Here is a 55,859-nt window from a genome sequence, read left to right as displayed (position 1 = left end):
ATGGCCGAGGGCGAGGAGGTGCTCGGCGAGGCGAAAGGCTCCTCCCCGGTCGTCGAAGACGACGGTGGCCAGGGGCAGCCCCGCGTCAACGGGCAGCGGTGGCCGGCCGCAGAGGACCACGGGCGTTCCCGCGACCGCTATCCGCGAGACCCGCGCGGCGAGGGCAGCGGTGTGGTCCGGATGCTCGACGGCCCCGCCGGTGAGGACGACGCCGCCGGCCCGCTGCCCTTCCAACAGGGTGAGGTAGGCGATTTCAGCGGCGGGGGCGCCCTCGGTGTTGCAGACCACGGCCAGTCGGCGTGGCTCCGCACGGCCGGCCGGGTCCAGGGCGCGTTGGAGGGAGCCGGCAAGGATCCCGAAGAAGGTGTCGGCGACATCGTGCACAAGGACGCCGATCAGGTCCGAGGTGGCCGCGGCCAGCGCCCGGGCGGGGCCGTTGGCGATGTAGCCCAGCTCCTCGACGGCCTGCTCCACCCTGGTTCGGGTGCCGCCCGCCACCGGGTAGCCGCCGTTCAGTACCCGCGAGACCGTGGCCGGCGATACACCTGCGTGCGCCGCGACCTCGGCAAGGGTGATCGCCATGCCGCACCTCTCCTTCTGCCCTCACGGGCTGCCCTCGGTCATCGTCTCATTCGGTGTGGATCTCCATATTGGCGGATTCAGCAAGCGCTTTCTATCACTCGAACGAGTGTTGTCAGGCATTGCACGGGCGTCCTAGCCTGATGCGAGAGAAAGCGCTTTCTACACTGGCGCCGATGTTGATGTGAACTCGGCCGAACAAATGGAGGGACCGTGAACCGCAGGACGATCAAGATCGCGATGAACGGCGTGACCGGGCGGATGGGATACCGCCAGCATCTGGTCCGGTCCCTGCTCGCACTGCGCGAGCAGGGTGGGCTCGATCTCGGTGACGGGTCGGTGATCTGGCCGGAGCCCGTCCTGGTCGGTCGCCGGGAGTCGGCACTGCGGGCCATTGCCGAGCGGCACGGCCTGGAGGACATCAGCACCGACCTGGATTCCGTACTCGCGGATCCGACGGTGGAGATCTACTTCGACGCCCAGGTGACCGGCGCCCGCGAGCCGGCGGTCCGCCGGGCCATCGCCGCCGGGAAGCACGTCTACTGCGAGAAGCCGACGGCGCTCACCTTCGAGTCGGCGCTGGAGCTGGCCCGGCTCGCCGAGGCAGCCGGGGTCAAGCACGGCGTGGTCCAGGACAAGCTCTTCCTGCCGGGCCTGCTGAAGCTGAAGCGCCTGATCGAGGGCGGCTTCTTCGGTGAGATCCTGTCCGTGCGGGGTGAGTTCGGCTACTGGGTGTTCGAGGGGGACTGGCAGTCCGCGCAGCGCCCGTCGTGGAACTACCGGGCGCAGGACGGTGGGGGGATCGTGGCCGACATGTTCCCCCATTGGGACTACCTGCTGCACGAGCTCTTCGGCCCGGTGCGAACCGTGCAAGCCCTCGCCCGGACCCACATCGCGCGCCGTTGGGACGAAGAGGGCAAACCGTACGAGGCCACTGCGGAGGACGCCGCCTACGGCATCTTCGAGTTGGAGGGTGGCGCCGTCGCCCAGATCAACTCTTCCTGGGCGGTACGGGTGCACCGTGACGAACTGGTGGAGTTCCAAGTCGACGGAACGCACGGATCGGCTGTCGCGGGCCTGCGCGGCTGCCGGATCCAGCACCGCGTCGCGACGCCCAAGCCGGTGTGGAATCCGGACCTGCCCCAGGCCGAGGCCTTCCGCGCCCAGTGGCAGGAGGTGCCGGACAACAGCCCACCGGACAACGGCTTCAAGGCCCAGTGGGAGCTCTTCCTCCGTCACGTCGTACGGGACGAACCCTGGCGGTGGGATCTGCTCGCGGGGGCCCGCGGAGTGCAACTGGCCCAGTTGGGGTTGCGGTCCTCGGCCGAAGGTCGCCGGCTCACGGTGCCGACGGTGACGCTGTGAACGGCATCCGGCTCCCTTCCGCCGACGGTCGGTTCCGGCTGCATCTGCCCAGCACCGTTCCGCTACCACCCCTGGTCGCCGGACCCACCCGTTCCCGTGTGTTCCACGCCGCGGCCCACGTGGTGGCGGACCCGCTCGCCGCGTCGGCCGACAGCCGAGCGGTGGTCGACTGGGACAGCACGCTGGCGTTCCGACGTCGGCTGTGGGAGCAGGGACTCGGAGTCGCGGAGGCCATGGACACCGCCCAGCGCGGAATGGGACTCGACTGGCCGGTGGCGGCGGAACTGATCCGCCGCTCGGCGGCCGAGGCCCGCGCCGTGGGAGGGCGGATCGTCTGCGGGACGGGAACAGACCAGCTCCCGCCGGGGAAACCGCACTCCCTGGCCGCGATCACCAGTGCTTACGAGGAACAGCTCGCCCACACCGAGGCCTGCGGCGCCCGGGCCGTCCTCATGGCGTCGCGGGCCCTGGCCGAGACGGCCCGCGGCCCCGAGGACTACCTCCAGGTGTACGGCGAACTGGTCCGCCAGAGCGCCCAACCCGTCGTGCTGCACTGGCTGGGGCCGATGTTCGACCCCGAGCTGGCCGGCTACTGGGGCCACGAGGACATGGACGCGGCCGTGGAGGTCTTCCTGAAGGTCGTCTCCGCGTGCCCGGAGAAGGTCGACGGCATCAAGGTCTCCCTGCTGGACGCGGAACGGGAGGTGGAGATCCGACGGCGGCTGCCGGCCGGGGTCCGCTGCTACACCGGGGACGACCACCACTATCCCGAACTCATCGCCGGTGACGGGCGGCTGGCCAGCGACGCCCTGCTGGGGGTCTTCGATCCCCTCGCCCCGATCGCCGCCAGGGCCGCGATCGCCCTCGACGAAGGGGATTCGGCGCGCTTCCGCGAACTGCTGGACCCGACGGTCGCCCTGGCCCGGCACCTGTTCGCACCGCCCACCCGCTACTACAAAACGGGGGTGGTCCTCCTGGCCTGGCTGGCCGGACACCAGGAACACTTCACGATGGTGGCCGGGTTGCACGCGGCCCGCTCCCTCCCCCACCTGGCGACCGCTTACGAACTGGCCGACCGACTCGGCCTGTTCCCCGATCCAGAACTCGCCGAGGACCGGATGCGCCGGCTTCTCCGCCTGCACGGGGTGTCCTCGTGAAGGGCGCGACGGCTCCGGCGCGGCTCAGCCTCAACCAGGAGACGATCCGCCAGTGGTCGCTGCCCGATCTGGTCGCCGGGTGCACCGCGGCGGGGGTGGCCGCGGTGGGGCTGTGGCGGGAGCCGGTGCGCGAGTTCGGCGTGCGGGAGACGGCGAAGCTCGTTTCGGGGGCGGGGTTGCGCGTCAGTTCGCTGTGCCGGGGCGGCTTCTTCACCGCCGCCGATCCTGCGGGCCGGGCGGCGGCGCTCCAGGACAACCGGCGAGCGGTGGAGGAAGCGGCCGAGGTGGGGGCCGATGTCCTGGTCCTGGTCGCGGGTGGTCTGCCCCCGGGTGAGCGGGACCTGGTGGGGGCGCGGCAACGCATCGTGGACGTGCTCGGCGATCTGGTCCCCTGGGCCGCCGGGTTCGGCGTGCGACTCGGGATCGAGCCGCTGCACCCGATGTTCGCGGCGGACCGCTGCGTGGTCTCCACCCTGGGCCAGGCCCTCGACATCGCCGAGCAGTTTCCCGCCGAACGGGTCGGGGTCGTCGCCGACTCCTACCACCTGTGGTGGGACGAGAGGCTGCCGGGCGAGCTGCGGCGGGCCGGTGCCGGCGGCCGGATCGTGTCGGTGCAGGTGGCCGACTGGGTGACCCCGCTCCCCGAGGGGGTGTTGCTCGGTCGGGGGCAGTTGGGCGACGGCTGCGTCGACCTGCGGGGATTCCGGGAGCTTGCCGACGCGGCGGGATACCGGGGTCCGGTGGAGGTGGAGATCTTCCATCCGGGTCTGTGGGCGCGGGAGGGTTCCGAGGTGCTTGAGGAGGTGGTCGACCGCTACCGGCGACACGTCGAGTAGGGCGGGCAGCGGCATGCGCGGTGACATCGGAGAACGGTAGGGACGGGATGAGGAGGTTGCGGTGAAAAGGGTGTGGAGCAGGCGTTCCTTCCTTGCTGCGGCGGGCGGGGGTGCGCTGGTGTTCGGCGGAGCCGCCGAACGAGCGGGTGCCGATCCCGCGGCCGATGTTCACGAGGCGATGCGTGCGGTCTGGCGCGACCTGGTCCTGGGCGGCGGGTTCCCGGTCACGGAGGAGCCGTTCCGTTCAAGGCTCGCCGAGCTCGGCGAACAGGTCGGCGGATGGGCCGCCGCCATGGCCCCGTCGCCCGGGTCGCTCTGGCCGGATCTCGCGTTCGCCACGGATCCCGAGCGGATGATGCAGAGCTACTACCGGCTCCGGACGATGGCGGAGGGCTTTCTGCGTCCCGGAACGGGTCTCACCGGAGACGCCGGGGTGCTCGCCTCCCTGCTGGCGGGATTGGACCATCTGCACGCGGAGGTCTACCACGCGGGCCAGGTGCGGTACGGCAACTGGTACTGCTGGCAGATCGGCGCTCCCCAGGCCCTCCTCGACCTGTGCGTCCTGCTGTACGAGCAGCTGGGTTCGGACCGGCTGGGCCGCTTCTGCGCGGCCGTCGATCATTTCGTACCGGACTCCGCCGTCGCCTCGTACAGCGGTACGAGTACGGGCGCGAACCGGGTGGACCTGTGCCGGGTGCTGGCCGTGCGCGGGGTGGTCGGGCAGGAGGACGCGAAGACGGCCCTTGCCCGCGACGCGCTCTCCCCCGTGTTCCCGTACGTGACCACGGGGGACGGGCTGTACCGGGACGGCTCGTTCGTGCAGCACACGTGGGTGCCCTATACGGGGACGTACGGTGCGGTGTTCCTCGGCGGATTGGGCATGCTGTTCGCGCTCCTGAAGAACACCCCGTGGCAGATCACGGATCCCCGGGCGCAGACCGTTCTGGATGCCGTGGAGCGGGCCTGGGCTCCCTTCCTCTTCAACGGATTGGTCATGGACGCCGTGTCGGGGCGGGCCGTCAGTCGGGGGCTGCTCGTCTCGGACGCCCGCCAGGTCCAGCAGGACGACCACACCCGGGGGCACGCGGTGCTGGCCGGCATCCTGCTGCTCGCCGAGGGGGCGAGCGCCGCCGAGCGCATCCGGTGGCGCGGGCTGGTGAAGGGGTGGGCGGCTCGCTCCTACTACAGCCCCCCGCTGGCGGACCGGACGCTCGGGCTGTCCGCCCTCGCCCGGCTCGCCGACCTCCGGGCCGACCCCGCGGTGGCTCCGGCGCCCGAGCCGGTCGGGCACCGGCTCTTCGCCTCCATGGACCGGGCCACCCACCGGCGGCCGGGCTGGGCCGCTTCCCTGTCCATGGCGTCCCGGCGGATCACCCACTACGAGACGGGCAACGGCGAGCACCTGCGCGGCTGGCACACCGGAAGCGGGATGCTCTCCTGGTGGGGCTCCACGTACGGCAACGGCCAGTATTCCGACGCGTTCTGGCCCACGGTGGACCCGCGCCGGCTGCCGGGCACGACGGTGGCCCGCACCGTCCTGGCCGACGGGGCGGGAGGCGACTGGGGCGCGTCCCGGCCGGACGCCGCCTGGGTGGGCGGGAGCACCGACGGGGAGTTCGCGGCGGTGGGTCAGCACCTGCGGGGCCTGGGAAGCACGCTCGAAGCCCGCAAGTCCTGGTTCTTCCTCGCGGACACGGTCGTCTGTCTGGGGGCGGGCATCCGCGCCTCGGACGGGGTCCCCGTGGAGTCGGTGGTCGACAACCGCAACCTGGGAGTGAAGGGCACCCACGCCCTGACCATCGGTGGCAGCGTCCAGCCGGCCCGGTCCGGCTGGTCGGCCACCTTCACCGCCCCGGGCTGGGCCCATCTGGCGGGCTTCGGCGGGTACGTCCTGCAGGGCCCCGGCCCGTTCAAGGCCCTGCGGGAAGAACGCACCGGGCGGTGGAACGACATCAACCGCGGCGGAGCGACCACTGCCCTCACCCGGCGTTACGCCACCCTCTGGTACGACCACGGCAGGGACCCGGTCGACGCCGGGTACCTCTACCAGGTGCTCCCCGGAGCGAGCACGACGCAGACGGCCGCACGGGCCGCCGCGTCGTCATGGTTGACCCTGCTCGCCAACTCCGCGACGGGCCAGGGGGTGTCCGTTGCTTCGCTCGGCTTCACCGGCGTCAACTTCTGGCAGGCCGGCGCCGTCGGGCCGCTGGAAGCGAGCGGCCCCTGTTCGGTCATGGTGCGGTTGAGGAGTGACGGCACCGCCTCCCTGTCCGTCGCGGACCCGGCCCGGACCCTGGGGGCGCTGACCCTGGTCTGGCGCCGGGCTGTAGCGACGGTGTTGTCCCGGCCGGAGAGCGTGGTCTCGGCGGTCGGGGGAACTCAGCTGCGGATCGAGTTCGGGAGCCTCGTCGGGACGGCGGGGTCATCCCAGGAGGTGGTGGTCCGGCTGGGGTGACGAGGTCCGCGGACACGGGCCGGGAAGGGCGCGGGCGAGCCGTACGGGGAGGGGGAGGGGGCAATTCGCGTAGCATTTGGCAGTCATCGGTACGGGGGCAGCTTGGCCTTCGCCCCACCCTCGGAGCCTTCCCTTCGCGGTGTCGGCCCCGGTTGCGCGGGGTGGGAGCCCGTCCGGGAGCGAGGGGCCGACGGACCGATACCCCTGGACTTCCCGCGCAGGTGCTGCTTAGGGTCGTGTCCGACGGCATCGCGTGTCGGTCACCGACCGGGTGAGGCATGGAGGTGTCCGTGACATGCCTTCCGGAGGCATTCACCCATGTCGGTTCAGCTCAATCACACGATCATCCACTCCCGTGACAACCGGGAGTCCGCCACGTTCCTGGCACACGTCCTCGGTCTCGAAGTCGGCGCCGAATGGGGCCCGTTCATCGTCGTGGCCACCGGGAACGGGGTCAGCCTGGACTTCGCGACCATCCCCGCCGAATCCATCGTGCCGCAGCACTACGCGTTCCTGATCTCGGAAGAGGAGTTCGACGCCGCCTTCGAGAAGATCCGAGCTGCGGGCATTCCGTACTTCGCCGATCCGCAGGGCAAACAGTCGGGCGAGATCAACCACAACGACGGGGGCCGCGGGGTCTACTTCCCGGACCCCTCCGGGCACGGGATGGAAATCATCACCCGTCCGTACGGCGGCTGAGCAGTCGAGGGACTGAGCGCCGCCCCCCCCTGCCGGGCTCGGCCCCCGGCGCGGACCGGTCCGGCCCCGCCCGGGAAGGGGGACGGGGTGCCGACGCTCGGCGTGCACGATCGAGCCGCAGCCGGTGCCCGGGCGTCCCAGCAGCGATGATGGGTGCATGAGCAAGCCCCCTGCCTCCCGTCATCGTCTCCGCCTCGAAAACCACCAGGGCGACACTTACCCGGAAAGCCTCGGCCGGGCACACCAGCCCCTGTCCGGACTCACCACCGTGACCTGCGCCTGCGGCCTGCGGAGCGATCCGCTCCCCAGCGACGACGCCCGTCTCGTCTACGAGCAGCACCGCTACCTCATCCGTGACGAGGTGACGCAGCAGACCCCGTCCCCTCGGTAACCCGGCGGGCCGCCGCATGCCGTGCGGCGGCCCGCCGGTGCCCGTCACCGCATCCTGCGGCGGCGGGCCCCACCGCTCTACCGGCCCGTCACGGAAAGGGCCGGCATGTCGGGAATCATCCCGGCCAGCCACCCCGTGGGCTCGACCGTGAACCGCGGCGCTCCGGACACCTCCCACCACGAGCGGACCGCTGTGGTCCGCATGGTCTCCCGGGTGCGCTTGTCGACGTACTCGACCATCCGCTCACCGGTGAGCCTGGTCGCGACCTGGCCGCGTTTGCAGGCGTCGGGGTATTCGTTCCAGTGCACTCCCTTCTCCGACCGCAGGAGTCCCTTCATCTCGCCGGTGGACACCCGGTGGAGACGCTCGTGCGGGAAGTGGGCCTGCGCCGCCATGGCGATGCTGTTGCGGACGGCGTCCCGCTGGCGCCACAAGAAGTAGTGCGCCACCTCCACCGGGTCCGCCATGGTGAACACGCGCGCGTCGAAGAGCGCCCGACGGCCCGGGCGTCGCTCGTTGAGGACGGCCGTGGCCAGGGACGCCGCGACGGACAGCTGCTTGGCCACCACCCCGCCGAACCACGGTTCGGTGGCGGGCGTGGCGAAGTCGGTGAGGAGCAGGCTGATCTCGTCGGACTGCGTGTAGGCGATGGCGGCGCCCGCCGCCTCCGCGCAGAGCGCTTCGGTCACGGCGGCCATGTCCTCCACGAACGCCATGTCGAACGGTTTGACGGCATCCCGCAGGTAGTTGTGGAAGGCGCGGCCGTCGAGGCGCAGGATCGTGTAGGTGGAGCGCGGCAGGACCGTCCTGTGTGCGGCTTCGTACCGCTTCATGCGGTCGCCCAGCGTGGTGGTGTCGCTCATCGTGATCCCCCGGGTCGGTGAGCGGCCAGGCTATCGGCGCCCGCCGCCCGAAGCCCGCGCACTCACCGCCCGCCGAGGCCCCGGAAAGCACGAGGGGCGCGGACCGGGCGGAACGGCGAACGACGAACGCCCGGACGGGGAGGTTTTCCCCGTGCGGGCGCTCGTCCGTGCTGCTTGCTACGACATCGTTCACGTGTGGCAGGGGCGGCAGGAGTCGAACCTGCGACCTACGGTTTTGGAGACCGTTGCTCTGGCCGGCTGAGCTACACCCCTTCGGCGAGACCAACCATGACACGGCGTCGCTCGAAGATCCACATGTTTTAGGGGCTCAACTGGATGAAATCTCGGCCCGGGTGACAGCGCCCCGCGTACGGAGCCAGTCGCCCAAGGAGGTGTCCGCACTGGTCAGAGCCACGTCGAGGGGAGTCAGGTCGTCGTGGCCGATCCAGTTGATGTCCGCGCCTTGGGACAGCAGGTACCGCGCCGTGGACAGGTGGCCACCGTGGCAGGCCCCCCAGAAGGCGCTCGTGATCTCTTCCGGGGGCGTGGGTGAGGCCGCGAGCAGGGCGGTGACGCGGTCGAGCAGCCCCAGGGTCGCCGCGTCGTGGAGGTCGGGGCGGGCGCCGAGCGCCAGGAGCCGGTCGGCTGCCCGCCACTGTCCGAACGCCCGGGCGTCGGCGAGCGGGGTGCCGCCGCCGATGACGCCGCCCCGGGCCTCGATGTCGGCGCCGGCTTCGACGAGGGCGTCGAGGGCGGGAACGTCGTCGTTGCTCGCGGCCCAGTGCAGCGGGGTCTCCTCGTGGGCGCCCACGAACCGCGCCGCCGGGTCCGTGCCGGCCGCCACGAGGGTACGGATGACCTCGGCGGTGCGCGGGTGATGGCCGGGCCAGTCGGTCGCGATGTGCAGCAGGCCGCGCTCCCCCGCGGCCTCGCCGCGCCGGACGATCCGGGCGGTCGCGAGCCCGGGGTGCGACTCCAACAGCCGTCGCAGTGCCGGGAGGTCTCCGCTGCGGATGGCGGCCGTGACGGCGATCGCCTGCGGATCGTCCGCGTCCAATACCTGCATCCGCCCAGCTTACGGACTCCCGCGCGGCCGGGCCGGTGGCAGGAGGCACGGACGCGGAGGATGGCGGGACGGAAGGGGTGAGGGGGGAGGGAGTGAGGTCCCACCCTCACCCGGGTCCTCGACCCGGCGGCGCCCGCGGCGGACGGCGCCACCATCGAGGGCGGGGCCGGGAAGCTGGTGGTGGTCGCGCTGCGGCTGGGGAACACCGGCACGGTCGCCTACGAGGACTCCCCCGCGCCCGCCACCCACTTGCTGGACGCCGGCGGCCACCGGTTCACCGGTACGGACGAGCCGACCACGGTCGGCAGGCCGTTCCCCGCCGCGCTGCGGCTCGCCCCGGGCGACTTGGCCGGTGGCTTCGTCACCTTCCGCCTGCCCGCGGACGCCCACCCGGCCGCGGTGCGGTTCGCACTCGACGCCGGACTCGCCGACGACGTCGGCCACTGGAGCCTTACCTGACTCCCGGCCCTGCCCCCCACCCCCGGCTCCCCGGGCCGCCGGCAACCGGAATCAGGCACAAGTTACCTCGCCGTATGTAGTGACTTACCAGCCACCCGACAGTAGAACTTGTTCTCACTCCGTCGAGAGTGAGGAACGTCACATGAGTGACAAAGGCCTGAACAGCAAGGTTTCCAGCGGTGTTTCCCGACGCGGATTTATCGCTGGAACTGGTTCTATTCTGGGAGCCATGGCCCTGACGGTCAACGCGACCCCGGCCCACGCCAGGGCCGCCGCGGGAGCCGCCGTCGCGAACGCTCCCATCGAGTCCGGGGCCCGCGTCCCCGCCTTGGTGATCGGCACCGGGTACGGCGGCTCCGTCGCCGCGCTGCGCCTCGCCCAGGCGGGTGTCGACGTACACATGATCGAGATGGGCATGGCGTGGGACACCCCGGGCACCGACGGGAAGATCTTCGCCAACACCACCAAGCCGGACTACCGTTCCTACTGGCTGCGCACCCGGACGAAGGCCCCGCTCAGCAACTTCCTCGGCTTCCCGATCGACAAGGACGTCCCGAAGTACACGGGCATCCTGGACGCCGAGGAGATGGGCGGGATCATCGTCTACCAGGGTCGCGGAGTCGGCGGCGGCTCGCTCGTCAACGGTGGCATGGCGGTGACCCCCAAGCGGCAGAACTTCGCCTCGATCCTGCCGTCCGTGAACGCCGACGAGATGTACAACACCTACTACCCGCGGGCCAATGCCGGCCTCGGGGTGGGTCTCGTCGACCCCAACTGGTTCGAGACGGTGGACTGTTACCAGTTCTCCCGCGTCGGCCGCAAGCACGCCCAGCGCTCCGGATTCCCCTTCGTGTTCGTACCGGACGTCTACGACTGGGACTACATGAAGAAGGAGGTGGCCGGCACCGTCCCCAAGTCCGCGGTGGCCGGTGAGATCCTCTACGGCAACAACGCCGGCAAGAAGTCCCTCCAGCAGACGTACATCGCCGCTGCCCGCGCCACCGGCAAGGTCAGCATCTCGCCCCTGCACCGGGTCACCACCGTCTCCCCCTCGGCCGGTGGCGGCTACACGGTCGTCATCGAGCAACTGGACACCACCGGGGCCACGATCGCCACCAAGACCGTCGTCGCCGACAAGGTGTTCTTCGCGGCCGGCAGCGTCGGTACGAGCAAGCTGCTCGTGAAGCTCAAGGCCACCGGGGCGCTGCCGAACCTCAACAACGAGATCGGCAAGGGCTGGGGCGACAACGGCAACGTCATGTGCGGCCGCGCCAACCACATGTGGGACGCGACGGGGAAGGTCCAGTCCTCCATCCCCTGCGGGGGCATCGACAACTGGGACGCCGGCGGCGCCTTCGCCGAAGTGGCACCGCTGCCGACCGGGATCGAGACGTACGCCTCGTTCTACCTGTCGATCACGAAGAACCCGCACCGCGCCGAGTTCACCTGGGACGCCGCCGCCCAGAAGGTCGGCCTGAACTGGCAGACCGCCTGGAAGCAGCCGTCCATCGACATGGCGAAGAGCATCTTCGACAAGATCAACTCGAAGGAGGGCACGATCTATCGGACCGACCTCTTCGGCCTGAACAAGATCTGGGGCGACCACCTCACCTACCACCCGCTCGGCGGTGCGGTGTTGAACAGGGCGACCGACAACTACGGTCGCCTGCACGGACACCCCGGCCTGTACGTGATCGACGGAGCGCTGATCCCCGGCAACACCAGCGTCAACCCGTTCGTGACGATCACGGCGCTCGCCGAGCGCAACATCGAGAAGATCATCGCCACGGACCTCTAGCGGGGGCCCGACGACGACGGGGCCGGCCGGACTCTCCGGCCGGCCCCGCACCGTGTCCCCAGCCCCGTCCCGGCTCAGCTGCCCGGCAGCATGCAGACGCTGTCGAGCCCGAGCACGTGGTTCAGACGCCCGAAGGCGAGCCAGGAGCCGATGCTCATGCTCAACTCGACGATCTCCAACTGGCTGTAGTGCGCGGTCATCCGCTCCCAGAAGTCCTCGTCCAGGCCGTGGTGGTCCAGGGCGTAGCGTTCCGCGTACTCGGCGGCCAGCCGGGTGCGGTCGTCGAAGGCCTTGGTGGTGCGCCAGTCGGTGACGGCGTCGGCGAACTCCTCCTCGACCTTCTCGCCGTCCCGGTCGGTGCGCCAGTCGAGGCAGAAGACGCACCCGTTGATCTGCGCGATGCGCAGCCGGGCCGCCTCGAACTCCCTTAGGCCCAGGGTGGTGTGGGCGTAGACGGAGAGGGAGAAGTTGGCGGCGGCCATGCCGATGCCGGGCACCATGTCCCCCCATACGTACTCGATGGGGTGCTGCCCCTCGGGGATGTCGATGTTCACGGCTGCTTCCTTCCGAGTTTGCCGACTGCGGGACGCAGCGGGATGTCGAGCGCGTCGTAGAGTCCGGGTTCGGCGGCCACGAGCCAGTCGATGGCTCCGACCAGCCGGCCGACGGCGGTGGCGTTGCCGCCCGCGGAGCGGTTCTCGCCCTCGTCGGTCGCCTCGATGGTGACCTCGATGCGGGGGCGTCCTTCGATGATCACGCGGTGGGCTCCGGCGCCGTCGGGCGGCGTGGGCCAGTCGGGGGCGCACGAGGCGTGGATGCGGGTGACGTGTTCGATGACGATGCGGGGTTCGCCCTCGACGATGCCCTGGACCTCGAAGCGGATGGCGCCCTGGGTGCCGGCTTCGAAGTCACCCATGGTGCGGGTGGTGACGGTGGTGTCGAGTGCGCGGCGGTCGGAGGTCTCGCGGATCTCGTCGAGTTCGACCCCGAGGGCGCGGGCCATCATGCGGACCTGCCCTCCCCAGACCATGGTGGGGACCGAGGGCATGAGCATCATGGGCTCGAAGTCCATCGGTTGGCCCATGCCGACGAGGTAGCGGACCGAGTCCGGTTGGTCGTACGTGGAGTAGTCGAAGATCTCCTGGCAGCGGATCACGTCGATGGTGGTGCCGAGGCCGCTCAGGAGCAGCGGCAGGACGTCGTTGCCCCAGCCGGGGTCGACTCCGGAGGCGAAGAGGGATCCGCCGCCCTCCGCGACGGCGGCGAGCACCGGGTCGCGGAACTCCGGTGGGGCGTTGCGGTGGTCGTAGAGCGGGTAGAGGGCGGGGCTGACGACGGCCGCGCCGGCGGATATGGCGCGCACCAGGTCGGCGAGCGCGTCGTCGGGGCGGACGTCGCCGGACGCCGCGTACACGACGGCGGCGGGTCGGGCGGCAAGGACCGCGTCGACGTCGTCGGTCGCGGCCACCCCCAACGGGTGGTCGAGTCCGGCGAGTTCGCCCGCGTCGCGGCCGACCTTGTCGGGGTTGTGGACGAGCACTGCCGTGAGTTCGAGCGCCGGGTGGGCTTCGACGGCGCGGATCGCCGCGCGGCCTACGTTGCCCGTGCCCCAGACCACCGTGGAAATCATGCGCGGAGGGTAGCGAGGAGCTCATGAGGTGCCCAGGGCCGTGAACGATGAATTTGGGACGGACCCCCCGGCGGGCGCAATCCGAGGTGGACAGCCCCTTGACCCAGATGGTCCAGACCAATAGTTTCCGGATTGCACAGCGCACGCGTTACGCACGGCTCAGGACCACCACTCCCCGGATCCGCAAAGGAAGCCCATGCGCCGCAGCACGATCGGCAGGCTCGCCGTCGCCGCCTGCTCCCTCTCCCTGCTGACCGCTTTCGCACCCGCCGCCACCGGCGCGCAGGACGACAGCGCCGGTCACGGCCGCACGTACAAGAAGGTCGGGTACTTCACCCAATGGGGCGTCTACGGACGCGACTTCCAGGTCCAGGACCTCGACGCGAACGGGACCGCGAGCAAGCTCACGCACATCAACTACGCCTTCGGCAACGTCAGTGCCGAGGGGAAGTGCTTCACCGGCAACGTGGCCGGTCAGGCGGATGCCTGGGCGGACTACGCGCGACCGCTGGACGCCGCGAACTCCGTCGACGGGGTGGCCGACACCTCCGAGCAGCCCCTCGCGGGCAACTTCAACCAGCTCAAGGAGCTGAAGGCCAAGCACCCGAACCTCAAGGTGCTGATCTCGCTGGGCGGTTGGAGCTGGTCCACCCACTTCTCGGACGCCTCCCTCACCCCGGCCTCCCGCAAGGCCTTCGTGGAGTCCTGCATCGACCTGTACGTGAAGGGGAACCTGCCGCAGGACGGCGCGCGGGGTGGGGCCGGAGCCGCCGCGGGGGTCTTCGACGGAATCGACCTGGACTGGGAGTGGCCCGGGTCCGAGGCGAACACCGGCACCGTGTTCCGACCCGAGGACAAGCGCAACTTCACCGAGCTGGTCAAGGAGTTCCGTACGCAGCTCGACGCCTACGGTCGCGCCCAGAAGCGGAAGTACGAGCTGACGGCCTTCGTCCCGACCGCCCCCGCGAAGATCGACGCCGGCTTCGACGTCCGCCGGATCATGCGCGACCTGGACTTCGTCAACCTCCAGGGCTACGACTTCCACGTGTCGGGCGAGAAGAACACCGCCCAGCAGTCGGCGCTGTACGCCCGCAAGGACTTCAGCGTGGACGGCACGGTGCGGGCCTGGAAGGACCGGGGTGCGCCCGCGCACAAGCTGGTGGTCGGCATGCCGTTCTACGGGCAGGGCTGGACCGGCGTCCGCGGCGGCGGGGACGGCATCGCACAGCCCGCGACCGGACCGGCTCCGGCGACCTGGGCGGCCGGCTACGAGGACTACAAGGTTTTGAAGCGGCTGGCGGATTCGGGGACCTACGAGGTCCACCGCGACCGGCGCGGCGGCCACGCCTGGCTGTTCGACGGCACCACCCTGTGGACGTACGACGACCCGCAGGTGCTGCGCCAGAAGGCCGAGTACGTCCGCGAGGAGGGCCTGGGCGGCGCGATGTTCTGGTCCCTGGACGGAGACACCGCCGACGGTGAGCTGACGAAGGCCGTCGACCGGGGCCTGCGCGGCCGCTGACGGCCCGGGCCGGCCGGCGGATCGCCGCCGACCGGCCCCCTGGCCGACCCCCTGACCGGCGCCGCCGGGCCGAGAAATCCACACCGGCCCGGCGGCGCCCACCACGTGGCCTCCGCGCATGAGGGCGCGGGGCTCCTCCCCGAAGGGCGTCCCGGCCCGGGCCTGCTCATCGAGCGGAGGCCGGCGACGCGGCCCGAGGTCGAACTCCGCGTCGGGACAACGGCCTTCGAGGTGCGAACGCGGCACGACCTCGTGCGGCGGGCCCCGGCGCGCGGCCCGCGCAGCGCCCTCGACAGGGGCTCCGGGCGCTTCCCCGGAGCAGCAGCGAAACCCCCGGCGGTCGGCTCGGCCGCGCAGGCGGCGATGGCCCACCTCCCCGCGCGGGGTCTCGAAGCCGTGGTGGTGACGGCCTTCGGCACCCCGCAAGAGGTCCACACCCTCCAGTGCTGTGGCCGGAAAGGTTTGCCGGGTCGTGGTGTTCGGTGCGGTGCATCGCAAGGCGGAGGGCCGCGGCTCGTACTGGACGTACTTCCGTGGCCCGACAACGCGGCGAGGTGCCGCGCCGGGCGCCGCGACCCGGTGGACTTCTCCGGTCACAGCACTAGGCCCGCCGGTGCCTCGCCGCCAGGGCTGCCGTGTCGGTGAAGGCGGGGACGTGGCCGGTGCCGCCTCGGCCGGACACCGACAGGGAGGCGGCCGCCGTGCCGTAGGCCACCGCGTCGGCGAGGGTGTCACCGAGGGCGAGGCGGGCGGTGGCGGTACCCGTGAAACAGTCCCCGGCGCCGGTCGCGTCGACGGCGTGCGGGTTGACGGGGACGGGGTGGTGGGCCGGCCCGGTGCCGTCGTCCAGGAGCAGCCGGTCCGCGCCGGCGGTCACGGCCACGGCGCGGGCGCCCAGGGCCCGGCAGCGGGCCGCCGCGGTGGCCGGGTCGGCGGTGTCCACCAGGGCGAGGGCGTCCCCGGGGCAGGAGGTCTTGAGCAGCCCGGTCAGCGGGGCGATCCGGGCCAGCAGCTCCCGGGCCTCGTCCCGCCCGGTGAGCCGGGCGCGGTAGTTGGGGTCGTACGTGAGGTGCCCGCCGGCGGCGTGGACGGTCCGGGCGGCGTCCAGCACGGCCTCGCGGGCGGTCGGGGAGAGGGCGCCGGTGATCCCGCTGGTGATGAGGGAACGGGCGGAGGTCAGTAGGGTGCGCCAGGAGTCGACGTGGGACGGGGCGAGGGTGGAACCGGCGCCCGCGGTGCGCCAGTAGACGAACTCGCGCTCGCCCTCGGTGTCGGCGCAGAGCAGGTACGCGCCGTTGGGGCGGGGGGCCCGGCGGACGTGGGAGACGTCCACGCCGAGGTCGGTGGCGCGGCGCAGCAGCGGCACGCTGAGGTCGTCGTCACCGACTACGGCCAGCAGGGCGGTACGGGCGCCCGCGGCGGCGGCCGCGGCGGCGGCGTTGAGCGCGTCGCCGGAGTAGGAGATGCGGGCCGGGGTGCCGGCGACGGCGTCGCGCGGGGCGGTGTCGGTGTGGATCTCGACCAGGACCTCGCCGAGGACGAGGACGTCGTAAGGAGGCGAAGACGAAGGGGAAGGCGAAGGCGAAGGGGAAGGGGAAGGCGAAGCGGCGGCGGAGGGGGACACGGTCAGCGCTCCGGGGCGCAGTCGGCGCAGCACGGTCCGGCGAGTTCCGCGAAGACGGCGGCCAGTTCGGCCGGGTCGTCGGGCAGGCCGTTGCCGATGCCGACGGCGCTCGCTCCGGCGGCGAGCCACTCCCGGACCTCGCCGGGCCGGATGCCCCCGGTCGGCACGAGGAGCGCGTCGGGGAGGACGGCCTTGAGGGAGCGGATGAACCCGGGGCCGCCCACGTGCGCCGGGAAGACCTTGGCCGCTCCCGCGTGGCGGGCGGCGGCGGCGATCTCGCCGGGGGTGAAGCCGCCTTCGATGAACACGGCGTCGTGCCGCGCGGCGAACTCGCGCACCTCGGGCGCCGGGTAGGGGGAGATCACGAAGCCGGCGCCGGCGGCGAGGGCCTCCCGCGCCTGGGCCGCGCTGGTGACGGTACCGACGCCGATGAGGGCGGGGCGGCCGTGCGCGTCGGTGAGCGGGGCGGTGCGGGCTACGGCAGTCGCCCAGCCGGGGGTGGAGGTGGTGAGCTCGACGGCGCGGCAGCCCGCCGCGAGCAGGGCGCCGGTGCGCCGGACGGCCTCGTCCGGGCCCGGGTCGCGCAACACCGGTAGCAGGCGCTGAGCGGCCAGCACCGCGTACGGATGACAGGACATCGGACCCCCCGATTTGTTCCACGTAGCGGAACTGCATATCGTGTAATGGAACTCAGTGGTCCAGACCTTACACACCCAGGGAGCCCGCGTGTCAACGGAGCGAGCACGGTCGGCGGACCCGGCGCACGACAACGGCCCGGCCGGTCCGGGCGAACCGGCCGGCCCCTCCCCCCGCGCCGGCGGCCGAACGTCGGCGGCCGGGTCGGCGCTGGAGAAGTCGCTGCGGATCCTGGAGGCCGTGGCCGCGCCCGGCGGCCCGCACCGGCTGACGGACGTCATGACGGCGGCGGCGGTCCCCAAGTCGAGCACCTTCCGCATCCTGGCGGCCCTGGTCGACCAGGGCTTCGTACGCTCCGACGGCGAGGGCCGCTACGGGGTGGGCCCGCGACTGCGCGGGCTGTCCGCCGCGGTCGGCGGCGGCGAGCCGGCGAGCGTCCAGCAGATCCTGGACGACCTGCGGCAGGCCACGGGTCAGACGGTGCACCTGGCCCTGCACAGCGGCGAGACCATCACCTACATCCACAAGCTGGAGAGCGGCCAGCCGTTCCGCACCGCCTCCCGGATCGGCATGCGGGTGCCGCTGCACACCACGGCCATCGGCAAGGCCGTCCTCGCCCACCTCCCCCCGAGGGAGCGACGGGAACTCCTCGACGCCACCGGACTGCCCGCGCGCACGCCGCGTACGTTGACCACCGCGAAGGCCATGGCGGCCGAGCTGGAGGCGGTGCGGGAGCGCGGGTTCGCCGTGGACGACGAGGAGAACGAGCCGACGATCCGGTGCGTCGGCGCCGCCGTCCTCGGCGCCGACGGGCGCCCGGTCGGCGGAGTGTCGGTGACCACCGTCACCTTCCTGGTCTCCCGCGAGGAGATCGAGGCGTACGCACCGGCCCTGCGCACCGCCGCGCGGGCACTGACCCCCCTGTTGTGACCCCTTGTCGTGATCGTCCGTCGTGACCGGCCCGGGCCGGCCGCCGGGCCCCGGTGAAGTGGCGCCGGAAACTTCTTCCGGATAAGTGTTATCGGGGCCCCTCTCGACGGTCTCCACGTTATTGGGCATCATCGACCGCCGGTACGGACAGGGACTTTCACATGAGCACACAGCACACGGCAGCACTGGTGGCAGCGGCCCGCGCGGGCGATCCCCGCGCGCAGGACGAGCTCGTCAGCGCCCACCTGCCGCTCGTCTACAACATCGTCGGCCGGGCCCTGAACGGGTCCTGCGACGTGGACGACGTCGTGCAGGACACCATGCTGCGGGCGCTCGACGGACTGGGCGGACTGCGGTCGGACGAGAGCTTCCGCTCCTGGCTGGTCGCGATCACGATGAACCGGATCCGGGCGCACTGGCAGGCCCGCGACAACGGGGCCGGCGCGAGCGGACTGGAGGAGGCCGGTGACGTCGCCGACCCGGGCGCCGACTTCGCCGACCTGACCGTCGTACGGCTCCACCTGTCGGGTCAGCGCCGCGAGACCGCCCGGGCCACGCGCTGGTTGGAGCCCGACGACCGGGCGCTGCTGTCCCTGTGGTGGCTGGAGTGCGCCGGGGAGGTGACCCGGGCCGACGTCGCCTCGGCACTGGAGCTGACCCCGCAGCACACCGCTGTGCGGGTGCAGCGGATGAAGGCGCAACTGGAGGCCGCCCGGGTCGTGGAGCGGGCCCTGGACGCGCAGCCCCCGTGCGACGGGTTGCGCGCGATGACGGCCGGTTGGGACGGGCGGCCCTCGGCGCTGTGGCGCAAGCGAGTAGCCCGGCACGCCCGCGAGTGCCTGCGGTGCTCGGGGCTGTGGAACGGACTGGTGCCCGCGGAGGGGTTGCTGGCCGGGCTGGCCCTGGTGCCCGTCACGGCGGCGCTGCTGGCGGGCGCGCGGTCGGCGGTCGCGGCCGGCTGGACCCCGGTCGCGGCGGCCTCGTTCGCCGACGCGGCGACGCAGCTGACCCCGGTGGTGTCGGGGCCGGGTCGCGCCGCGCGGCGCAAGGCCGGCGAGGTCGGCGACGGTGACGCGGCGAGCGGCCGCGGGGCGCTGCGCAAGCGGCGCCAGAACCGACGCCGGGCGATCGGCGGCGCGGTCGTCGCCGCCTGCGTGGCGGGCGGCGGGCTGGTCTACCTGGGCTCGCTCCCCCGTGCGGGGGACACCGAGGCGACCGGAGCGGCACCGGCCTCCCCGCTGGCGGCCCTGTCGGCGCCCGACAGCGCGACCCCGCTGCCCTCCGCGTCGGCCTCCGCTTCCCCTTCCGCGTCGACCTCCCCCTCCCCGTCGGTCTCCGCTTCGCGGTCCGCGTCGCCGTCGCCGTCCGTCGTCAAGTCCTCCTCGGCGGCGCCCTCGCCGACCCGGAGCGACCCGCCGACCACGAAGGCCGCCGCCCCGGCTCCGGCACCCGCCCCGCAGGGGGTCGTCGGCCAGGTCCTGGCCCTGGTCAACTCCGAGCGGGCCGCGGCCGGCTGCGGCCCGCTCAAGGACGACGCGCAGCTGCGCTCGGCCGCCCAGGCGCACTCGGCGGACATGGCCCGGCGCGACTTCTTCGACCACACCAACCCCGACGGGGCCGACCCGGGGGCCCGGACGACGGCGTCCGGTTACCGCTGGTCGACGTACGGCGAGAACATCGCCAAGGGGCAGCAGACCGCGCAGGCGGTGATGGACTCGTGGATGAAGAGCCCGGGGCACCGCGCGAACATCCTCAACTGCTCCTTCAAGGACCTCGGCGTGGGCATGCAGCCGGGCGCCGGCGGCCCGTGGTGGACGCAGAACTTCGGTGCCCGCTAGTGCTGTGACCGCCGGGCAGCCGCGGGGCCACGTCTAGTCCGTCCCGGGACGCCCCGAGGCCGCCCCGACCCCGTCGCTCCCCCCGCCCACCCGCGCTCCCTCACCCCCTTGACTCAGAATCCGGGCAAGATAGGGCCTGGAGCCGAAGGGGCAGATGAGAGCGGGCGGGGTGAGAGCGGTGGCGAGGCGGGAACTGCGACCCCACCAGCGCGAAGCCGTCGACGCCGTGGTCCGCGCGCTTCAGCTGCCCGCGGACGGCCGGGTGCCTGCACGGGGCCTGCGGACCCAGGTGATCATGGCCACCGGGTCCGGCAAGTCCCTCGTCGCGGTGCGCTCCGCCGAGGAGTTGCGGGCGTCCCGGGTGCTCGTCCTGGTGCCCTCCCTGGACCTGTTGGTGCAGACCGTGACCGCCTGGCGCGAGGGCGGCCGGACCGGCCGGGCCTTCGCCGTGTGCTCGCTGCGCGGCGAGGACGTGGGCCTGCCCACGACCACCGAACCGGCCGAGCTGGCCCGGTGGGCCAGCGGGCCGGCGCAGCGGGTGACCGTGTTCGCCACGTACGCCTCGCTGGGCCTGGGCACCATCGAGCGGGCGCACCGGGCGGCCCTGCCGTCCTGGGACCTGATCGTGGTCGACGAGGCCCACCGGACGTCCGGACGGATCGGCAAGCCCTGGGCGGTGGTGCACGACAACACCCGGATCGCGTCCGTCCGGCGGCTGTACATGACGGCGACACCCCGGGTGTGGCGCGACGGCGAGCACGCCGAGGATCACGAGGACGCCGAGGACGCCGAGGACGGCGGTCCCACCGAGCACACCGAGCCTACCGAGCAGCCGCTCGGCGGTGCGGGCCCGCGCGGCGGGGGGACCCTCGTCGCGTCGATGGAGGACGACCCGCTGGGCCCGTTCGGCGCGCGCTGCCACACCCTGTCGCTGTCGGAGGCCATCGACCGGGGGATCTGCGCCCCGTACCGCGTCGTGTGCGTGGACGTCTCGGACCCGGGGTTCCGTTCCGCGATGCTGCTGGGTCCGGACGGCCGCTCGGACGAGGTGCGCGGGATGCGTTTGGCGGCGCTGCAGGCGGCGCTGGTCAAAGCGGCGGCCGCCCAGGGGTTCCGGCGGACGCTGGTCTTCCACCACCTGACGAAGGAGGCCGAGGCGTTCGCGGCGGGGCTGCCCGCGGTCGCGGCACGGATGCGGGCGACGAGCCGGTCCCCGCTGCCCGTGTACCCGCGGACGGTGTGGGCGGACTGGCTGAGCGGGCAGCACGCGGTGGGGCACCGCCGACGGGTGCTGGAGGCGTTCGCCGACGACCGGATCGCCGACAAGGCCTTCCTCGGGAGCGTCCGGGTGCTGGGTGAGGGGGTGGACACCAAGGAGTGCGACTCCGTCTTCTGGGCCGACGTGCGCGGCTCGATGCCGGACCTGGTGCAGGCCGTCGGCCGGGCGCTGCGGATCCGGCCGGGCGAAGGGAAGGTCGCCTCGCTGGTGGTGCCGGTGCTGCTCGGTCCCGGGGAGAGCCCCGACTCGATGCTGACCTCCCGCGCCTACGGTGACCTCGCCCGGCTGCTGGAGGCGTTGCGGGCGCACGACTCCCGGCTCGTGGAGGCGCTGGCCCAACCGCAGGCGCCCAGCCGGACGCCCGCGCCCGCGGGGACGGCGGGGCCGGGCGCCGGTCCGGGGCCCGGAGCCGCGGCCCTGTTGAGCTTCTCCACGCCGCACGACCCGGCGCTGCTGGCGGCGTTCATCCGGCTGCGCGTGCTGAACCCGGAGCACACGCGGTGGCGGCGGGGCGCGGAGGCGGCGCGGGTCTACGCCGCCGCGGCCGGGAACCTGAAGGTGCCGTTCGCGTACAAGGTCCCGGCGGCCGAGGGGCTACCGGCTGCCCTGGCCGGGTTCCCGCTGGGCCAGTGGATCGCCGACGCGCGGCGCACGTACCGCAGGGGCGCGCTCGGGCGGGACCGGACGTTGGAACTCGACGAACTCGGCATGGTGTGGAACCACTTCGACGTGGCCTTCGAGGAGGGGCTCGCGGCGGCCCGGGCCTGGGCGGCCGACCACGGTCACCTGCTGCCGCCCGTGGAGGCGACCTGGCGGGGGGTGCCCGTCGGGGTGTGGGTCAAGAACAACCGGGCCGCCGCCCGCCGGGAGGGGCCCGGGGCGCTGGCGCGGGAGCGGCGGGAGGCCCTGGAGGAGATCGACCCGTCCTGGTGTCCGGCGTGGGACATCGGCTGGCAGCGGGCCTTCGTGTTGACCCGGGCCCATCTGGACGCGGGCGGTGCGATGCCCCTGGAGCCCGGCCGCGTGGTGGTCCAGGGCGACGACCTGGGCCAGTGGGTACGGGCCCAGCGGCTGGGCTGGGACCGGCTGGTGTGGGCGCAGCGGTGGCTGCTGGAGCACACGCTGGGCCTGACCCCCGCGGCCGCGGCGGAACGCCCCCCGCCGCGCCGCAGCCACGCGGCGGCCTGGGCCGAGCACCTGGAGGCGGCCCGGCGGTTCCACGCCCGAGAAGGGCACCTGCGGGTGCCCCGTGCGCACGTGGAGCCGGTCGGCGACCGCGAGGTGCGGCTCGGCGCGTGGATCGCGAACCAGCGCGCCCGGGCCGGGACCCTCACCCCGGACCGGACGGCCGCCCTGACCGCCCTCGGCATGCGCTGGTCGGCGTCCCCCTGATCGGGCCCGGCCGGCCGCGCCTCAGTGGTGGAAGCCGGACCGGGGTTCGGTCGTGGGCACCGGCTGCGGGTGGGCGCCGAGGTGTTCCACGGCCCGGCGCAGGTCGGCGACCAGCAGGGCGATCTGGTCGCGGGTCACCCCGTGCCGGATCAGGACGCGTTGGATGACGGTGTCCTGGCGATCGGCGGGCAGCGGGTACGAGGGCACCTGCCAGCCGCGCATCCGCAGCCGGTCGGAGAGGTCGTAGAGGGTGAACCCGGCGCCCGCCGGGTCGGTGAGGGTGTAGGAGACGGCGGGCAGGGCGCCGTCCCCGTCGTAGAGCAGGGTGAAGGCGCCCATGTCGGCGATCTGCCCGGCGAGGTAGCGGGCGGTGTCGGCGCAGGCCTGCTGAACGCGTCGGTAGCCTTCGCGGCCCAGGCGCAGGAACAGGTAGTACTGGGCGATGACCTCGCCGCCGGGTCGGGAGAAGTTGAGGGCGAAGGTCGGCATGTCGCCGCCGAGGTAGTCCACGTCGAAGACGAGGTCGGCGGGCAGCAGGTCGGCGGTGCGCCACACGATCCAGCCGACACCGAGCGGGGCGAGGCCGTACTTGTGGCCGGAGGTGTTGATGGAGGCCACGCGCGGCAGCCGGAAGTCCCACACCACGTCGGGGTGGAGGAAGGGGGCGACGAAGCCGCCGCTGGCGCCGTCCACGTGGATCGGGACGTCCCAGCCGTACTCGGCCTGGATCCGGTCGAGTTCGGCGGAGAGTGCGGCGACGGGCTCGTAGTCGCAGGTGTAGGTGACGCCGAGGATGGCGACGACCCCGATGGTGTTCTCGTCGACGTGCGCGGCGAGCTGGTGCGGGACCAGGCCGGTGGCTCCGGGCTCCAACGGGATTTGACGGAGTTCGACGTCGAAGTACCGGCCGAACTTCTCCCAGCAGATTTGTACGGGCCCGCACACCAGGTTGGGGCGGTCCGCTGGCTTGCCCTCCGCGCGGCGCCGGGCCCGCCAGCGCCACTTGAGGGCGAGGCCGCCGAGCATGGCCGCCTCGCTGGAGCCGGTGGTGGAGCAGCCGGTGCCCGCGGTGCCGGCGGGGGCGTTCCACAGGTCGGCCAGGATGTTGACGCAGCGGGCCTCGATCTCGGCCGTCTGGGGGTACTCGTCCTTGTCGATCATGTTCTTGTCGAGGCACTCGTTCATCAGGCGGTGCACGCCGTCGTCCGACCAGGTGGTGCAGAAGGTCGCCAGGTTCTGTGCGGCGTTGCCGTCGAGGAGCAGCTCGTCGTGGAGGAGGGAGTAGACCACCTCGGAGGGCGAGGGTTCGTCGGGCATGCGGAACTTGGGAAGGATCTGGCCGCTCAGGACGGACGCGAACACGTCCACGTCGGCGTCCCGGGATTGCGCGTCCTTCGTCTCATGAAGAGCCATATCCGGACTATACGTCCGATACCACAACGAACCCGACTCCCTCTACGCGGGTGCGCGTCGTCGCTTCCGGCCGACTCTGCGGTGTGATCCCCTCCATAGGAACCCGACTTCGCCGCAAAAATTACCGCTCAGTAGCATTCGTTCAGCAGATCTTCCCGTCCGAGCCGCCGGGGTCGATCAATACGGGAAGATCGGTGCAATCGTTTTATACGAAACTTATCGAGCGATGTCCGGATAGCGGTCAACTGCCCCCGCCGCCCTGATAGTTCTTCGGCCATGAACAAGATCACCCGTCGGCAGGCCTTGGGCACCACTGCCGGCGCACTCACCGCCCTCGGCCTCGCGGGCGCCACCGCGCACGCCGCCGCCACCGACTCCCGCGCCGCCACCCCCGCCGGCACGGTCGACGAGGTGTACAAGGGCCGACGCATCCGGATAACCCCCGGTCAGGGCGGCCATCACGGCGGCCACCACTCCCCCGGCATGCCGACCGTCCTCATAGACGGCCGCGAGCTGCACGTCATGCGCAACGCCGACGGCACCTGGATCAGCGTGGTCAACCACTACGAGACCTTCGCCGATCCGACCACGCTCGCCCGCGCCGCCGTGCGCGAGCTCCAGGGCGCCGTCCTCGCGCCGTTCGCACCGATGGGAGGCACGGCATGATCGTCCGCAAGAACCAGGCCACGCTGACCACCGAAGAGAAGCGCGCCTTCACCAACGCGCTGCTCGAACTCAAGCGCACCGGCCGCTACGACCGCTTCGTGACCACCCACAACGGGTTCATCATGAGCGACACCGACTCGGGCGACCGGGTGGGCCACCGCTCCCCCTCCTTCCTGCCCTGGCACCGCCGCTTCCTCCTGGAGTTCGAGGCGGCTCTTCAGGCGGTGGACGCGAGCGTGGCGATCCCGTACTGGGACTGGAGCGTCGACCGCACCACCCGTTCCTCCCTCTGGGCCGCCGACTTCCTCGGCGGGACCGGCCGGGCCCGCGACGGACAGGTCCTCGACGGACCGTTCGCGTACGCGACCGGCAAGTGGGACGTGAACGTCCGCGTGGACGGGCGCAACTACCTGCGCCGGGCCCTGGGCAGCGGTGTGGCCGAACTGCCCTCCAAGGCCGAAGTCGACGCCGTGCTGGCCATGCCCGTCTACGACATGGCTCCCTGGAACAGCTCCTCGAACGGTTTCCGCAACAACCTGGAGGGCTGGCGCGGCGCCAACCTGCACAACCGGGTGCACGTGTGGGTCGGCGGCCAGATGGCCACCGGCGTCTCCCCCAACGACCCCGTCTTCTGGATGCACCACGCCTTCATCGACAAGCTGTGGGCCGACTGGCAGACCCGCCACCCGCAGTCCACGTACCTCCCGGCCGCGGGCACGCCGAACGTGGTGGACCTGCGCGACACCATGCGGCCGTGGAACGACGTGACCCCGGCCGACATGCTGGACCACCGGAAGTTCTACACGTTCGACACCGAGCCCGTCGCGGCCGGCCGCCAGCGGTAGTGCAGTTCGGGGCGGCCGACCTGGCCGTACCGGGGGGCCCGGTCCGCGCGACCGGTGTCCACCAGGTGCTCCAGGTAGCGCCGGGCGGTGATCCGGGACGTCCCGGCCACCTCGGCCGCCCCGGCGGCGGTGAGCCCCTCGGGCGCCGCCCGCAGCAGCGCCGCGACCCGGTCCAGGGTCGGGGCGCTGAGGCCCTTGGGCAACTCCGCCGGACCGGGCGCGCGCAGTGCGGCGAGCGCCCGGTCCACGTCGTCCTGTCCGGCCGCCTCGCCCGCCGCCGCGCGGAACTCCGCGTAGCGCAGCAGTCGTTCGCGCAGGGTCGGGAAGGCGAAGGGCTTCAGTACGTACTGCACGATGCCGAGGGACACGCTCTCGCGGACCACGGCGAGGTCCCGCGCCGAGGTCACCGCGATCACGTCGGCCGGGTGGCCGGAGGCGCGCAGTCCGCGCGCGAAACGCAGCCCGTTGCCGTCCGGCAGGGTCAGGTCGAGGAGCAGCAGGTCGATCCGGCCGCGCTCCAGGGCCCGGGTGGCGTCGGCGAGGGTGTGCACGACTGCGGCGACGGTGAAGCCGGGCACCCGGCCGACGTAGAGGGCGTGCGCGTCGGCCGCCACCGGATCGTCCTCGACGACGAGGACCCGCACCTGCGGGGCGCTCACGCCGTCCCCTCCCCACCGCGCCGCTGACCGGGTATCCGAACGGTCGGAGCGCCGGGGGCCCGCCGGTCCGGGTCGGGATCCGGCCCCCGGGCGCCGGCCGGCTTCCGATCCCGTACGGGATCCACGCCGCCCGTTTCCGGTTCCGGCTCCGCTTCCGGTTCCGGCTCCGCTTCCAGTTCCGGTTCCGCCGCCGGGGGCAGCCGTACGGTGAACTCCGCTCCGTACCCGGAGCTGCCCGACGCGGCGTCCGCGGCGCCCCCGTGCCGGTGCGCCACCTGCCGGACCAGCGCGAGGCCCAGCCCGCGCCCCTCACCCTTGCCGGACCAGCCGCGCCGGAACACGTCCACCCCCTCGGGCAGGCCCGGACCGTTGTCGGCGACCCGCAGGAGCAGTCCGCCCGCTTCCCGGCGCACGGTGACGGCGATCCGCCCTCCCGGGACTCCGGTGAGGGCGTCGACGGCGTTGTCGATCAGGTTGCCGAGCACCGTGACGAGGTCCCGGGCGGCCGGGATCCCGGGCGCCCCGTCGACGGCCCCGCTGTCCGGGGTGACGACCAGCTCGATGCCGCGCTCGTGCGCCTGCGCAGCCTTGCCCAGGAGCAGGGCCACCAGGACCGGTTCGCCCACGGCGGTGATCACCTCGTCGGTCAGGGCCTGGGCCAGCTCCAGTTCGGCGGTGGCGAAGTCAACCGCCTCCTCGCTGCGGCCCAGTTCGATCAGGGAGACCACGGTGTGCAGCCGGTTGGCCGCCTCGTGCGCCTGGGCGCGCAGGGCCTGCGTGAAACCGCGCTCGTGATCCAACTCGCCGGTCAGCGCCTGGAGTTCGGTGTGGTCGCGCAGGGTCACCACCGTACCCCGGCGGCCACCGCCGGCGACCGGGGAGCTGTTGACGACGAGCACGCGTTGCGCGCTCAGGTGCACCTCGTCGACCCGGGGCCGGTCGGAGAGCAGGGCGCCCGTCAGCGGGGCGGGCAGCCCCAGTTCGGCGGGCCCCGTACCGGTGACCTCGCCGTTCAGGCCCAGGAGTTCGCGGCCCGCGTCGTTGATGAGGGTGATCCTGCGTTGCCCGTCGAGCATCAGCAACCCCTCCCGAACCCCGTGCAGGGCCGCCTGGTGGTAGTCGTACATCCGGCTCAGTTCGGCCGCGTTCATGCCGTGGGTGTGCCGGCGCAGCCGGGCGTTCACGACGTACGTACCCACGGCCCCCAACGCCAGCGCCCCGGCCGCCACCCCGGCCAGGGCGGCGAGCTGCGCCGCCAGCCGGTCGCTGACCGCGCGGACGGTGATGCCCGCGCTGACCAGTCCGACGATCCGGCCGTCCCGGTCCGTCAACGGGGTGACCACGCGGATCGAGGGGCCGAGGGTGCCCGTGTAGGTCTCGCTGAAGGTTTCGCCGCGCAGCGCGGGGGCGGTGTTGCCGAGGAAGGGCTCGCCGATGCGGCGCGGGTCGGGGTGGGTCCAGCGCCTGCCGTCCGGGGCCATGATCGTCACGAAGTCCACGCCCGAGTCGGCCCGCACCCGCTCCGCGTAGGGCTGCAGGGCGGCCGAGGGGTCGGTCCCGCGGGCGGCGACGGCGTCCTGGACGGACGGCGAGTCGGCGACGGCCCGGGCCACGGCCCCGGCCTGCCGCCGGGCGGCGTCCTCGGCCTGGCCGCGGGCGGCCGCGTGGGCGAAGACCGCGCAGCCGGCGACGACGACGGCGACCAGCAGGACCTGCATCGCGAACAGCTGGCCGGCGAGGCTACGGGGCGGGCGGGGAAAGCGGAACATGGCGCTCAGTGTGCACCCGGCCGTGAACTCAATGAACGCAAGGGTGACCGGGGTCACATGCTGGGCGATGGTCTCCCGGAACGCACTCACCACCAGGAGGCGACGTGGCCGCCAGACGCGACAAGACGCACTACCTCTACATCGCGGTGATCGCCGCGGTGCTCCTCGGCATCGCCGTCGGCTTCGCCGCGCCCGGCGTGGCCGTGGAGCTCAAGCCACTGGGCACCGGCTTCGTGAACCTCATCAAGATGATGATCTCGCCCGTGATCTTCTGCACGATCGTGCTGGGCATCGGATCGGTGCGCAAGGCCGCCAAGGTGGGGGCGGTGGGCGGCCTCGCCCTCGGCTACTTCATGGTCATGTCCACGGTGGCACTGGCCATCGGGCTGCTCGTGGGCAACCTGCTGGAGCCGGGCAGCGGCCTGCACCTGACCGAGGCGGTGCGCAGCGCCGGCGAGGCCCAGGCCGAGGCGGGCGGGGCGGAGAGCACCCCGGACTTCCTGCTCGGGATCATCCCGACCACCCTGGTCTCGGCCTTCACCGGGGGCGAGGTGCTCCAGACGCTGCTGGTGGCGCTGCTCTGCGGGTTCGCCCTACAGGCCATGGGTACGGCCGGCGAACCGCTGCTGCGCGGCATCGGGCACGTACAGAAGCTGGTCTTCCGCATCCTCGCGATGATCATGTGGGTGGCCCCGGTGGGCGCCTTCGGCGCGATCGCCGCGGTGGTCGGGGCGACGGGCGTCGACGCGCTGAAGTCCCTCGCCGTGATCATGATCGGTTTCTACCTGACCTGCGCCCTGTTCGTCTTCGTCGTGCTGGGCACCCTGCTGCGGGTCTGTACGGGCATCAGCGTCTTCGCGCTCCTGCGCTACCTGGGTCGGGAGTTCCTGCTGATCCTGTCCACCTCCTCCTCGGAGTCGGCGTTGCCGCGCCTGATCGCCAAGATGGAGCACCTCGGCGTGTCCCGGCCGGTCACCGGGATCACCGTGCCGACCGGGTACTCCTTCAACCTGGACGGGACCGCGATCTACCTGACGATGTCCTCGCTGTTCGTCGCCGAGGCCATGGGCAAGCCGCTCGCGCTGGGCGAGCAGATCTCCCTGTTGCTCTTCATGATCGTGGCCTCGAAGGGAGCCGCCGGGGTCACCGGAGCGGGCCTGGCCACCCTCGCGGGCGGCCTCCAGTCGCACCGGCCGGAACTGGTCGACGGAGTGGGGCTCATCGTCGGGATCGACCGCTTCATGAGCGAGGCGCGGGCCCTGACGAACTTCGCGGGCAACGCGATCGCGACCGTCCTGATCGGGACGTGGACGAAGGAGTTCGACCGCGAGCGCGCCGGCGAGGTCCTCGCCGGCCGAACCCCCTTCGACGAGTCCACGCTCGTGGACGACGACTACGCCCCGGAGCCCGGCACGGCGCAAGCCCCCCTGCCCGCACCGGCGTCCGACCACCCGGGCACCCCCGGGGACGGCACCCGGACCGCATCCGCCGACGGCACCCGGGCCGGTACCAAGGACGGCGTCCCGGCGTAGCCGGCACGCCGCCGGGTAGGGATTCGTGCGGCGACGACCGGTACGTCCGGTACGAATCCCCCGAAGTCGGCCGGGCAGGGCTCGCCCCCACGGTGCCCCGCCCGGCCGACGGCTGTTTTCAGCCATCGGCCTGCCAAATCTGCTGCGGTAAAAGGTACTTCCCTACGGGGCCGCGCGTCTGACATCTTGCGTCCACCACTCGTTTCGTACGGCCCGGTAGGCGCCATCAGCGCCACCGGGTCATCGGAGGACGCATTGATACCCCACATATCCAGCCGACCTCGACGTACCCTGGCGCTGGCCACCGCACTCGGCGCGGCCCTCGTCTTCGGGGCCCCCGCCGCGTTCGCGGGCACCGACCCGGTCTCCCCCGCTCCGTCCGCCCCCGCTGCCATGGCCAAGTCCGCGGCGCCCGCTTCCCAGAGTGCGACCTGGGCTGCCGGCACCCGTTCCTACCTGGTGATCACCGCTCCCGGTGACAGCACGGCGGTGCGCAACGCCGTGACCGCCAACGGCGGCACGGTCTTCGCGAACTACGACGCCATCGGCGTCATCGTCGCCCACTCCTCCTCCGCTTCCTTCGCGGCCACCCTGCGCGGCGTGAGCGGTGTCCAGCAGGTCGGCGCCACCCGTACGTCGGACGTCCCGGCGGACGCCTACAACCCGGCCCTGCCCGCCAACCCGGCGCAGTCCAGCACCCCGGCCGGCGAGCCGGTCCGCGTCGACATGACGCAGATCAAGGCCGACCAGGCCTGGGCCGTCACCACCGGTTCCGCCACGGTCAAGGTCGGCATCCTGGACACCGGGGTGGACGACCAGCACCAGGACCTGGCGCCCAACTTCAACGCGGCCGACTCCGCGTCCTGCGCGTACGGCAAGGCCGACGCCCGCAGCGGCTCCTGGCGGGACGTGGGCACCCACGGCACCCACGTGGCCGGTACGGTCGCCGCCGCCAAGAACGGCAAGGGCGTCATCGGTGTCGCCCCGGGCGTGAAGATCTCCTCGGTGCGCATCGCGGAGCCGGGCTCCTCGCTCTTCTTCGCCGAGAACACCGTCTGCGGCTTCATGTGGGCCGGTGACCACGGCTTCAAGGTCACCAACAACAGTTACTACACCGACCCGTGGCAGTTCAACTGCCCGGACAACGCCGACCAGGCCGCGATCATCGAGGGCGTCAAGCGCGCCCAGGAGTACGCGGAGGGCAAGGGCTCGCTCCAGGTCGCGGCGGCCGGAAACAGCAACCTGGACCTGGCCAACAAGACGACCGACACCGAGAGCCCGAACGACTCGACGCCGGTCACCCGCACCATCACCAACGCCTGCCTGGACATCCCGACCGAGCTCCCGGGCGTGGTCACGGTTTCGGCGATGGGGACCACCGCGAAGGCCTCGTACTCCAACTACGGCCTGAACGTGGTCGACGTGACGGCCCCCGGCGGCGACGCCACCGGCATCTACAGCACCCTGCCGGGCGGCAAGTACGGCAGCATGAGCGGTACCTCGATGGCCTCCCCGCACGTCGCCGGTGTGGCGGCCCTGCTGGCGAGCACCAACCCGGGCATCACCCCGGCGCAGCTGCGCGACAAGCTGGCCGGCCAGGCCAACGACGTCGCCTGCCCGTCGGACAGCCGCTGCAAGGGCACCACCGCCAAGAACGGCTTCTTCGGCGAGGGCCAGGTCGACGCCCTGAAGGCGGTCGGATCCACCCCGCCGCCCGGCAAGTTCTTCGAGAACACGACCGACGTCGCCATCGGTGACAACACCACGGTCGAGAGCCCCGTCACCGTCAGCGGGGTGACCGGCAACGCGCCGGCCGCCCTCAAGGTCGGCGTGAACATCGCCCACACCTACATCGGTGACCTCAAGGTGGACCTGATCGCGCCCGACGGCTCCGTCTACACGGTCCACAACCGCGCCGGCGGCAGCACCGACAACATCAACCAGACCTACACCGTCAACGCCTCCTCCGAGGTCGCGAACGGCACCTGGAAGCTGCGCGTCAACGACAACGCCGGTGGCGACACCGGCAGGATCGACTCCTGGAACCTGACCTTCTAGCAGGTCGGGAGGCTGGGGGGCTGGTGGGGCCTCAGGTACCCACCACGTCCTCCAGCCAGTCGAGGACGACGTCGCAGTGTTGCTGCGGGGCCATCGGGGAGCAGTGCCACTGCGCCCCGGTGGCCTGCGTCGTTGTGCCCCGGTGGCGTCGCCGGGCCCCGATCGGCCCCGGACCGGGCCCGGCGGTCCGGGGCCGGCGCGCGCCCGGGTTCACCCGCGCCGGGTGCGCAGCACGCAGTCGCCGCAGAAGCCGCCGCCCGGGACCTGGTAGTAGAGGCAGCAACTGCGCCGTACGAAGGCCACGCCCAGGCCCTCCTCGTGGAGGAAGGTGCCGGCGCCGGCCAGCGCCCCGCCCTCGGCGAACAGGGCGCCGGCCAGGTCGACGGCGGGGCCGCCCTCGACCCGGTCGAGCAGGACGCGCAGGGCTCCGACGAGTCCGGAGGCGGCGTTGCCGCGCAACACCTTCGCCGAGACCCCGTACCGCTCGCGCAGCGGCCTCTCCAGCTGGTCCAGGTTACCGAGGACGGTCTCCCCCAGCGCCTCGGCGGCCCGTTCGCCCGGGTCCGGGAGCCACAGTTCCAGCGAGCCCGTCGCGGGCAGCCGCCAGCGGACCCGGTCGACGGCCAGGTCCGGTATCCGGCCCGCCAGCGCGGCGCAGCCCAGGCCTATCGACCACAACCGGGAGGCGATCCCGAACTGGGCGGTGGAGGCCGCCACCCGGTCGGGGCCGCTGCCGATCCGGCGGCCCACCTCGCCGACCCAGTGGCCGAGGTGCTCCCCGTACAGCTCGGTGAGCGGGCGGAAGCCGGGCCCGGGCGCTTCCTTGCCGTGGGGCACGGCGAAGAACGGCCCCACGGAGGCCAGTTCCCGCAGTGCGTCGTCCATGTCCATGCCCCGGATGATCTCAGGGCGGCGGACGGCTCAGCCGGCCGGGGAGCAGGCCGCGAACTCGAAGTCGGACATGTCGAGGCCGCCTTCCTTCACCAGGTGCAGGGTGTTGCCCGCCGATTTACCCTCCAGTCAGGCTGACACGCCGCGCCCGTGTGCCCGGGCGCCATTGGGCACCGGGGCCACGGCGAAAGACCTTGGTCCGCGGGCGCGCGCCGGCAGCGGGATCGGGCGGGCGGGCGCCTTCGCTCACCGGTCGGCGAGGAACTCCAGCAGCGCGCGGTTGACCGCCTCGGGTTGCTCCACGCCCGGCAGGTGACCGGCCCGGTCGATCACGGTGAGCCGGGCGTGCGGAGCGAGCCCCCGCATGGCCTCGGCCTCCGCGACCGGGGTGTAGACGTCGTCCGCGCCCACCAGCAGGAGGCAGGGGACCGTCGCGGGCAGGGACCGCAGGACGGGCCGGTAGTCGGGCCGCTCGGCCCGCCCGCGCAGCGCGGCCGCCGCACCCTCGGGATCGGTGGCGCACATCATGGCCCTCACCCGCGCGGCCGCCTCGGGCAGGCCGATCACGTTGTAAGGCGCCAGCATCTTGTCCATGACCTCGTTCGCATACGGCTCCATCCCTTCCGCGAGGAGCCGCTCGGCGAGCTCCAGACGGAACTTCCTGCCGTCCTCGGTCTCGGGGACGGGAGAGGTGTCGCAGAGCACGAGAGCCCGTACCAGACCCGGGTGGCGCAACCTGACCTCCAGCGCGATCTGCCCGCCCATGGACACACCGCCGACGACCGCCTGTTCGATGCCGAGACCGGCGAGCAGCGCGGCAAGGTCGTCCGCGAACCCGGCGAGCAGGATCTTGCCGGGGCTGACCGGACTTTCCCCGTATCCCCGCAGGTCAGGCGTGATCACCCGGTAGCCGGCGGCCGTCAGGGCCGCCGTCTGCGGGGCCCACATCGACCGGTTGAACGGGTGCCCGTGGATCAGGATCACGGGCTCTCCGTCACGGGGTCCCGAGTCGTCGAAAACCAGTGCCGCGTCGTTGCCGAATTGGGGGTTCATGAGAGGACTTTAAGGGGCTACATTGAGCCACTCGCGTTCACCTGACAGCCCGTTGCCTTTCACTCGCGTTTTGCGCGGGGGGCGACGTCAGGAGCGCAGACTGTGCAACCACCCCACCGCCCAGAAGGACCGAAGGCTCCGTGCCCGTACCCGTACTCCTCGCCGGCCGCTCCGCGCGGCTCGAGCCCCTCGCCCTCCACCACACCGAGGCCCTGGCCGTGGCCGGGGCCGAGGATCGTACGACTTACGCCTTCACTCCCGTGCCGCACGGGTTGCAGGCGTCCCACGAGTACATCGAACGCGCGCTCGCCGATCAGGCGGCGGGTCGATCGCTGGCGTTTGCCGTGGTCAGAGCCACAGATGGGCGGGTCGTCGGTTCGACCCGCTTCCTCGAACTCGACTACTGGCAGGGTCCGCTGGTGTGGCCCGCCGTCCCCGGGGTTCCGTTCGGTGATCCGACGACCGCGATCCCCGACGCGGCCGAGATCGGGAACACCTGGCTGTCCCCGAGCGCGCAGGGAACAGGGATCAACACCGAAGCGAAGCTGCTCATGCTCCGGCACGCCTTCGAAACCTGGGGCGTGCGCCGGATCTCACTGCGGGCCGACGCCCGCAACGGTCGCTCGCGCGCCGCGATGGAACGTCTCGGCTTCACCTGCGAAGGGGTCCGCCGGGCCCACTCGCGGGGGCTGGACGGCGCGGTGCGCAGTACGGCCTTCTACTCGGTGCTCGACGAGGAATGGCCCACCGTCCGGTCGGTCATCGAACTGCGGATCGCGGGCGCCGCGCCCCGCAAGCGGCGCCGCAAGACACTGATCCCGGCGTAGCGTTCCTGCCGCCGTACGGCGCACGTCGGTGCGCCGTACGGTTACCCCCGAGCACCTCCGACCCCGTCGTCCACGGCCCCGCGCCGGCGGCCTGCGGGGTCGTTGGCAATGGCCTCCCCCAAGGAATGTCAAGAGAAGGGAAAATGCGGAACCTCGGGGATCTTTCGTTCATCATTCGAACGGAAGCGTCCACCCCCCGACGGGGCAGCAACAGCCGGAGAGCCACCGCACATGTCGTACTCGCCCGACGGGCCGCACCAGCCGCCGTACCGGCCGCAGGGACAGCCTCCCCAGCCGCCGCCGCAGCAGCCCTGGGGTCAGCCTCCGCACGCCCGGCAGCCCCAGTCCACGCCTCCCTACGGCCAACCCCGGGTGCCGTACGGGCAACAGGGCTACGGGCAGCAGGGCTACGAGCAGCGGGACCAGTACGGCGGTTACGGGTCCCCGTACGAGGAGGAGCCGCCCCGCCGACCGTCGCGGGTCCGGCGCTGGGTGATCGCGGGCGTCTCCGTGCTGGCCCTCGCGGGCATCGCGGCGCTCGTGATGAACCACTTCGAGATACCCCCGTTCACCGACAAGGGCAAGGCCGTGTCGTTCGGCGGGCCGAACGGCAAGGGCAACGGCAAGGCCGCCGCGAACTCGAAGATGTCCATGCCCACCGGTCCGGCGGCCGAGTTCAAGAACTCGATGACCCTGGGCGACGGCACGCACGTCGCGGTCACCACGGTGACGGGCAAGAAGTCCGGGTTCACCGGCAAGGTCTGGGTGTGGGCGCCCAAGGAGTACGACGACCCGAAGTTCGCGAAGAGCGGCTTCCCCGTCATGATCGCCCTGCCCGGCGGCGCCGGTTACCCCAGCAACTACTGGATGGGCACCGACCTCGGCCTCCAGACGAGCATCAGCAAGTGGTACTCGGAGGGCAAGAGCAAGCCCTTCATCCTGGCGATGCCCGTGCTGAACCCGGGACCGGACGACAAGGGCGTCTACTGGGACGGCTCCGACATCCCCGGCCAGCCCAAGATGGGCAGCTGGCTGACCGAGGACGTTCCGGACCTGATGCGGGAGAACTTCCGCACGGTGAAGTCCCGTGACGGTTGGGCCTTCATGGGCTCCTCCACCGGCGGGTTCGCGGGCCTCAAGGCCGTCCTCAAGCGCCCCGACAAGTTCAAGGCCGTGATCGCCTCCGGGCCGGACATCGTCCCGGACTCCTCCCTGTGGAAGGGCCACGACAAGGAGAAGGCCGAGAACAACCCCGAGCTGCTCGCCAAGCAGCTCATCGACAAGAAGGGCCCGGAGGTCTACCTGGCCTTCCAGGTCGGCGACAGCGAGAGCAACAAGAAGACGTTGCCCGACGTGCAGAAGTTCGTCGCCACCTACGGCAAGGGCCCCATCCACACCAGCCTGAAGGTCATCCCGGGCGGCAAGCACAACGCCAAGACCTACGTGCCGAACATGGGCGAGGGCCCCATCCAGTTCATCAGCCAGGTCATGGAGGGCCCGGTCGAGTAGCGGACGTCCCCCGGGACCCGTCCGCCACGCCCCGCTCCGCCCGCTCCGGCCCGCCGAACGCCTTCGGCGGGCCGGAGCCGTCCCAGGGTTCCCAGCCCGGGTCCCCCGAGACGGCGAAGGCGACCCAGGCGGCGTGCATCTCGTCGGCCAGGGCCTGCGGGGCGTCGGGCCCGGCGAGCCAGGAGGACTCCGGGACGCCGAGCGTGTCGAAGACGAAGCCCAGCTCCAGGGCGTGGCAGGCACCGAGGCCCGGTACGCCGCTGCTCCACCGGAACTCGTACAGGTGGCTCGGCGCCCGCCGCGGGGCCCCGGCGAGCAGCCGCAGGGGGTCGCGCAGGATTCGGTCGGTGAGCAGTTGCCCGGCCAGGTCGGCCGCTCCGAGCCCGGGATGCGCGGCGCGCAGCGCCCGTACGGCGGCCCGGTCCTTGCCGCTGCGCAGCCGCGCCAGGGACACGGCCGACGGACCGAGCCGGTCCAGCAGCCGCATGCCACCGGTGGGCGCGAGCCAGAGGCGGTGCTCCTGCGCGGTCCAGCCCAGCAGGAGCGGTACGTCCGAGGCGACGGCCGCCGCCGGCGGGTCGGCGGGGAGCGTGTCCGGGTCGGAGACCAGACCGAAGGCGGGGCCGCCCAGCACGGGTGAGGAGCGGCGCAGCACCACGGCCTGGGCGGCGAGCAGGGCGGGCGTCCCGGCCGCCGCGAAGGCGGTGGCGGTGGCGGGCACCTTGAGCAGCGAGGCCATCCGGCGCACCATCGCGCGCACCTTCTCGTGGGGCGTCGCCTCGGGGGCGCCGCTCTGCAGGACGGCCCGGGCGAAGAGGCCGGCGGCCCGGGGGGCGCCGAGCAGGGCGCCGATGCTGATCGCACCTGCGGACTCGCCGAAGAGGGTGACCCGGGCCGGGTCCCCGCCGAACGCCGCGATGTTGTCCCGGACCCACTCCAGGGCGGCGATCTGATCGAGGAGGCCGCGGTTGGCGGGGGCGTCGGGGAAGAGCCCGTAGCCGAGGACGCCGAGCCGGAAGTTGACCGAGACCAGGACGACCCCGTCACGGGCGAAGGCGGCGCCGTCGTAGACGGGGACGGCGGAGGACCCCCGGGTGTGGGCGCCTCCGTGAATCCACACCATGACCGGCAGCCCGGCTCCGGGGGCGGGGTCCGGGGTCCACACGTTGAGGTTGAGGCAGTCCTCGCCCGGGATCTCCGGATCGGGGAGCAGCGCCGCGAACGTGGGCGGGTAGGGGACCTTGGGCGCGGTGGCCCCGAACGCGCCGGCGTCCCGTACGCCGTCCCAGCGTGCCGGGGGCTCGGGCGGGGCGAAGCCCAGGGCGCCCACGGGCGGAGCCGCGTAGGGGATGCCCCGGAAGACGGCGGTCCCGCCGGCCTCCCACCGACCCTCGACGGTGCCGTGTCCGGTGACGACCCGGGGCCGGCCCCCGCCCGCTGCGCTCATGCGTCCCTCCCGCGTTCGCCGTGGCCCCGGTGGTGGTGTGGCTGTCGTGCGGCAGCGGGAGGGCGGCCGGGGTGTCCCGTGTACGTCACACCCGCACGCACGACCCCACCCGGACATCCCACCATGTGCCCATCACACGTTGTGCCCACTACACCGTGTGCCCATCACACCTTGCGGCACGGTCGCACAGCCGTCCAACGGGTGACAAGGCGTGACCCCTCCGGGGGCCCTTCGGGTTGACCGGCCATGCGAGCGATCCTCAGGCCCCGCGCCCTCAACGGGCTCCTTCCCCTCCTGTTGCTGGCCGTGGCGGCTGCGGCCGGTCCCGCCACGGCGGCCGGTCCCGACTTCCAGTACGTCGGCCAGGACGACCAGGTCCACGGCCTGACCGCGCCGAAGGGCTGCGTGACGGCGGAGGGCGGCGGCTCCCGGGCCGTCACGAACCGGACGCGGGGCACCGCGATCCTCTACCGCGAGCCCGGCTGTCGGGGCGCCGTGGTGGCGGAACTGAGGCCGGGAACGGTCACTCAGGTGCGTCCGTACTTCGCTTCCGCCCGTTTTCCGGTCACCGGGTAGGCCCCTGAACCGTGACCACTCGGCGGTCGCGGCGTTGTATGCCATGTCAAATGCCGCATTACTTGCGGCGCCCCACGTTTCACGAGGAGATCTTGATGTCGCGTATCGCGAAGGCATTCGCCATCACCGCCGTCACCGGTAGCGCCGTGGTCGCCGGTGCGGGTCTGGCCGTCGCCGATGCCGGAGCGCAGGGTGCGGCGGTCGGCTCCCCCGGTGTGCTGTCGGGCAACCTGCTCCAGGTTCCGGTTCACGTCCCCGTCAACGTCTGCGGCAACACCGTGAACGTGATCGGCCTGCTGAACCCGGCCTTCGGCAACACCTGCGTCAACGCCTCGGGCGGCTCCCACAGCACCGGTGACCACCACACCGAGGGCTACGGCGGCTGATCGCGCCCCACTGATCGAAGGGCCCCCGGCTTGCGCCGGGGGCCCTTCGCGTGTGCGGGGCCTCGACCCCGCACGGACCTCACTCGTAGCGGTAGGTGCCCTGGTGGCCGAGCAGCTCGCGCGGGGTGACGTCCCACGGCGGCATCGGCTCGTCCAGCGCGATGACCCGGCCGCGCTGGAAGTCGCCCAGCGGAAGCGGGGCCGCCGGCAGGTAGCCGGAGCCCGGATGCTGCTGCTGCCAGCGGTCCCAGATCAGGTCGACGAAGGCGTGGTGCAGCCAGAAGGCCGGGTCGTTGGGAGCCGTCCCGCCGGTCATGTGGCCGCCGATCCACTGGTGGACCTTGTTGTGGTTGCGCCAGCGCTCGCTCTTCGGCGCCGCCCAACCCTCCAGCTTGTTGCGGAAGCCGCCCGCGGTGGCGGTGGAGTCCCACGGCGAGGTGTCGTACGCGGGGTCGTCCAGCGCCCACCGCAGCTCGGCCGGTGTCGGCAGGGCGATCGGATTCCCCGGGCGGCCGAGGTTCCGGGTGAGGAAACGGGCCTCGGAGACGCCGACGGTGACCGTCCAGTTGCCCCGGTCGTACGCGAAGGGGCCGGTCATGACCCGGCGGTCGCTCTCCCGGCCGGTGCCGCCGAGGAAGTCGTCCGCCCAGAGGGAGGAGACGGGGCTGGTGTCGGTCGTCCAGTCCCAGTACGGGACGGAGACTCCCGGGTCGACGGCTCGCAGTTGCCGCTCGAACTCAAGCAGGTAACGCCGGTGCCAGGGGAAGAACGACGGGGACATGTGGCCCACGCGGAGCTTGCGGTCCCGGTCCGGGACGAAGTACTTGTCGTGGGTGCGCACGAGCGAGTCGTAGGTGCCGTTGCGCTTTAGTTCCAGTACGGCCGCCGTGAAGCGCTTCTTCTGGGCGCTGGTCAGGTTCTTCTGGTTCTGCCGGGTGTACAAGGGGCTCCTCCCGATTCCCGAATGCCGATTCCCGTTGCCGATGCCCTCGTGCCGACGCCTACTTGTTGACGCCCGCGCGCGGGCGCCCGCGTGCTGTCCGTCAGCCGTGGTGCGGGGCCGCGAGGGCCAGCTGGGTCGTGCCGAGTTCGTCGACGGCGGCGCGGGCCAGCTCCATCGGGGTCCCGTAGGACTGGAAGTGGTTGATCCCGCTCAGGTAGCTGCCGTCGGCGCGGCGCATCACGTGCAGGGGCCGGCCGTCGATGCGGACCGACGCCGAGACCGGGTCGACCGCGATGTGCCGGCCGCGGTACGTCTCCTCGGCGAGCGGGGCCGGGGTCAGAGTCTGACGGGGACGCCGGGCCCGCAGTACGGGAGCCACGGCCGCGGCCGTCCCGGCGAGCACGGCCGCGGTGAAGGCCGTACGGAGGAACGCGCGACGGGTGAAGGGTGCGGCGCCGGGGCTTGCGTACATACGGTCTCCCTCGCTCGGTGGTCCGCGTTACGGGGTCTAACGCGGAGCGGCGGGCGAGGTCACCTCTCGGGGTCGTCGTCCTTCGGGTGCTTGTAGAAGAGGGTGGTCGGACGCAGCCGTCCCTCGGGGTCGGTGGCGTAGTCCGGGATGGTGCCGGCCTCGGTCCAGCCGGCGGACCGGTAGACCCGCTCGGCGCCGCTGCCGGTCTCGGTGTCGAGGAACATCAGCACCACTCCGGCGCGGGCGGCCTGCGCCTCGGCCTCGGCGAGCAGCGCCCGGGCCGTACCGCGGCCGCGGGCGGCCGGGTGGACCATCAGCTTGCGCAGTTCGGCACGGTGGCGTCCGTTGGGCTTGGACTCGCGGTACCAGGAGACGGTGCCGTCGAGGCCGCCGTCCGCCCCTCGGGAGACCCACAGGGCGAGGGCGCCCTCCTCCACGGAGGGCGCCAGGGAGTCCCACCAGGCGGCGGCGGCCGCGTGGTCCAGTCCGGCGAGGAACCCGAGGGAGGCACCGCCCTCGACGACGTCCACGAGGAGCGCGGCGAGTTCGTCGCGGTGGGCGCGCAGGGCCGTGGCGGAGAGCCGGGTGATGCCGGCCGTCATGTGGTGCGTCGTGCGGTGCGTCATCCGGTGAGGATAGGGATCAGCGCGGGGTCCGCTGGAGGCGGGGCAGGTGGAGGTCCCGGAAGGTGGCGGCCGCGCAGAGGACGAAGAACCGGCCGGCGCCGACCACGCTGCCCTCGGTGTCAGGGGTCCGACCTCGCGCAGGCCCGGATGGGCGGCCGCACGGGCCAGGGCGGCGGTCGCGTAGACCTCCTCGCGGAGCGGCAACGGGGGGAACGTGCGATCGAGCGACGAGCGGATCCGGGACCGCTTCACGACGCAAGTCGGTTGCCACCACCCTGCCCACGATCGCGCGTTCGGGGCGCGAGAGGATGGCTCGATGGACAGAAAGCTGAAGAAGGAAATCGAGGAAGGGTGGAAGCGGGAATGGGCTGCCCGTGAAGACAGCCGTAGCTTCTACAGTGTGACCGTGCCCGCACCGCCGGACCCGCACACCGCTCTCGGCATCGTCGCCGGATACCAGCAACCCACTGTCATGGAAGCGGTGGCGAGCATGCAGAGCGAAGCCCGCAAACTTGACGCGGACGGTGTGCTCGGCGTTTCCGTCATCCCGCAGGTCACTTCGCACAGTACTTACTTCGTCGCCTATGGCACTGCCGTCCAATGGGCTCAACCGGAATAGGCGGGAGTACGCGGACGCCCCTAGCAGGTGGTCAGGGCCGCTGTCGGCGGACAGGAGCCGGGGGCATCCCCAAGGGGTTGTTCGGGCAGGTCACGGCCGTTGCCGGTCCCGGGGAGGGTGTGGGCCCGGTGCCGCCGCGGAGGTGTCCTGCTCCGTTTCCTCCGCGCGCGGCCAGTACCGTCCTTCGAGGGCCTCGGCGCTGCGGTTGAGGCGGATCAGGACGTCCTCCAGCTCCCGCACCTCCTCCGGGGACCAGTCGGCGACGACCCGGGCCAGGCAGGAGCGGTTGACCTCGCGGTCCTCGGCGAGACGGAGCTCGCCTTCGGCGGTGATGCGCAGCTTGCGGGCCATGCCGCCGTCCGGGTCCGCGACGCGTTCGGCCAGTCCGCAGCGCAGCAGGGCGGCCGTCTGGCGGTTCACGGTGGAGGTGTCGAGCGCGAAGGCCTCCGCCAACTGCCCGATGGACATGGGGCCTTGGGTGTCGATCCGACAGAGCAACAGGTACGCGGACCGCTCCAGGCGTTCAGGATCGCGCTCGCGCCGGGCCAGCACTTGGTGCCGCGAGAGCAGCATCAGCTCCCGTTCCAATTTCTCCAGCACTGCGCCTCCCACACCTCCTCGCTCCTTCCGGCGCCCCATTATCGCGGACCCGCATCCCGCCTGACCCTGGCAGGGGCGGCCACGGACGACTCCCGACGGAGGGGGATCGGGACCATGCCGTCAATATGCATGATACATAACATGTGTATTATGCACTTCTCCTCGTTGTCACCCGACGAGCCACAGCTTCACACCGGAGGGCCCGCATGACCGTCACCACGTCCACCGCCTCCCGCGCCGCCGAGATCCTGTCCCGGCCCGTCACGCTGAACGGACTGACCGTCCCCAACCGCATCGCGATGGCTCCGATGACGCGCATGTTCTCCCCCGGCGGTGTGCCGGGCGAGGACGTGCAGGCGTACTACGCCGGCCGCGCGGCCGCGGGTGTGGGCCTGATCGTCACCGAGGGGACCTACGTCGGCCACGATTCCGCCGGGCAGAGCGACCGGGTGCCGCGCTTCCACGGCGAGGACCAGCTGGCCGGGTGGGCGAAGGTCGCCGCGGCCGTGCACGAGGCGGGCGGCACGATCGTGCCCCAGCTGTGGCACATAGGCATGGTCCGCAAGCACGGCGAGGCCCCGTACGCCGACGCGCCCGCCGTCGGCCCCTCCGGCATCCGCGTCGACGGCACCGAGGGGACCGGCAACGCGATGACCCGCGCCGACCTCGACGACGTCATCGGCGCGTTCGCCGACGCCGCGGCGGAGGCCGCACGGATCGGCTTCGACGGCGTCGAACTGCACGGCGCCCACGGCTACCTGCTCGACCAGTTCCTGTGGGAGCGGACCAACCGCCGCACCGACGCGTACGGCGGCGACGCGGTGGCCCGTACGAAGTTCGCCGCGGAGATCGTCGCGGCGGTCCGCGAGCGCGTCCCCGCCGACTTCCCGGTGATCTTCCGCTACTCGCAGTGGAAGCAGGAGGCGTACGACGCCCGCCTCGCGCAGACCCCGGAGGAGCTGGAGGCGATCCTGGCACCGCTGGCGGCGGCGGGCGTCGATGTGTTCCACGCGTCCACCCGTCGCTACTGGATCCCGGAGTTCGAAGGCTCGGACCTGAACCTTGCGGGCTGGACCAAGAAGCTCACCGGCCTGCCGACCATCACCGTCGGCTCGGTCGGCCTCGACGGCGACTTCCTCCGCGCCTTCGCAGGCGAGGGCGCGGCGCTCGGCGACATCGACAACCTGCTGGACCGCATGGAACGCGACGAGTTCGACATGGTCGCCGTCGGCCGGGCCCTGCTCCAGGACCCCCAGTGGGCGGCGAAGGTCCTCGGCAACCGCTTCGACGAACTGAAGCCGTACGACGCGGCAGCACTCAAGTCGCTCAGCCGGTAGCCTGCAGGCGCCCGCAGCCGTTCGATCGGCCGCCTCCGAGTGCCCCGCGAAGTCGGTCCGCCGACGCCCCGGGGCGCTCGCCCGCCGGTCCGCGCCATGGACGGACATCCTCGCCACGCCGGCTCGGCGCACCTCACGGTGTCCGCCAGGAACTCGGCGCCGGGCGGAGAAGAACCCCCTTCCCGTGTCAGTGCCGCCCCGTAGGCCGCGATACGACCGGTCCTGTCCCACGGTTTCATCCGAACTCCCCCTCCTCCGCCAGGAATCCCACTGTCGTTTACCAGCGGGGAGGGCCGCGCCCCCCGGGCGGGGGAGGCGTCTCCCCCGCCCGGGGGAGACGGTCCCGTCGCGGGGTCTACGGGGCCGGGAGTTCCGCGAAGTCCGCGACGAGGCCCCGGTGGTGGCCGGCCGTGCCCAGGGTCAGCGAATCCGCCTTGGCCCGCTTCAGGTAGAGGTGGGCCGGGTGCTCCCAGGTCATGCCGATGCCCCCGTGGAGCTGGACGCACTCCTCGGCGGCCCGGACCGCGACGCCCGAGCAGTAGGCCTGCGCCACGGCGACGGTGAGGGGTGCGTCCGGGGCTCCGGTGGCGAGGGCGTCGGCGGCGGCCCGGGCCGCCGCGCGGGCGGAGGCCACGTCGAGCCACAGTCGGGCGAGGCGGTGCTTGAGGGCCTGGAAGGAGCCGACGGGCCGGTTGAACTGGTGGCGGCCCCGCACGTATCCGACGGTCTCCGTCAGGCACCACTCGGCGATTCCGAGCTGTTCGGAGGCGAGCAGCCCCGCTCCGCTGAGCAGGGCCCCGGCGATGGCCGCGCGGGCGGTGGCGGGGTCCGCGAGGCGGGTACCGGGCGAGCCGTCGAGGGTGACGCCGGCCGGCGGACGGGTCAGGTCCAGCGGGACCGGCGCCGTGAGGGTGACGGAGGCCGCGGGGACGGCGTGGAGTCCGGTGTCGGCGATGACCAGCAGGACGTCGGCGGCCCCGGCGTCCGCGACGGAGGTGACCGTGCCGGTCAGCGCCCCTCCCCCGGCGTCCCGCGCGGGGTTCGGTAGCGGGGCGCCCGGGGCCAGGGTCAGCGGCAGGGCCGGTACGCAGATCTGCCGTCCGGCGGCGAGTTCCCCGAGCAGCGCGGCCACTTCGGGGGTCGAGGTATCGCAGCCGAGCAGGATCTCCGTGGCGAGGACGGAGCTGGTGAGGTACGGGAGCGGGGCGACGGAACGCCCGAGTTCCTCCAGGACCACGGCGGCCTCCCGGTGGCTCGCGCCCTGGCCGCCGAGCTTTTCGGGGACGAGGAGTCCGGCGGCGCCGATCCCGGTGGCGAGGGTGCGCCACAGGTGCGGGTCGTGGGGGCGGCCGGTCTCGGCGCGCGCGAGGACGGTCGCGGCGTCGCAGCGGTCGGCGAGCAGGGCCCGTACGGCGGAGCGGAGTTCCTCCTCGGTCTCGGAGTACAGCAGGTCGAAGGGGGCGCGCTCGGCCGTCATCGGGAGAGGTCCTTCCAGGCGAGGTCCTTGTCGTCGCGCGGCTCGGCGGGCAGGCCGAGGACGCGTTCGGCGACGATGTTGAGGAGGATTTCGCTGGTGCCGCCCTCGATGCTGTTGCCCTTGGCGCGCAGGTAGCGGTATCCGGCGTCGCGGCCGGTGAAGTCGACGGTTTCGGGGCGGCGCATCGTCCAGTCCTCGTACAGGAGGCCTTCCTCGCCGAGGAGTTCCACCTCCAGTCCGCTGATCTCCTGGTTGAGGCGGGCGAAGGTGAGTTTCATGCCGCTGCCCTCGGGGCCGGGCTGTCCGGCGGAGAGCTGCTGGCGCAGTCGTTCGCCGGTGAGGCGGGCGACTTCGGCCTCGACCCACAGGTCGAGCAGCCGTTGGTGCAGGGCGTGGGTGCGCAGGGCGGGGCGTTCGCGCCAGGCCGCCGCGACGGGGGCGATCATGCCGCCTTCGCGGGGGATGCGCATGCCGCCGATGGAGACGCGTTCGTTCATCAGGGTGGTGCGGGCGACCGCCCAGCCGTCGCCGACGGCGCCGAGGCGGTGGGCGTCGGGGATGCGGGCACCGGTGAGGAAGACCTCGTTGAACTCGGCTTCTCCGGTGATCTGGCGCAGCGGCCGGACCTCGACGCCGGGGGCGTGCATGTCGCACAGGAAGTAGGTGATGCCGCGGTGCTTGGGCACGGTGGGGTCGGTGCGGGCGATCAGGATGGCCCAGCGGGCGGTGTGGGCGCTGGATGTCCATACCTTCTGCCCGTCGACGACCCACTCGCCGTGTTCCTCGTCGAGGACGGCGCGGGTGCCGAGCGCGGCGAGGTCGGAGCCGGCGCCGGGCTCGCTGAAGAGCTGGCACCAGACCTCCTCGCCGGTCCACAGGGGGCGCAGGAAGCGGGCCTTCTGCTCGTCGGTGCCGTAGGCCAGGATCGTGGGCGCGGCCATGCCGAGGCCGATGCCGATGCGGCGCGGGTCGTTGTCGGGTGCTCCGGCGGCTTCCAGCACGGTGTCCACGGCGGCCTGGAGGGAGCGGGGAGCGCCGAGGCCGCCGAGGCCCTCGGGGTAGTGCACCCAGGCGAGGCCCGCGTCGAAGCGGGCGCGCAGGAAGTCGGTCGGTTCGGTGCCGGCCGGCGGATGGGCGGCGAGCAGGTCCCGCGCGCGGGCGGCGAGTTCGGTGGCGGTGAGGGTCATCGGGTGCCTCCGTCGAGGGCCGGTACGACGACCAGCCGGCCGGTCGTGGCGCCGTCGGCGAGCCGCTGTACGGCGTCGGCGACCCCGGTGAGCGGGACGCGTTCGCTGATCAGGGGCTTGATGGCGCCTTCGGCGGCGAGGCGGGTGAGTTCGCCGTGGCAGGCGAGGACGGCCGCGGGGTCCTTCGTCGCGTACAGGCCCCAGTGCAGGCCGAGGACGGCGTAGTTCTTGACGAGGGCGTGGTTGAGGGCGGGGGTGGGCACGGTGCCGCCGGCGAAGCCGACGATCACGATGCGGCCCTCGAAGGCGACGCACTTGGTGGAGGCGGTGTAGGCGTCACCGCCGACCGGGTCGTACACGACGTCGGCGCCGTGCCCGCCGGTGAACTCCTTGACCCGGGCGGCGATCCCGGCGGCGTCCTCCTGCGTGCGGTCGATGACGAGGTCGCAGCCGAGTTCCTCGGCGACGCGCTCCTTGTCCTTGCCGCCGACGACGCCGATGACGGTGGCGCCGGCGGCCTTGCCGAGTTGGACGGCGGCGCTGCCGACCCCGCCGGCGGCGGCGTGCACCAGGAGCGTCTCGCCGCCGCGCAGGCGGGCGCGGCGGTGGAGGCCGAACCAGCCGGTCTGGTAGCCGATGTGCAGGGCCGCCGCCTCGGCGTCGTCGAGGCTGTCGGGGGCCGGGAGCAGGGCCCGGGCGGGGGCGGTGACGTACTCGGCGAAGCCGCCGTGGGGCAGGCTCGGGTTGGCGATGACCCGCCTGCCGTCGTCGGTTTCGCCGCAGATCTCCACGCCGGGGGTGAAGGGCAGCGGCGGCCGGATCTGGTACTGCCCCCGCACCAGCAGCGCGTCGGGGAAGTTGATGTTGGCGGCGAGTACCTTGAGCCTCACCTCACCCTCCCCGGGTACGGGTTCGGGGACCTCTTCGAGGCGCAGGGCCTCGCGGGGCTCTCCGTGGGTGTGTACGCGCCATGCCTGCATCCGGGGCCTCCAGCCGCCGTCGAGGAACCATGCTCGGCGGCATACTAAGCGGTCGCTTGCGTTCTTGGGAACCAGCCCGTCCAGGGCGAAATCCGGACGACCCGCGAGCGGAGGGCATGCTTGCGGCCATCGCCGCGCGTCCCTCCGGACAGCATGTGACCCGTACCCGTCGTGACATGGCGGGGTAGGTCACCGGACCCGGGGGGAACCGAATGAAGCACACCACGGCAGCGGCGGCGGCCGCAGTCGCTCTGGCCGGACTGATCACGGCGGCCGGTCCGGCCGCCGCCGCACCGCCGCCCTGCACGCCGGACGTCCTGCGCCTGGAGGCCCTACCCGTCGGCGCCCCGGGCGGTTCGTTCGTCGATCGCGTGAACGCGCTGGGCAAGGGGGACCTGGCGGTCGGCACCTCGCGGCAGCAGCCCGCGTACTGGCGGGGCGCCCGCGTCCACGCGGTACCGCTGCCCGCCGGGTACACCTCGGGCGAGGTCCGCTCCGTGAACGCCAAGGGGCTGATGGCGGGCACCCTGAAGCAGGCGGGCAGCGAAAACCGCGTGCTGTTCACCTACCGGCAGGGCGCGGCGGCCGTACGACTGCTGAGCGCCCCGGCCCCGTCCCCCTACGAGGGCAAGGCCTTCGTCAGCGACACGGGCCACGTGGCCGGTCTGGACGGCACGGTCGCCCGGGAGTGGGTGAACGGGCAGCCCGTCCGTACCCTGGAGCTGCCGCCGGGCAGCGATCCCCGGGCCCGGATCACCGAGGTCAACGGCATCAACAAGCGCGGGGACGTCCTGGGTTCGGCCCTCGTGCACCACGAGACGCAGGACGGGTTCGTCCACCGTTCCTACCCGGTGGTGTGGCCCGCCGGTGGCGGGCCGGCGCAGGGGTTGGTGCCCGCGAGCGAGGGCGACTACTCGCGCACCACCGAACCGACGGGCATCGACAACGCGGGCACGGTGGTGGGCCACGAATCGGAGGGCTGGCGCGACATCCGGCGCGACGTCGGCCACCTGTGGCGGGCGCCGTACACGGCCGCCCCGGCGCCGTCCCCCGATCTGCCCGGACAGAGCGAGCTGATCGCGCACGCGATCAGCCCGACCGGCCGGGTGGTGGTGGGCATGGCGTACTCCTGGGAGGACTTCGGGTACCCCAAGCCCACCCAGGCCACCTACCGGACCGGCAACGGCCTGGTGAGGGCCCTGCCCACGCCGACGGCCGGGGCGCACGGCGAGGCGACCTCCGTGTCGGGCGACGACCGGGTGGGCGGGGCCGAATGGTCGCCGTCCGGCGGCCGGTTGCTCGTGTGGACCTGCGCGAGCAAGCAGGCGTACGCGAAGGGCTGAGCCAGGGCCGTGACGGGTCGGGGGCGTTCACGACCGGGCCGGGTCCGGAGCGGTCCGGGCCGTCACGGGCATGGTGATCCGAGCGTCCGCACGCTATCGATGGGCGCATGGACACCCCAGCGCGCGGCCTGCCCGCGCCTCCCCCGCCCGGATCCGCCGCGCTACCCCCCGGCACCTATGGGGGGCAGGTCGTCCTCGTGACGGGCGGCGGGTCGGGGTTGGGCAGGGCCATCGCCGCCGAGTTCGCCCGGCTCGGCGCCGATCTGGTCATCGCGGGCCGTCGCGCCGGCCAGTTGGAGGCGGCCCGCGCGGAACTGGCCGCCGTTCCCGGGGCGGGCCGGGTGACGGCCGCCGTCTGCGACATCCGCGACCCCGAGCGGGTCGCGGACGTCTTCGACGCGGCCGAAGCGGCGCTCGCCCTCCCCGACGTACTGGTCAACAACGCAGCCGCCAACTTCCCCTGCCCGGCGGAGGACCTCTCCCCCAACGCCTGGCGGGCCGTCGTCGACACCACGCTGACCGGCACCTGGTTCATGACCCGCGAGTTCGGCCGCCGTCACCTCGCGGCCGGTACCCCCGGTTCGATCGTCAACATCGGCGCCTCGTACGCATGGACGGGCGGCCCCGGTTTCGCCCCCAGCGCGGCGGCGAAGGCCGGGGTGAAGAACCTGGTGGAGACCCTGGCCGTCGAGTGGGGCCCGTACGGCATCCAGATCAACGGGCTCGTCCCCGGGCTGTTCCCGCACGCCGACATGTCCGAGGACATTCGCGGCGGCCTGGAGCGGGCCGCCCCCGGCGCCAAGGACGCCCGGCAGCCCGCCCTGCGCGTGGGCGTCCCCCGCGAACTGGGCTGGGCTGCCACCTTCCTGGCCTCCCCCTACGCCCGTTTCGTCACCGGCCACACCCTCGTGGTCGACGGCGCCAACTGGCAGCGCCGGAGCCTGGTGAGCCCCGAGGTCGTACCGCTGCGGGAGCAGTTGGGGCGGCCGCCCTTCGGCCACTGACCGGGGGCGGCTCCGGGCGGCGCGTACGGGACCGACGTGCGCGGGACCGGCGCGTACAGGACCGGCGTGCGCGGGACCGACGTGCGCGGGACCGGCGCGTACGCGCGGGCCGACGTCCGCGCGGGCCGGCCCCGGAGCCGGTGTCAGTGGCCGCCGGCAGACTGGCGGCATGACCCTCGCGGACCTGACCTTCGACCGGTGGCTCTCGCTCGACCTCGCCGCCGCCCGCCGCCTCGCCGAGGAGGCGGCCGCGCTCGTGGACGGCCGGGTGGTCCTGGTCGACACCGTCGAGCACCTCGGCGGCCCGCTGCACCGGGTACGGATCGAGCGAGGCGGCCGGGCGTTCGCCCTGATACCCGGCGGCAGCGTCCGCCTCGGCTTCGACCTGGACGCCTGGCGGCCGACACCCGCCCAATTGGCCGACTACGCCGAGTCCGTGAGCGCCGGATTCGGCTTCGGACCCGACCTGAAGGCCCATCTCGCTCGGGAACTGAGCCCCGTGCGGACGGTGGCGCTGGACGCCGTCCTGATGGCGGTGGAGGACGAAGAGGTGTCGGAGGTTCCGGACGAGATACCGGCGGCCCTGGCGGCGGACGGGCTGCGGTTGCCGAGCGCCGACGAGTGGGAGCACGCCTGCGGGGCCGGCGCGGGCACCCTGTTCCGCTGGGGCGACGCGTGCCCGCTCGACGAGCCCTCGTACGGGACCGGCACCCTGCGGCACGAGCCGAACGCGTTCGGCCTGCACATCGCCTACGACAGTTACGGCGGCGAGTTGAGTGCCGACCGCGGGGCCTTCCACGGCGGTGACGGCGGGTCCGCCGCCTGCGGCGGGTACGGGAGCCTGCTGGAGTGGTTGCCGCTGGCCACGGCATGCCGGAACCCGTGGATGGCCGAGCTCTCGTACGGACCGGACGGCGGGGACCTGGGCGGGGCGTTCTCCACCCGGCCGGTCCTCACGCTCCCCTGAACTCCGGGGGGCGGCGGGCGGCGCCGGCTCCGTAACCCTCGCGGCAGTCGTCGGAGGTGAGGGTGAGGGCGGCGGTCATCGCGACCCGGTCGAGGGCGGCGGGCAGCGCCGCGTCCGCGTAGGCGTCGACGGCCCGCTTGATGCCCTGGACCGCGAGCGGGGCGTTAGCGGCGATCTCGGCCGTCAGCGCGCGGGAGGTGGCGTCCAGTTCGGCTTCGGGGACGACCAGTTGGACCAGGTTGAGGCGCTCCGCGGTGGCGGCGTCGATCCTGCGGCCGGTCAGGGCCAGGTACTTGGCCCAGCCCGCGCCCGCCTCACGGGCGATGCGCAGGTCTCCCCCGGCGTCCACGGCGACGCCCAGGCGCGCTTCGGGAAGGGCGAAGACGGCGTCGTCGGCGGCCACCCGGATGTCCGCCATCAGGGCCAGCTCGAAGCCGAAGCCGAGGCAGTAGCCCTGGACGGCGGCGACGACCGGCTGCGGGAGCCGGGCCAGGACCGCGAAGCGTTCGTGCACCCAGCGGATGCCCTCGTAGTAGTTGCGGGTCCGCTCGGCGGCGGACCCGCCCGTGATCGCCCCGCCGGGGGCGGTCACGTCGATGCCCGCGCAGAAGGCCCGCCCCTCGGCCCGGAGCAGGACGGCGCGCACCGCCGGGTCGAAGCGGATCCGATCCGCGAGGAGGCCCAACTGGCGGGTGGACTCCCAGCTCCAGCCGTTCAGCTTGTCGGGGCGGCACAGGGTGAGGACCGCGACCGGTCCCTCGACGTCCAGGCGGATGCGTTCCGCGTCCTCGCCGATCTCCGTGGTGATGGTGTCGATCACGGTGTCCCGCCCCCGCCCCGTCGAAGCCTCCGCCCAACATCCGACGCATCGTCAGACTAGGGCGACCGGATCAGCGGGGGAAGACCTCGAACGGCACCGCCGGCCGGCCGCCGAAGCGGGTCGCGGCCTGCTCGACGTTGCCCGTCAGGAAGGAGCGGACGTACTCCTCGGGGTCCTGGTCCGTCAGCACCTCGATGTACGCCTTGTGTTCCAGCAGGGACTTGATGGCCCGCTCCAGGCCGGGGCCGGCGTCGGAGGCGTGCGTCGGCGTGACGGATCCGGAGACGGCGACCCAGCGGACCCCGTTCCACGGCTCCAGGCCCTGCTCGGAGATCAACTCCGGGAAGATCCACCGGTTGCCCGCGTCGGCGGCTGCGTCCAGGGTGGCCCGGCCGACGGCCCGGTGGTCGGGCGTGTTCCAGAAGCCGCCGCCTTCGGCGCCGCCCCAGGTGTCCCGGTGGTTGAGGGTGATCACCAGCTCGGGACGGTGGCGTCGGATGGCCGCCGCGATGTCCCGGCGCAGGTCCAGGCCGTACTCCACGACCCCGTCGTGGTGGTCGAGGAACTCCACCGTGGAAACCCCGACGGCGGCCGCGCTCGCGCGCTGCTCGGCCTCGCGCAGCGGGGCGCACTCGGCCGGGGCGATCGTGTCGATGCCCGCCTCGCCGCGCGTGGCCAGCACGTAGACGACCTCGCGGCCGCCGTCCGTCCAGTCCGCGATCGCCGCCGAGCAGCCGTACTCCAGGTCGTCGGGATGCGCCACCACCGCGAGGGCGCGCCGCCAGTCGGTGGGCATGGGCTGCAAGGGGGCCTGCTGATCAGCTCGTTCGCTCATGCCCGCAGAATAGGCGCACGGCAGTCCCGGGGGCAGGTGGAGGCCGGCGCGACGCCCCGGCCTTGCTCTTCGTGGCCGCCGCCCCGCGCCCCCGGCGCGCACGGGGTCGGTGGCATGAGCAGCGACGGGGGCTCGGTCGGTACGACGGAGCCGCCCGCATCCCCCGGCCGGATCCACCTCGCCGCCGTCTTCACCCGCTCGGTGAGGTGCGGGGAGAGACGGCCTGGTCGTCGAGCAGGGAGAGCAGTCGGTCCAGGACGCGGGGGCCGCCCGCGCGGACGCCGTCGTGTTCGTACTCGTCCGTGACCCAGGTCTTCAGGCCCCTGATGGCGCGGGCGGTGCGCAGGGAGTGGTCGGTGTCGACGTACATGTCGTCGTGGTAGACGGCGGCGGCGACCGGCACCTCGTTGGCGGCGAGGCGGCCGGCGTCGTAGAGCGGCTGCCAGCCGGTGCGGGCGGCCAGGAGTTCGGCGGTTTCGCGCAGCGGGGCGAGGGCCGGGTCCGAGGTGAAGTGCCACGGGTGGATGGTCTCCCCCGTGAACAGGAGGGGTTCGTCGCCGGCGAGGGTCTTGGCGGCGTCGAACCGGGGGTGGTGGGCGCGGACCCGTTCGGCCGCCCAGTTGGTGGGCGCCGTCGGGTCCTGCGCGTAGATCGCCTCGTGCAGCAGCGCGTAGAGGGGGTGCCCCGCGAAGGAGAGGTGGGCGTGGGCGTTCTCCAGGAAGGCGTCGGAGAGGGCGGGCCCGCCGATCGTGGGGACGAAGGCGTCCTCCAGGAGGTAGTGCAACTGGTGGCTGCCGTCGCCGGAGCCGAGGAGCATCCCGAGGGACTGGAACGCCTCGACGGTCAGCCGGTAGCCGCCGGGGAGGAGGGCGGGCCGCTCGGCGAGGTGGGCGGCGATGCGCCGGGCGCGCTCGGCGTCCATGGGGTAGCGGGCATAGTGGGCGAGGTTCTTGCACTCGATGCGCGGGTACGCGGCTTCGTACACCTGGTCCGCGGTCGCGTCGAGTGACGGGAGCCCGCCGGTGACGAGGGCGGCGGTGAGTCCCTCGGGGGCGGTGGAGAGGTAGTGCGTGACGCAGAATCCGCCGAAGCTCTGGCCGAGGACGGTCCAGGGGGCGCCTCCCGTCAGGTGGACGCGGACGGCCTCGGCGTCGCGGACGATCGCGTCGGACCGGAAGTGTGCGAGGTACTCGGCCTGCTCGGCGGGGTTGCCCCGTACGGGCAGGGTCTGCCGGGTCAGGGGCGTGGAGCGGCCCGTTCCGCGCTGGTCGAGGAACAGCACCCGGTAGCCGCTGAGCGCCCGCTCCAGCCAGGCTTGGCGGCCGATGAAGCGTCGCGCCCCGAAGCCGGGACCACCCTCCAGGTACAACAGCCACGGCAGGCGTTCCGGGTCCTGGCCGGTGGCCACGACCTCACGGCCGTACAGCTCGATCCGCTCGCCGTCGGGGCGGGCGTGGTCGAGGGGGACGGTGAACCGGTGGTCGGTGAGGACGACACCGGGCTGGCGGTAGCTGCGGGCGACGGTCACGGACGGCCCCTGGGGTGTGGGTACGGATCCCGCGCGCCCGCGCCTCCGGCCGGATCGCGGCGGGGGGCGGGGCGGGACGGAGAGTTCGGCGGTCGGGCCGAGTGTAGGCCGTGGCCCCGGGGACCCGCCGGGCGGCGGGAATGGTGGGACGGGCGGCCGACCCGCCCCGGCGACGGCCGGGGCGGGCGTTGCGCTGGTCACACGATCACTACGGCACACACGGTCACACCGTCACACCGTCACATCGCGATGGCGTCACGCCGTCACGCCGTCAGGCGGCCACCCAGTCACTCGGTCACTCGGTCACGCCGTCACGCCGTCGCGCCGTCAGAACTGGACCACCGAGCGGAGGACCTCGCCCCGCTCCATTCGGCCGAACGCCTCCTCGACCCCGTCGAGCGCGATGGTCTCGGAGACGAAGGCGTCGAGGTCGAGCCGGCCCTGGAGGTAGAGGTCGATCAGGGGGGGGAAGTCCCGCTCGGGCAGGCAGTCCCCGTACCAGGAGGACTTGAGCGCGCCACCGCGCCCGAAGACGTCCAGCAGGGGGAGTTCGAGCTTCATCTCGGGTGTCGGGACCCCGACCAGGACGACGGTCCCGGCGAGGTCGCGGGCGTAGAAGGCCTGCCGGTAGGTTTCCGGGCGGCCGACCGCCTCGATGACGACGTCCGCGCCGTTTCCGCCGGTCAGCTCCTGGATCGCCTTGACGACGTCCTGCGTACCGCCGTTGACCGTGTGGGTGGCTCCGAGGCCGCGCGCCCACTCCAACTTCCGGTCGTCGAGGTCGACGGCGATGATCCGGGAGGCCCCCGCGAGCCGGGCTCCGGCGACCGCCGCGTTGCCGACTCCGCCGCAGCCGATGACGGCGACCGAGTCCCCGCGCCCGACGTTGCCGGTGTTCAGGGCGGCGCCGAGGCCCGCCATCACCCCGCAGCCCAGCAGGCCGGCGGCGGCGGGCGAGGCGGCCGGGTCCACCTTGGTGCACTGACCGGCGGCGACGAGGGTCTTCTCGGCGAAGGCGCCGATGCCCAACGCCGGGGACAGCGGGGTGCCGTCCTCCAGCGTCATCGACTGGGCGGCGTTGTGCGTGGCGAAGCAGTACCAGGGGCGGCCCCGTCGGCACGCCCGACAATTCCCGCACACCGCACGCCAGTTGAGGACGACGAAGTCGCCGGGGGCCACGGAGGTGACGCCCGCGCCGACGGACTCGACGACGCCGGCGGCCTCGTGGCCGAGGAGGAACGGGAACTCGTCGTTGATCCCGCCCTCCCGGTAGTGCAGATCGGTGTGACAGACCCCGCAGGCCTGGATCTTGACCAGGGCCTCCCCGGGCCCCGGGTCGGGCACGAGGATCGTGGTCACCTCAACCGGTGCGCCCTTGCCGCGCGCGATGACCCCTCGTACACGATGCGTCACGTCGTACCCCAGTCCTCTTGGTCGCTCCTGGTTCCGGAGAGCGGGTGGTCTCAGGGTCGCTGGACCGCCGGATCTCCGGAACCTCCGGATCAACGAACGTACACGGGCCGCGGGCGGTGCGGGACCCGTGTCACGCTCCGGCCCCCCGACCGGCGAGATCGGGCGGCAGGGCGGACCGCAGCGAAGCGGCGAACGCGGCCACGGCGGGGTGCGCGCCGGCCCCGCTGCGGAAGGCGAGCCGGGTACGGCGTTCCATGCGCAGCCGGGTGAGGGAGACGCCCGGCACATCGGGTCCCGGGGTGCCGAGCTGCGGCACCACGGCGACTCCGAGGCCCGCGGCGACCAGGGCCAGGACGGTGGCGAACTCGTCGACCCGGTGCCGGACGCGCGGGCTGAACCCGGCGGCCTGGCAGGCCCGTACGGTCATCGCGTGGCAGAGGGTCCCGGGCGTGGCGGTGATCCAGGGGGCGTCCCGCTGAGCCCGCAGGGCCTCGTCCTGGCCGGGCGGGGCGTCGGCGTCGGGGTCGGGGTCGGGGCCCGCCCCGCGACCGCGACCGACTCCCCCGCCCGTACGCGTGCCGTCCGGCCCCGCTGCGGGCGCCGCCAGGTACATGGCCTCCCGGTACAACGGCCGGGTGCTCAGCCCCGGTTCCTCCGGGTCGGGGACGAAGTCGTACGAGTGGACCAGGGCCACGTCCAGTTCGCCGGCCCGCAGCGCGTGCGCGACGGCCGCCGGGTCGGTCTCGCTGAGCATGGGCTCCAGCCCCGGGTGGCGCCGGGCCAGGTCGGCGAGGGCCGCCGGGACGATGGCCCGGGTGGCGGTGGGGAAGGCCCCGATGCGCAGGGCTCCGGCCAGGCCGGTGCGGGCGTCGGCCAGTTCCGCGTCGGCCCGTTCCAGCCGTTCGAGGACGGCCTCGGCGTGACGGACCAGGTTCTGCGCGGCGGGGGTGAGGCGGACCCCGCGCCCGGTGCGCTCCAGCAGGGGGAGCCCCGCCTCGCGTTCCAGGACGCCGAGTTGCTGGGACACGGCCGATGGGCTGAAGGCCAGGGCCTCGGCGACGGCGGCGATGGTGCCGCGCAGGGCGAGTTCGCGCAGCAGGCGCAGGCGGCGTACGTCGAGCATCGGCTCAGCTTACGGTTCCGGTAAGGAAGGCGAACTGGATTCGGCGCTCGGGACCGGTCAGGCTCGGTCCATGGACCAGGACACCGTGCAGGACTTCTCTCAGGCCACCGATCGGCACGCTTCCCCGGGGATCGTCCACGAACCCGCCCGCGGCGCGGCGCGTACTCCCGCGCTCGGCGGGATCCACGTTCCGCTCGTCACCCCGTTCACCCCTTCCGGGGACGTCGCCGTGGAGGCGCTGGAGGCCCTGGCGCACGAGGCGCTCGACGCCGGGTCGGCCGGCATCGTCGCTCTCGGCACCACCGCCGAGAGCGCCGCCCTCGACGAGGCCGAGCGGGACCTCGTCACCGGGGTCTGCGCCCGCGTCTGTCAGGAGCGCGGCGCGCTGCTGACGGTGGGCGCCGGGGCCTCCGCCACCCGGGCGGCGGAAGCCGC

At 72.8% G+C, this 55,859-nt stretch carries 51 protein-coding genes and 1 tRNA gene (2 of these 52 running past the window's edge); 26 read left to right on the top strand and 26 right to left on the bottom strand.

Annotated features, from left to right (window positions below; translation table 11 throughout):
* Window positions 1-582, bottom strand: partial view of a LacI family DNA-binding transcriptional regulator gene (locus AB0D46_RS07110; protein ID WP_362876256.1) — the 5' portion only. It extends 492 nt beyond the left edge of the window; 582 of the gene's 1,074 nt are visible here — the first part of the coding sequence; the start codon lies at window positions 580-582; its stop codon lies off the left edge, out of view.
* 210 nt (window positions 583-792) lie between these two features.
* Between AB0D46_RS07110 and AB0D46_RS07105 the strand changes: the two genes are divergently transcribed.
* From AB0D46_RS07105 to AB0D46_RS07080, 6 genes are all read left to right on the top strand, one after another.
* Window positions 793-1,944, top strand: coding sequence for a Gfo/Idh/MocA family oxidoreductase (locus AB0D46_RS07105; protein ID WP_362876255.1), 1,152 nt, complete (start codon window positions 793-795; stop codon window positions 1,942-1,944).
* Entirely contained in the window at window positions 1,941-3,101 is a 1,161-nt protein-coding gene (locus tag AB0D46_RS07100; RefSeq protein ID WP_362876254.1) for a dihydrodipicolinate synthase family protein, read from the top strand. Before AB0D46_RS07105 ends, AB0D46_RS07100 begins: the two co-directional genes overlap by 4 nt.
* Window positions 3,098-3,937, top strand: coding sequence for a sugar phosphate isomerase/epimerase family protein (locus tag AB0D46_RS07095; protein WP_362876253.1), 840 nt, complete (start codon window positions 3,098-3,100; stop codon window positions 3,935-3,937). Before AB0D46_RS07100 ends, AB0D46_RS07095 begins: the two co-directional genes overlap by 4 nt.
* A gap of 61 nt (window positions 3,938-3,998) precedes the next feature.
* Complete coding sequence (locus AB0D46_RS07090; RefSeq protein ID WP_362876252.1) at window positions 3,999-6,392, top strand: polysaccharide lyase 8 family protein; 2,394 nt, start codon at window positions 3,999-4,001, stop codon at window positions 6,390-6,392.
* A gap of 318 nt (window positions 6,393-6,710) precedes the next feature.
* Complete coding sequence (locus tag AB0D46_RS07085; protein WP_362876251.1) at window positions 6,711-7,091, top strand: VOC family protein; 381 nt, start codon at window positions 6,711-6,713, stop codon at window positions 7,089-7,091.
* Between the two features lie 157 nt (window positions 7,092-7,248).
* Window positions 7,249-7,482 (top strand): hypothetical protein, encoded by a 234-nt coding sequence (locus tag AB0D46_RS07080; RefSeq protein ID WP_362876250.1) that lies wholly within the window; start codon window positions 7,249-7,251, stop codon window positions 7,480-7,482.
* A 77-nt stretch (window positions 7,483-7,559) separates the two neighbouring features.
* Here AB0D46_RS07080 and AB0D46_RS07075 read toward each other — a convergent pair whose 3' ends face one another.
* The 3 genes from AB0D46_RS07075 to AB0D46_RS07065 all read right to left on the bottom strand — a co-directional run bounded on the left by AB0D46_RS07075 (window position 7,560) and on the right by AB0D46_RS07065 (window position 9,411).
* Entirely contained in the window at window positions 7,560-8,345 is a 786-nt protein-coding gene (locus tag AB0D46_RS07075) for a tRNA(His) guanylyltransferase Thg1 family protein (RefSeq protein WP_362876249.1), read from the bottom strand.
* Between the two features lie 196 nt (window positions 8,346-8,541).
* Window positions 8,542-8,618: transfer RNA gene (locus AB0D46_RS07070), tRNA-Trp, on the bottom strand.
* 55 nt (window positions 8,619-8,673) lie between these two features.
* Window positions 8,674-9,411, bottom strand: a complete 738-nt coding sequence (locus AB0D46_RS07065) for an ankyrin repeat domain-containing protein (RefSeq protein WP_362876248.1) — start codon at window positions 9,409-9,411, stop codon at window positions 8,674-8,676.
* 180 nt (window positions 9,412-9,591) lie between these two features.
* On the opposite strand from AB0D46_RS07065, the gene AB0D46_RS07060 reads away from it, so the two are divergent.
* Window positions 9,592-9,870 (top strand): hypothetical protein, encoded by a 279-nt coding sequence (locus tag AB0D46_RS07060; protein WP_362876247.1) that lies wholly within the window; start codon window positions 9,592-9,594, stop codon window positions 9,868-9,870.
* 142 nt (window positions 9,871-10,012) lie between these two features.
* A complete protein-coding gene (locus AB0D46_RS07055) occupies window positions 10,013-11,668 on the top strand; it encodes a GMC oxidoreductase (protein WP_362876246.1) in 1,656 nt (551 codons plus the stop codon).
* Window positions 11,669-11,742: 74 nt separating this feature from the next.
* On the opposite strand, the gene AB0D46_RS07050 is transcribed toward AB0D46_RS07055, so the two are convergent.
* On the bottom strand, window positions 11,743-12,222 hold the full coding sequence (locus tag AB0D46_RS07050) for a carboxymuconolactone decarboxylase family protein (RefSeq protein WP_362876245.1): 480 nt from the start codon (window positions 12,220-12,222) through the stop codon (window positions 11,743-11,745).
* Window positions 12,219-13,298, bottom strand: coding sequence for a dihydrodipicolinate reductase (locus AB0D46_RS07045; RefSeq protein WP_362876244.1), 1,080 nt, complete (start codon window positions 13,296-13,298; stop codon window positions 12,219-12,221). The genes AB0D46_RS07050 and AB0D46_RS07045 overlap by 4 nt, the downstream gene beginning before the upstream one ends.
* A gap of 196 nt (window positions 13,299-13,494) precedes the next feature.
* Between AB0D46_RS07045 and AB0D46_RS07040 the strand changes: the two genes are divergently transcribed.
* On the top strand, window positions 13,495-14,820 hold the full coding sequence (locus tag AB0D46_RS07040) for a glycoside hydrolase family 18 protein (RefSeq protein ID WP_362876243.1): 1,326 nt from the start codon (window positions 13,495-13,497) through the stop codon (window positions 14,818-14,820).
* A 601-nt stretch (window positions 14,821-15,421) separates the two neighbouring features.
* On the opposite strand, the gene AB0D46_RS07035 is transcribed toward AB0D46_RS07040, so the two are convergent.
* Both AB0D46_RS07035 and AB0D46_RS07030 read right to left on the bottom strand, forming a co-directional pair.
* Complete coding sequence (locus AB0D46_RS07035; protein ID WP_362876242.1) at window positions 15,422-16,444, bottom strand: PfkB family carbohydrate kinase; 1,023 nt, start codon at window positions 16,442-16,444, stop codon at window positions 15,422-15,424.
* A 2-nt stretch (window positions 16,445-16,446) separates the two neighbouring features.
* Window positions 16,447-17,082 (bottom strand): bifunctional 4-hydroxy-2-oxoglutarate aldolase/2-dehydro-3-deoxy-phosphogluconate aldolase, encoded by a 636-nt coding sequence (locus tag AB0D46_RS07030; RefSeq protein WP_362876241.1) that lies wholly within the window; start codon window positions 17,080-17,082, stop codon window positions 16,447-16,449.
* A gap of 88 nt (window positions 17,083-17,170) precedes the next feature.
* Here AB0D46_RS07030 and AB0D46_RS07025 point away from each other — a divergent pair, with 88 nt between their 5' ends.
* The 3 genes from AB0D46_RS07025 to AB0D46_RS07015 all read left to right on the top strand — a co-directional run bounded on the left by AB0D46_RS07025 (window position 17,171) and on the right by AB0D46_RS07015 (window position 22,519).
* Window positions 17,171-18,010 carry an IclR family transcriptional regulator gene (locus AB0D46_RS07025; RefSeq protein WP_362876240.1) on the top strand — a complete coding sequence of 280 codons (840 nt, stop codon included), beginning with the start codon at window positions 17,171-17,173 and terminating at the stop codon, window positions 18,008-18,010.
* Window positions 18,011-18,171: 161 nt separating this feature from the next.
* Window positions 18,172-19,848 carry a sigma-70 family RNA polymerase sigma factor gene (locus AB0D46_RS07020; protein ID WP_362876239.1) on the top strand — a complete coding sequence of 559 codons (1,677 nt, stop codon included), beginning with the start codon at window positions 18,172-18,174 and terminating at the stop codon, window positions 19,846-19,848.
* 178 nt (window positions 19,849-20,026) lie between these two features.
* Complete coding sequence (locus AB0D46_RS07015) at window positions 20,027-22,519, top strand: Helicase associated domain protein (protein WP_362876238.1); 2,493 nt, start codon at window positions 20,027-20,029, stop codon at window positions 22,517-22,519.
* A 21-nt stretch (window positions 22,520-22,540) separates the two neighbouring features.
* Here the strand turns inward: AB0D46_RS07015 and AB0D46_RS07010 are convergent, their stop codons facing one another.
* Window positions 22,541-23,932: a glutamate decarboxylase gene (locus tag AB0D46_RS07010; protein ID WP_362876237.1), complete on the bottom strand. Its 1,392-nt coding sequence runs from the start codon at window positions 23,930-23,932 to the stop codon at window positions 22,541-22,543.
* Between the two features lie 276 nt (window positions 23,933-24,208).
* Between AB0D46_RS07010 and AB0D46_RS07005 the strand changes: the two genes are divergently transcribed.
* Both AB0D46_RS07005 and AB0D46_RS07000 read left to right on the top strand, forming a co-directional pair.
* Entirely contained in the window at window positions 24,209-24,598 is a 390-nt protein-coding gene (locus AB0D46_RS07005) for a tyrosinase cofactor (protein ID WP_362876236.1), read from the top strand.
* Window positions 24,595-25,443 carry a tyrosinase family protein gene (locus tag AB0D46_RS07000; RefSeq protein ID WP_362876235.1) on the top strand — a complete coding sequence of 283 codons (849 nt, stop codon included), beginning with the start codon at window positions 24,595-24,597 and terminating at the stop codon, window positions 25,441-25,443. The genes AB0D46_RS07005 and AB0D46_RS07000 overlap by 4 nt, the downstream gene beginning before the upstream one ends.
* Here AB0D46_RS07000 and AB0D46_RS06995 read toward each other — a convergent pair.
* A complete protein-coding gene (locus tag AB0D46_RS06995; RefSeq protein ID WP_362876234.1) occupies window positions 25,398-26,102 on the bottom strand; it encodes a response regulator in 705 nt (234 codons plus the stop codon). The two genes, AB0D46_RS07000 and AB0D46_RS06995, sit on opposite strands and share 46 nt — an antisense overlap.
* Complete coding sequence (locus AB0D46_RS06990; protein ID WP_362876233.1) at window positions 26,099-27,871, bottom strand: sensor histidine kinase; 1,773 nt, start codon at window positions 27,869-27,871, stop codon at window positions 26,099-26,101. The genes AB0D46_RS06995 and AB0D46_RS06990 overlap by 4 nt, the downstream gene beginning before the upstream one ends.
* A gap of 104 nt (window positions 27,872-27,975) precedes the next feature.
* On the opposite strand from AB0D46_RS06990, the gene AB0D46_RS06985 reads away from it, so the two are divergent.
* Both AB0D46_RS06985 and AB0D46_RS06980 read left to right on the top strand, forming a co-directional pair.
* On the top strand, window positions 27,976-29,403 hold the full coding sequence (locus tag AB0D46_RS06985; RefSeq protein WP_362876232.1) for a cation:dicarboxylase symporter family transporter: 1,428 nt from the start codon (window positions 27,976-27,978) through the stop codon (window positions 29,401-29,403).
* A gap of 291 nt (window positions 29,404-29,694) precedes the next feature.
* A complete protein-coding gene (locus AB0D46_RS06980; RefSeq protein WP_362876314.1) occupies window positions 29,695-31,461 on the top strand; it encodes a S8 family serine peptidase in 1,767 nt (588 codons plus the stop codon).
* A 210-nt stretch (window positions 31,462-31,671) separates the two neighbouring features.
* Here the strand turns inward: AB0D46_RS06980 and AB0D46_RS06975 are convergent, their stop codons facing one another.
* Window positions 31,672-32,352, bottom strand: a complete 681-nt coding sequence (locus tag AB0D46_RS06975) for a (2Fe-2S)-binding protein (RefSeq protein WP_362876231.1) — start codon at window positions 32,350-32,352, stop codon at window positions 31,672-31,674.
* A 246-nt stretch (window positions 32,353-32,598) separates the two neighbouring features.
* Window positions 32,599-33,405 carry an alpha/beta fold hydrolase gene (locus AB0D46_RS06970; protein ID WP_362876230.1) on the bottom strand — a complete coding sequence of 269 codons (807 nt, stop codon included), beginning with the start codon at window positions 33,403-33,405 and terminating at the stop codon, window positions 32,599-32,601.
* A 140-nt stretch (window positions 33,406-33,545) separates the two neighbouring features.
* Between AB0D46_RS06970 and AB0D46_RS06965 the strand changes: the two genes are divergently transcribed.
* Together AB0D46_RS06965 and AB0D46_RS06960 are read left to right on the top strand one after the other, a co-directional pair.
* Window positions 33,546-34,232 carry a GNAT family protein gene (locus tag AB0D46_RS06965; protein WP_362876229.1) on the top strand — a complete coding sequence of 229 codons (687 nt, stop codon included), beginning with the start codon at window positions 33,546-33,548 and terminating at the stop codon, window positions 34,230-34,232.
* Between the two features lie 543 nt (window positions 34,233-34,775).
* Window positions 34,776-35,741: an alpha/beta hydrolase-fold protein gene (locus AB0D46_RS06960; protein WP_362876313.1), complete on the top strand. Its 966-nt coding sequence runs from the start codon at window positions 34,776-34,778 to the stop codon at window positions 35,739-35,741.
* Here AB0D46_RS06960 and AB0D46_RS06955 read toward each other — a convergent pair.
* Complete coding sequence (locus AB0D46_RS06955) at window positions 35,719-37,188, bottom strand: carboxylesterase family protein (protein ID WP_362876228.1); 1,470 nt, start codon at window positions 37,186-37,188, stop codon at window positions 35,719-35,721. The genes AB0D46_RS06960 and AB0D46_RS06955 overlap by 23 nt on opposite strands.
* Window positions 37,189-37,434: 246 nt before the next feature.
* Here AB0D46_RS06955 and AB0D46_RS06950 point away from each other — a divergent pair, with 246 nt between their 5' ends.
* Window positions 37,435-37,764 carry a hypothetical protein gene (locus tag AB0D46_RS06950; protein ID WP_362876227.1) on the top strand — a complete coding sequence of 110 codons (330 nt, stop codon included), beginning with the start codon at window positions 37,435-37,437 and terminating at the stop codon, window positions 37,762-37,764.
* A 95-nt stretch (window positions 37,765-37,859) separates the two neighbouring features.
* Window positions 37,860-38,150 carry a chaplin gene (locus tag AB0D46_RS06945; protein WP_362876226.1) on the top strand — a complete coding sequence of 97 codons (291 nt, stop codon included), beginning with the start codon at window positions 37,860-37,862 and terminating at the stop codon, window positions 38,148-38,150.
* 79 nt (window positions 38,151-38,229) lie between these two features.
* Here AB0D46_RS06945 and AB0D46_RS06940 read toward each other — a convergent pair whose 3' ends face one another.
* The 3 genes from AB0D46_RS06940 to AB0D46_RS06930 all read right to left on the bottom strand — a co-directional run bounded on the left by AB0D46_RS06940 (window position 38,230) and on the right by AB0D46_RS06930 (window position 40,167).
* Window positions 38,230-39,093, bottom strand: a complete 864-nt coding sequence (locus tag AB0D46_RS06940; protein WP_362876225.1) for a tyrosinase family protein — start codon at window positions 39,091-39,093, stop codon at window positions 38,230-38,232.
* 100 nt (window positions 39,094-39,193) lie between these two features.
* A complete protein-coding gene (locus tag AB0D46_RS06935) occupies window positions 39,194-39,565 on the bottom strand; it encodes a tyrosinase family oxidase copper chaperone (protein WP_362876224.1) in 372 nt (123 codons plus the stop codon).
* Window positions 39,566-39,624: 59 nt separating this feature from the next.
* Window positions 39,625-40,167, bottom strand: coding sequence for a GNAT family N-acetyltransferase (locus AB0D46_RS06930; protein WP_362876312.1), 543 nt, complete (start codon window positions 40,165-40,167; stop codon window positions 39,625-39,627).
* A gap of 340 nt (window positions 40,168-40,507) precedes the next feature.
* Here AB0D46_RS06930 and AB0D46_RS06925 point away from each other — a divergent pair, with 340 nt between their 5' ends.
* Window positions 40,508-40,810 carry a heavy metal-binding domain-containing protein gene (locus AB0D46_RS06925; protein WP_362876223.1) on the top strand — a complete coding sequence of 101 codons (303 nt, stop codon included), beginning with the start codon at window positions 40,508-40,510 and terminating at the stop codon, window positions 40,808-40,810.
* A 90-nt stretch (window positions 40,811-40,900) separates the two neighbouring features.
* On the opposite strand, the gene AB0D46_RS06920 is transcribed toward AB0D46_RS06925, so the two are convergent.
* A complete protein-coding gene (locus AB0D46_RS06920) occupies window positions 40,901-41,383 on the bottom strand; it encodes a MarR family transcriptional regulator (RefSeq protein ID WP_362876311.1) in 483 nt (160 codons plus the stop codon).
* Window positions 41,384-41,616: 233 nt separating this feature from the next.
* Between AB0D46_RS06920 and AB0D46_RS06915 the strand changes: the two genes are divergently transcribed.
* Window positions 41,617-42,747 carry an NADH:flavin oxidoreductase gene (locus AB0D46_RS06915; RefSeq protein WP_362876222.1) on the top strand — a complete coding sequence of 377 codons (1,131 nt, stop codon included), beginning with the start codon at window positions 41,617-41,619 and terminating at the stop codon, window positions 42,745-42,747.
* A gap of 355 nt (window positions 42,748-43,102) precedes the next feature.
* Here the strand turns inward: AB0D46_RS06915 and AB0D46_RS06910 are convergent, their stop codons facing one another.
* From AB0D46_RS06910 to AB0D46_RS06900, 3 genes are read right to left on the bottom strand one after another with little or no spacing between them, the layout of a single operon-like run.
* Complete coding sequence (locus AB0D46_RS06910; RefSeq protein ID WP_362876221.1) at window positions 43,103-44,224, bottom strand: acyl-CoA dehydrogenase family protein; 1,122 nt, start codon at window positions 44,222-44,224, stop codon at window positions 43,103-43,105.
* Window positions 44,221-45,411, bottom strand: coding sequence for an acyl-CoA dehydrogenase family protein (locus tag AB0D46_RS06905; RefSeq protein WP_362876220.1), 1,191 nt, complete (start codon window positions 45,409-45,411; stop codon window positions 44,221-44,223). The genes AB0D46_RS06910 and AB0D46_RS06905 overlap by 4 nt, the downstream gene beginning before the upstream one ends.
* Window positions 45,408-46,391 carry an NADPH:quinone oxidoreductase family protein gene (locus AB0D46_RS06900; protein ID WP_362876219.1) on the bottom strand — a complete coding sequence of 328 codons (984 nt, stop codon included), beginning with the start codon at window positions 46,389-46,391 and terminating at the stop codon, window positions 45,408-45,410. Before AB0D46_RS06900 ends, AB0D46_RS06905 begins: the two co-directional genes overlap by 4 nt.
* Before the next feature lie 212 nt (window positions 46,392-46,603).
* Here AB0D46_RS06900 and AB0D46_RS06895 point away from each other — a divergent pair, with 212 nt between their 5' ends.
* The 3 genes from AB0D46_RS06895 to AB0D46_RS06885 all read left to right on the top strand — a co-directional run bounded on the left by AB0D46_RS06895 (window position 46,604) and on the right by AB0D46_RS06885 (window position 49,705).
* On the top strand, window positions 46,604-47,734 hold the full coding sequence (locus tag AB0D46_RS06895) for a hypothetical protein (protein WP_362876218.1): 1,131 nt from the start codon (window positions 46,604-46,606) through the stop codon (window positions 47,732-47,734).
* A gap of 107 nt (window positions 47,735-47,841) precedes the next feature.
* Window positions 47,842-48,738, top strand: coding sequence for an SDR family oxidoreductase (locus AB0D46_RS06890; protein ID WP_362876217.1), 897 nt, complete (start codon window positions 47,842-47,844; stop codon window positions 48,736-48,738).
* A 169-nt stretch (window positions 48,739-48,907) separates the two neighbouring features.
* Window positions 48,908-49,705 (top strand): hypothetical protein, encoded by a 798-nt coding sequence (locus AB0D46_RS06885; protein WP_362876216.1) that lies wholly within the window; start codon window positions 48,908-48,910, stop codon window positions 49,703-49,705.
* Here the strand turns inward: AB0D46_RS06885 and AB0D46_RS06880 are convergent.
* The 5 genes from AB0D46_RS06880 to AB0D46_RS06860 all read right to left on the bottom strand — a co-directional run bounded on the left by AB0D46_RS06880 (window position 49,692) and on the right by AB0D46_RS06860 (window position 55,424).
* On the bottom strand, window positions 49,692-50,525 hold the full coding sequence (locus tag AB0D46_RS06880; protein ID WP_362876215.1) for an enoyl-CoA hydratase/isomerase family protein: 834 nt from the start codon (window positions 50,523-50,525) through the stop codon (window positions 49,692-49,694). The two genes, AB0D46_RS06885 and AB0D46_RS06880, sit on opposite strands and share 14 nt — an antisense overlap.
* A gap of 70 nt (window positions 50,526-50,595) precedes the next feature.
* Window positions 50,596-51,360: a PIG-L deacetylase family protein gene (locus AB0D46_RS06875; RefSeq protein ID WP_362876214.1), complete on the bottom strand. Its 765-nt coding sequence runs from the start codon at window positions 51,358-51,360 to the stop codon at window positions 50,596-50,598.
* 190 nt (window positions 51,361-51,550) lie between these two features.
* Window positions 51,551-52,888 carry an alpha/beta fold hydrolase gene (locus AB0D46_RS06870; RefSeq protein ID WP_362876213.1) on the bottom strand — a complete coding sequence of 446 codons (1,338 nt, stop codon included), beginning with the start codon at window positions 52,886-52,888 and terminating at the stop codon, window positions 51,551-51,553.
* A gap of 327 nt (window positions 52,889-53,215) precedes the next feature.
* Complete coding sequence (locus tag AB0D46_RS06865; protein ID WP_362876212.1) at window positions 53,216-54,301, bottom strand: S-(hydroxymethyl)mycothiol dehydrogenase; 1,086 nt, start codon at window positions 54,299-54,301, stop codon at window positions 53,216-53,218.
* Between the two features lie 130 nt (window positions 54,302-54,431).
* Complete coding sequence (locus AB0D46_RS06860; RefSeq protein WP_362876211.1) at window positions 54,432-55,424, bottom strand: LysR substrate-binding domain-containing protein; 993 nt, start codon at window positions 55,422-55,424, stop codon at window positions 54,432-54,434.
* A gap of 70 nt (window positions 55,425-55,494) precedes the next feature.
* On the opposite strand from AB0D46_RS06860, the gene AB0D46_RS06855 reads away from it, so the two are divergent.
* Window positions 55,495-55,859, top strand: partial view of a dihydrodipicolinate synthase family protein gene (locus AB0D46_RS06855; protein ID WP_362876210.1) — the start only. Its footprint extends 622 nt past the window's final position; only the first 365 of its 987 coding nucleotides appear in the window; the start codon lies at window positions 55,495-55,497; its stop codon lies off the right edge, out of view.

The organism is Streptomyces sp. NPDC048383, from assembly GCF_040651775.1.
Classification (GTDB): Bacteria; Actinomycetota; Actinomycetes; order Streptomycetales; family Streptomycetaceae; genus Streptomyces.
This window is presented reverse-complemented; position numbering and strand designations above follow the sequence as displayed.

Coding starts and splice junctions, on each gene's coding strand:
- AB0D46_RS07085 (WP_362876251.1), top strand. CDS start 6,711: ATGTCGGTTCAGCTCAATCACACGATCATCCACTCCCGTGACAACCGG.
- AB0D46_RS07080 (WP_362876250.1), top strand. CDS start 7,249: ATGAGCAAGCCCCCTGCCTCCCGTCATCGTCTCCGCCTCGAAAACCAC.
- AB0D46_RS07075 (WP_362876249.1), bottom strand. CDS start 8,345: ATGAGCGACACCACCACGCTGGGCGACCGCATGAAGCGGTACGAAGCC.
- AB0D46_RS07065 (WP_362876248.1), bottom strand. CDS start 9,411: ATGCAGGTATTGGACGCGGACGATCCGCAGGCGATCGCCGTCACGGCC.
- AB0D46_RS07055 (WP_362876246.1), top strand. CDS start 10,013: ATGAGTGACAAAGGCCTGAACAGCAAGGTTTCCAGCGGTGTTTCCCGA.
- AB0D46_RS07045 (WP_362876244.1), bottom strand. CDS start 13,298: ATGATTTCCACGGTGGTCTGGGGCACGGGCAACGTAGGCCGCGCGGCG.
- AB0D46_RS07040 (WP_362876243.1), top strand. CDS start 13,495: ATGCGCCGCAGCACGATCGGCAGGCTCGCCGTCGCCGCCTGCTCCCTC.
- AB0D46_RS07030 (WP_362876241.1), bottom strand. CDS start 17,082: ATGTCCTGTCATCCGTACGCGGTGCTGGCCGCTCAGCGCCTGCTACCG.
- AB0D46_RS07020 (WP_362876239.1), top strand. CDS start 18,172: ATGAGCACACAGCACACGGCAGCACTGGTGGCAGCGGCCCGCGCGGGC.
- AB0D46_RS07010 (WP_362876237.1), bottom strand. CDS start 23,932: ATGGCTCTTCATGAGACGAAGGACGCGCAATCCCGGGACGCCGACGTG.
- AB0D46_RS07005 (WP_362876236.1), top strand. CDS start 24,209: ATGAACAAGATCACCCGTCGGCAGGCCTTGGGCACCACTGCCGGCGCA.
- AB0D46_RS07000 (WP_362876235.1), top strand. CDS start 24,595: ATGATCGTCCGCAAGAACCAGGCCACGCTGACCACCGAAGAGAAGCGC.
- AB0D46_RS06990 (WP_362876233.1), bottom strand. CDS start 27,871: ATGTTCCGCTTTCCCCGCCCGCCCCGTAGCCTCGCCGGCCAGCTGTTC.
- AB0D46_RS06975 (WP_362876231.1), bottom strand. CDS start 32,352: ATGGACATGGACGACGCACTGCGGGAACTGGCCTCCGTGGGGCCGTTC.
- AB0D46_RS06970 (WP_362876230.1), bottom strand. CDS start 33,405: ATGAACCCCCAATTCGGCAACGACGCGGCACTGGTTTTCGACGACTCG.
- AB0D46_RS06960 (WP_362876313.1), top strand. CDS start 34,776: ATGAACCACTTCGAGATACCCCCGTTCACCGACAAGGGCAAGGCCGTG.
- AB0D46_RS06955 (WP_362876228.1), bottom strand. CDS start 37,188: ATGAGCGCAGCGGGCGGGGGCCGGCCCCGGGTCGTCACCGGACACGGC.
- AB0D46_RS06950 (WP_362876227.1), top strand. CDS start 37,435: ATGCGAGCGATCCTCAGGCCCCGCGCCCTCAACGGGCTCCTTCCCCTC.
- AB0D46_RS06945 (WP_362876226.1), top strand. CDS start 37,860: ATGTCGCGTATCGCGAAGGCATTCGCCATCACCGCCGTCACCGGTAGC.
- AB0D46_RS06935 (WP_362876224.1), bottom strand. CDS start 39,565: ATGTACGCAAGCCCCGGCGCCGCACCCTTCACCCGTCGCGCGTTCCTC.
- AB0D46_RS06930 (WP_362876312.1), bottom strand. CDS start 40,167: ATGACGGCCGGCATCACCCGGCTCTCCGCCACGGCCCTGCGCGCCCAC.
- AB0D46_RS06925 (WP_362876223.1), top strand. CDS start 40,508: ATGGACAGAAAGCTGAAGAAGGAAATCGAGGAAGGGTGGAAGCGGGAA.
- AB0D46_RS06920 (WP_362876311.1), bottom strand. CDS start 41,383: ATGCTGCTCTCGCGGCACCAAGTGCTGGCCCGGCGCGAGCGCGATCCT.
- AB0D46_RS06915 (WP_362876222.1), top strand. CDS start 41,617: ATGACCGTCACCACGTCCACCGCCTCCCGCGCCGCCGAGATCCTGTCC.
- AB0D46_RS06910 (WP_362876221.1), bottom strand. CDS start 44,224: ATGACGGCCGAGCGCGCCCCCTTCGACCTGCTGTACTCCGAGACCGAG.
- AB0D46_RS06905 (WP_362876220.1), bottom strand. CDS start 45,411: ATGACCCTCACCGCCACCGAACTCGCCGCCCGCGCGCGGGACCTGCTC.
- AB0D46_RS06900 (WP_362876219.1), bottom strand. CDS start 46,391: ATGCAGGCATGGCGCGTACACACCCACGGAGAGCCCCGCGAGGCCCTG.
- AB0D46_RS06895 (WP_362876218.1), top strand. CDS start 46,604: ATGAAGCACACCACGGCAGCGGCGGCGGCCGCAGTCGCTCTGGCCGGA.
- AB0D46_RS06890 (WP_362876217.1), top strand. CDS start 47,842: ATGGACACCCCAGCGCGCGGCCTGCCCGCGCCTCCCCCGCCCGGATCC.
- AB0D46_RS06885 (WP_362876216.1), top strand. CDS start 48,908: ATGACCCTCGCGGACCTGACCTTCGACCGGTGGCTCTCGCTCGACCTC.
- AB0D46_RS06875 (WP_362876214.1), bottom strand. CDS start 51,360: ATGAGCGAACGAGCTGATCAGCAGGCCCCCTTGCAGCCCATGCCCACC.
- AB0D46_RS06860 (WP_362876211.1), bottom strand. CDS start 55,424: ATGCTCGACGTACGCCGCCTGCGCCTGCTGCGCGAACTCGCCCTGCGC.